At 65.2% G+C, this 53,182-nt stretch carries 62 protein-coding genes (1 of these 62 running past the window's edge); 26 read left to right on the top strand and 36 right to left on the bottom strand.

Annotated elements, in window-relative coordinates:
- The 7 genes from ACOZ4H_RS02615 to ACOZ4H_RS02585 all read left to right on the top strand — a co-directional run.
- Positions 1-579, top strand: partial view of a PAS domain S-box protein gene (locus tag ACOZ4H_RS02615; protein WP_424327844.1) — the final stretch only. Its footprint begins 1,365 nt before the window's first position; 579 of the gene's 1,944 nt are visible here — the last part of the coding sequence; its start codon lies off the left edge, out of view; its stop codon occupies positions 577-579.
- Between the two features lie 142 nt (positions 580-721).
- Positions 722-1,738 (top strand): ABC transporter ATP-binding protein, encoded by a 1,017-nt coding sequence (locus ACOZ4H_RS02610; protein ID WP_424327843.1) that lies wholly within the window; start codon positions 722-724, stop codon positions 1,736-1,738.
- 53 nt (positions 1,739-1,791) lie between these two features.
- Positions 1,792-2,568, top strand: coding sequence for an ABC transporter permease (locus tag ACOZ4H_RS02605; RefSeq protein ID WP_424330327.1), 777 nt, complete (start codon positions 1,792-1,794; stop codon positions 2,566-2,568).
- A 109-nt stretch (positions 2,569-2,677) separates the two neighbouring features.
- Positions 2,678-3,859: a LolA family protein gene (locus tag ACOZ4H_RS02600; protein WP_424327842.1), complete on the top strand. Its 1,182-nt coding sequence runs from the start codon at positions 2,678-2,680 to the stop codon at positions 3,857-3,859.
- A 360-nt stretch (positions 3,860-4,219) separates the two neighbouring features.
- Positions 4,220-4,591, top strand: coding sequence for an ArsR/SmtB family transcription factor (locus ACOZ4H_RS02595; RefSeq protein ID WP_424327841.1), 372 nt, complete (start codon positions 4,220-4,222; stop codon positions 4,589-4,591).
- Position 4,592: 1 nt separating this feature from the next.
- Positions 4,593-4,904: a DUF7521 family protein gene (locus tag ACOZ4H_RS02590; protein WP_424327840.1), complete on the top strand. Its 312-nt coding sequence runs from the start codon at positions 4,593-4,595 to the stop codon at positions 4,902-4,904.
- A 70-nt stretch (positions 4,905-4,974) separates the two neighbouring features.
- A complete protein-coding gene (locus tag ACOZ4H_RS02585; protein WP_424327839.1) occupies positions 4,975-5,424 on the top strand; it encodes a hypothetical protein in 450 nt (149 codons plus the stop codon).
- 14 nt (positions 5,425-5,438) lie between these two features.
- On the opposite strand, the gene ACOZ4H_RS02580 is transcribed toward ACOZ4H_RS02585, so the two are convergent.
- Both ACOZ4H_RS02580 and ACOZ4H_RS02575 read right to left on the bottom strand, forming a co-directional pair.
- The gene (locus ACOZ4H_RS02580; RefSeq protein WP_050037213.1) at positions 5,439-5,639 is read right to left on the bottom strand and encodes a hypothetical protein; all 201 of its coding nucleotides are present in this window, start codon (positions 5,637-5,639) and stop codon (positions 5,439-5,441) included.
- Between the two features lie 64 nt (positions 5,640-5,703).
- Positions 5,704-6,210, bottom strand: coding sequence for a hypothetical protein (locus ACOZ4H_RS02575; protein ID WP_424327838.1), 507 nt, complete (start codon positions 6,208-6,210; stop codon positions 5,704-5,706).
- A gap of 214 nt (positions 6,211-6,424) precedes the next feature.
- Here ACOZ4H_RS02575 and ACOZ4H_RS02570 point away from each other — a divergent pair, with 214 nt between their 5' ends.
- Positions 6,425-7,282, top strand: coding sequence for a hypothetical protein (locus ACOZ4H_RS02570; protein WP_424327837.1), 858 nt, complete (start codon positions 6,425-6,427; stop codon positions 7,280-7,282).
- Between the two features lie 12 nt (positions 7,283-7,294).
- Here ACOZ4H_RS02570 and ACOZ4H_RS02565 read toward each other — a convergent pair whose 3' ends face one another.
- Complete coding sequence (locus ACOZ4H_RS02565; RefSeq protein WP_424327836.1) at positions 7,295-8,563, bottom strand: HAD family hydrolase; 1,269 nt, start codon at positions 8,561-8,563, stop codon at positions 7,295-7,297.
- Between the two features lie 105 nt (positions 8,564-8,668).
- Positions 8,669-8,812, bottom strand: a complete 144-nt coding sequence (locus tag ACOZ4H_RS02560) for a hypothetical protein (RefSeq protein WP_424327835.1) — start codon at positions 8,810-8,812, stop codon at positions 8,669-8,671.
- Between the two features lie 134 nt (positions 8,813-8,946).
- Between ACOZ4H_RS02560 and mutL the strand changes: the two genes are divergently transcribed.
- The 4 genes from mutL to ACOZ4H_RS02540 all read left to right on the top strand — a co-directional run bounded on the left by mutL (position 8,947) and on the right by ACOZ4H_RS02540 (position 14,525).
- The gene (gene mutL, locus ACOZ4H_RS02555; protein ID WP_424327834.1) at positions 8,947-11,094 is read left to right on the top strand and encodes a DNA mismatch repair endonuclease MutL; all 2,148 of its coding nucleotides are present in this window, start codon (positions 8,947-8,949) and stop codon (positions 11,092-11,094) included.
- A gap of 78 nt (positions 11,095-11,172) precedes the next feature.
- Positions 11,173-12,117, top strand: a complete 945-nt coding sequence (locus tag ACOZ4H_RS02550; protein ID WP_424327833.1) for a sugar kinase — start codon at positions 11,173-11,175, stop codon at positions 12,115-12,117.
- 51 nt (positions 12,118-12,168) lie between these two features.
- Positions 12,169-13,401 (top strand): carboxypeptidase regulatory-like domain-containing protein, encoded by a 1,233-nt coding sequence (locus tag ACOZ4H_RS02545; RefSeq protein ID WP_424327832.1) that lies wholly within the window; start codon positions 12,169-12,171, stop codon positions 13,399-13,401.
- A 38-nt stretch (positions 13,402-13,439) separates the two neighbouring features.
- A complete protein-coding gene (locus ACOZ4H_RS02540; RefSeq protein WP_424327831.1) occupies positions 13,440-14,525 on the top strand; it encodes an aminomethyltransferase family protein in 1,086 nt (361 codons plus the stop codon).
- 6 nt (positions 14,526-14,531) lie between these two features.
- On the opposite strand, the gene ACOZ4H_RS02535 is transcribed toward ACOZ4H_RS02540, so the two are convergent.
- The 5 genes from ACOZ4H_RS02535 to ACOZ4H_RS02515 all read right to left on the bottom strand — a co-directional run bounded on the left by ACOZ4H_RS02535 (position 14,532) and on the right by ACOZ4H_RS02515 (position 17,481).
- Entirely contained in the window at positions 14,532-15,134 is a 603-nt protein-coding gene (locus ACOZ4H_RS02535; protein WP_424327830.1) for an IMPACT family protein, read from the bottom strand.
- 50 nt (positions 15,135-15,184) lie between these two features.
- On the bottom strand, positions 15,185-15,520 hold the full coding sequence (locus ACOZ4H_RS02530) for a 2Fe-2S iron-sulfur cluster-binding protein (RefSeq protein WP_424327829.1): 336 nt from the start codon (positions 15,518-15,520) through the stop codon (positions 15,185-15,187).
- Positions 15,520-16,023, bottom strand: coding sequence for an ACT domain-containing protein (locus tag ACOZ4H_RS02525; protein ID WP_137683421.1), 504 nt, complete (start codon positions 16,021-16,023; stop codon positions 15,520-15,522). Before ACOZ4H_RS02525 ends, ACOZ4H_RS02530 begins: the two co-directional genes overlap by 1 nt.
- A 66-nt stretch (positions 16,024-16,089) precedes the next feature.
- Positions 16,090-16,677 (bottom strand): imidazoleglycerol-phosphate dehydratase HisB, encoded by a 588-nt coding sequence (hisB, locus tag ACOZ4H_RS02520; RefSeq protein ID WP_424327828.1) that lies wholly within the window; start codon positions 16,675-16,677, stop codon positions 16,090-16,092.
- A gap of 42 nt (positions 16,678-16,719) precedes the next feature.
- Complete coding sequence (locus ACOZ4H_RS02515) at positions 16,720-17,481, bottom strand: alpha/beta fold hydrolase (RefSeq protein ID WP_424327827.1); 762 nt, start codon at positions 17,479-17,481, stop codon at positions 16,720-16,722.
- Between the two features lie 82 nt (positions 17,482-17,563).
- On the opposite strand from ACOZ4H_RS02515, the gene ACOZ4H_RS02510 reads away from it, so the two are divergent.
- A complete protein-coding gene (locus ACOZ4H_RS02510; protein ID WP_424327826.1) occupies positions 17,564-19,426 on the top strand; it encodes a cation:proton antiporter in 1,863 nt (620 codons plus the stop codon).
- A gap of 18 nt (positions 19,427-19,444) precedes the next feature.
- Here ACOZ4H_RS02510 and ACOZ4H_RS02505 read toward each other — a convergent pair whose 3' ends face one another.
- The 4 genes from ACOZ4H_RS02505 to ACOZ4H_RS02490 all read right to left on the bottom strand — a co-directional run bounded on the left by ACOZ4H_RS02505 (position 19,445) and on the right by ACOZ4H_RS02490 (position 24,614).
- Complete coding sequence (locus tag ACOZ4H_RS02505) at positions 19,445-19,636, bottom strand: DUF7511 domain-containing protein (protein WP_424327825.1); 192 nt, start codon at positions 19,634-19,636, stop codon at positions 19,445-19,447.
- Between the two features lie 426 nt (positions 19,637-20,062).
- Positions 20,063-22,846: an alanine--tRNA ligase gene (gene alaS, locus ACOZ4H_RS02500; protein WP_424327824.1), complete on the bottom strand. Its 2,784-nt coding sequence runs from the start codon at positions 22,844-22,846 to the stop codon at positions 20,063-20,065.
- Between the two features lie 68 nt (positions 22,847-22,914).
- Positions 22,915-23,544 carry an archaellin/type IV pilin N-terminal domain-containing protein gene (locus tag ACOZ4H_RS02495; RefSeq protein WP_424327823.1) on the bottom strand — a complete coding sequence of 210 codons (630 nt, stop codon included), beginning with the start codon at positions 23,542-23,544 and terminating at the stop codon, positions 22,915-22,917.
- A gap of 92 nt (positions 23,545-23,636) precedes the next feature.
- Positions 23,637-24,614 (bottom strand): replication factor C small subunit, encoded by a 978-nt coding sequence (locus tag ACOZ4H_RS02490; RefSeq protein ID WP_420182194.1) that lies wholly within the window; start codon positions 24,612-24,614, stop codon positions 23,637-23,639.
- A gap of 137 nt (positions 24,615-24,751) precedes the next feature.
- Here ACOZ4H_RS02490 and ACOZ4H_RS02485 point away from each other — a divergent pair, with 137 nt between their 5' ends.
- From ACOZ4H_RS02485 to ACOZ4H_RS02470, 4 genes are all read left to right on the top strand, one after another.
- Entirely contained in the window at positions 24,752-25,909 is a 1,158-nt protein-coding gene (locus ACOZ4H_RS02485) for an RNA-guided endonuclease InsQ/TnpB family protein (RefSeq protein WP_424327822.1), read from the top strand.
- Between the two features lie 64 nt (positions 25,910-25,973).
- The gene (samp2, locus tag ACOZ4H_RS02480) at positions 25,974-26,174 is read left to right on the top strand and encodes a ubiquitin-like small modifier protein SAMP2 (protein WP_424327821.1); all 201 of its coding nucleotides are present in this window, start codon (positions 25,974-25,976) and stop codon (positions 26,172-26,174) included.
- A 29-nt stretch (positions 26,175-26,203) separates the two neighbouring features.
- A complete protein-coding gene (locus ACOZ4H_RS02475) occupies positions 26,204-26,584 on the top strand; it encodes a GNAT family N-acetyltransferase (RefSeq protein WP_424327820.1) in 381 nt (126 codons plus the stop codon).
- An 86-nt stretch (positions 26,585-26,670) separates the two neighbouring features.
- Entirely contained in the window at positions 26,671-27,246 is a 576-nt protein-coding gene (locus ACOZ4H_RS02470) for an RDD family protein (protein WP_424327819.1), read from the top strand.
- 2 nt (positions 27,247-27,248) lie between these two features.
- Here ACOZ4H_RS02470 and ACOZ4H_RS02465 read toward each other — a convergent pair whose 3' ends face one another.
- The 4 genes from ACOZ4H_RS02465 to larB all read right to left on the bottom strand — a co-directional run bounded on the left by ACOZ4H_RS02465 (position 27,249) and on the right by larB (position 30,114).
- Positions 27,249-28,646: a phosphoglucomutase/phosphomannomutase family protein gene (locus tag ACOZ4H_RS02465; protein WP_424327818.1), complete on the bottom strand. Its 1,398-nt coding sequence runs from the start codon at positions 28,644-28,646 to the stop codon at positions 27,249-27,251.
- Positions 28,647-28,785: 139 nt separating this feature from the next.
- Complete coding sequence (locus ACOZ4H_RS02460; RefSeq protein WP_424327817.1) at positions 28,786-29,070, bottom strand: GIY-YIG nuclease family protein; 285 nt, start codon at positions 29,068-29,070, stop codon at positions 28,786-28,788.
- 27 nt (positions 29,071-29,097) lie between these two features.
- The gene (locus ACOZ4H_RS02455; RefSeq protein ID WP_420182198.1) at positions 29,098-29,247 is read right to left on the bottom strand and encodes a DUF7563 family protein; all 150 of its coding nucleotides are present in this window, start codon (positions 29,245-29,247) and stop codon (positions 29,098-29,100) included.
- Between the two features lie 102 nt (positions 29,248-29,349).
- The gene (gene larB, locus ACOZ4H_RS02450) at positions 29,350-30,114 is read right to left on the bottom strand and encodes a nickel pincer cofactor biosynthesis protein LarB (RefSeq protein ID WP_424327816.1); all 765 of its coding nucleotides are present in this window, start codon (positions 30,112-30,114) and stop codon (positions 29,350-29,352) included.
- 290 nt (positions 30,115-30,404) lie between these two features.
- Here larB and ACOZ4H_RS02445 point away from each other — a divergent pair, with 290 nt between their 5' ends.
- Positions 30,405-30,572 carry a hypothetical protein gene (locus ACOZ4H_RS02445; protein ID WP_004517708.1) on the top strand — a complete coding sequence of 56 codons (168 nt, stop codon included), beginning with the start codon at positions 30,405-30,407 and terminating at the stop codon, positions 30,570-30,572.
- Positions 30,573-30,620: 48 nt separating this feature from the next.
- Here the strand turns inward: ACOZ4H_RS02445 and rpiA are convergent, their stop codons facing one another.
- Positions 30,621-31,307: a ribose-5-phosphate isomerase RpiA gene (gene rpiA, locus ACOZ4H_RS02440; protein ID WP_424327815.1), complete on the bottom strand. Its 687-nt coding sequence runs from the start codon at positions 31,305-31,307 to the stop codon at positions 30,621-30,623.
- On the opposite strand from rpiA, the gene ACOZ4H_RS02435 reads away from it, so the two are divergent.
- Both ACOZ4H_RS02435 and glmM read left to right on the top strand, forming a co-directional pair.
- Complete coding sequence (locus ACOZ4H_RS02435; protein WP_424327814.1) at positions 31,306-31,542, top strand: hypothetical protein; 237 nt, start codon at positions 31,306-31,308, stop codon at positions 31,540-31,542. The genes rpiA and ACOZ4H_RS02435 overlap by 2 nt on opposite strands.
- 83 nt (positions 31,543-31,625) lie before the next feature.
- Positions 31,626-32,942 carry a phosphoglucosamine mutase gene (gene glmM, locus ACOZ4H_RS02430; RefSeq protein WP_424327813.1) on the top strand — a complete coding sequence of 439 codons (1,317 nt, stop codon included), beginning with the start codon at positions 31,626-31,628 and terminating at the stop codon, positions 32,940-32,942.
- A gap of 105 nt (positions 32,943-33,047) precedes the next feature.
- On the opposite strand, the gene ACOZ4H_RS02425 is transcribed toward glmM, so the two are convergent.
- From ACOZ4H_RS02425 to ACOZ4H_RS02390, 8 genes are all read right to left on the bottom strand, one after another.
- Positions 33,048-33,206 (bottom strand): DUF7563 family protein, encoded by a 159-nt coding sequence (locus tag ACOZ4H_RS02425; protein WP_044952319.1) that lies wholly within the window; start codon positions 33,204-33,206, stop codon positions 33,048-33,050.
- A gap of 204 nt (positions 33,207-33,410) precedes the next feature.
- A complete protein-coding gene (locus ACOZ4H_RS02420; RefSeq protein WP_424327812.1) occupies positions 33,411-33,995 on the bottom strand; it encodes a DUF7090 family protein in 585 nt (194 codons plus the stop codon).
- Positions 33,996-34,041: 46 nt separating this feature from the next.
- Positions 34,042-34,479, bottom strand: a complete 438-nt coding sequence (locus tag ACOZ4H_RS02415; protein ID WP_424327811.1) for a DUF2391 domain-containing protein — start codon at positions 34,477-34,479, stop codon at positions 34,042-34,044.
- A 261-nt stretch (positions 34,480-34,740) separates the two neighbouring features.
- On the bottom strand, positions 34,741-35,418 hold the full coding sequence (upp, locus tag ACOZ4H_RS02410; protein WP_424327810.1) for a uracil phosphoribosyltransferase: 678 nt from the start codon (positions 35,416-35,418) through the stop codon (positions 34,741-34,743).
- 40 nt (positions 35,419-35,458) lie between these two features.
- Positions 35,459-38,152 (bottom strand): TRAP transporter permease, encoded by a 2,694-nt coding sequence (locus tag ACOZ4H_RS02405; RefSeq protein ID WP_424327809.1) that lies wholly within the window; start codon positions 38,150-38,152, stop codon positions 35,459-35,461.
- Entirely contained in the window at positions 38,149-38,637 is a 489-nt protein-coding gene (locus tag ACOZ4H_RS02400; protein ID WP_424327808.1) for a DUF1850 domain-containing protein, read from the bottom strand. The genes ACOZ4H_RS02405 and ACOZ4H_RS02400 overlap by 4 nt, the downstream gene beginning before the upstream one ends.
- Positions 38,638-38,697: 60 nt before the next feature.
- On the bottom strand, positions 38,698-39,747 hold the full coding sequence (locus ACOZ4H_RS02395) for a TAXI family TRAP transporter solute-binding subunit (RefSeq protein ID WP_424327807.1): 1,050 nt from the start codon (positions 39,745-39,747) through the stop codon (positions 38,698-38,700).
- Positions 39,748-39,947: 200 nt separating this feature from the next.
- Positions 39,948-40,640, bottom strand: coding sequence for a type 1 glutamine amidotransferase domain-containing protein (locus ACOZ4H_RS02390; protein ID WP_424327806.1), 693 nt, complete (start codon positions 40,638-40,640; stop codon positions 39,948-39,950).
- Between the two features lie 261 nt (positions 40,641-40,901).
- Here ACOZ4H_RS02390 and ACOZ4H_RS02385 point away from each other — a divergent pair, with 261 nt between their 5' ends.
- Positions 40,902-41,597: a DUF5828 family protein gene (locus tag ACOZ4H_RS02385; protein WP_424327805.1), complete on the top strand. Its 696-nt coding sequence runs from the start codon at positions 40,902-40,904 to the stop codon at positions 41,595-41,597.
- 77 nt (positions 41,598-41,674) lie between these two features.
- Here ACOZ4H_RS02385 and ACOZ4H_RS02380 read toward each other — a convergent pair whose 3' ends face one another.
- Positions 41,675-41,956: a hypothetical protein gene (locus ACOZ4H_RS02380; RefSeq protein WP_424327804.1), complete on the bottom strand. Its 282-nt coding sequence runs from the start codon at positions 41,954-41,956 to the stop codon at positions 41,675-41,677.
- A 125-nt stretch (positions 41,957-42,081) separates the two neighbouring features.
- On the opposite strand from ACOZ4H_RS02380, the gene ACOZ4H_RS02375 reads away from it, so the two are divergent.
- Positions 42,082-43,281, top strand: a complete 1,200-nt coding sequence (locus ACOZ4H_RS02375; protein WP_424327803.1) for an anion permease — start codon at positions 42,082-42,084, stop codon at positions 43,279-43,281.
- 3 nt (positions 43,282-43,284) lie between these two features.
- Here ACOZ4H_RS02375 and ACOZ4H_RS02370 read toward each other — a convergent pair whose 3' ends face one another.
- Entirely contained in the window at positions 43,285-43,500 is a 216-nt protein-coding gene (locus ACOZ4H_RS02370) for a hypothetical protein (protein ID WP_424327802.1), read from the bottom strand.
- A 176-nt stretch (positions 43,501-43,676) separates the two neighbouring features.
- Here ACOZ4H_RS02370 and ACOZ4H_RS02365 point away from each other — a divergent pair, with 176 nt between their 5' ends.
- Both ACOZ4H_RS02365 and ACOZ4H_RS02360 read left to right on the top strand, forming a co-directional pair.
- A complete protein-coding gene (locus ACOZ4H_RS02365; protein ID WP_424327801.1) occupies positions 43,677-44,360 on the top strand; it encodes a hypothetical protein in 684 nt (227 codons plus the stop codon).
- Positions 44,357-44,956 (top strand): DUF6517 family protein, encoded by a 600-nt coding sequence (locus ACOZ4H_RS02360; protein WP_424327800.1) that lies wholly within the window; start codon positions 44,357-44,359, stop codon positions 44,954-44,956. The genes ACOZ4H_RS02365 and ACOZ4H_RS02360 overlap by 4 nt, the downstream gene beginning before the upstream one ends.
- Positions 44,957-44,997: 41 nt before the next feature.
- Here the strand turns inward: ACOZ4H_RS02360 and ACOZ4H_RS02355 are convergent, their stop codons facing one another.
- From ACOZ4H_RS02355 to ACOZ4H_RS02345, 3 genes are all read right to left on the bottom strand, one after another.
- Complete coding sequence (locus tag ACOZ4H_RS02355; protein ID WP_424327799.1) at positions 44,998-46,893, bottom strand: carbon starvation CstA family protein; 1,896 nt, start codon at positions 46,891-46,893, stop codon at positions 44,998-45,000.
- Positions 46,894-47,151: 258 nt separating this feature from the next.
- Positions 47,152-48,126 (bottom strand): ArsA family ATPase, encoded by a 975-nt coding sequence (locus tag ACOZ4H_RS02350; protein ID WP_424327798.1) that lies wholly within the window; start codon positions 48,124-48,126, stop codon positions 47,152-47,154.
- Positions 48,126-48,422: a hypothetical protein gene (locus ACOZ4H_RS02345; protein ID WP_004959670.1), complete on the bottom strand. Its 297-nt coding sequence runs from the start codon at positions 48,420-48,422 to the stop codon at positions 48,126-48,128. The genes ACOZ4H_RS02350 and ACOZ4H_RS02345 overlap by 1 nt, the downstream gene beginning before the upstream one ends.
- Before the next feature lie 145 nt (positions 48,423-48,567).
- Between ACOZ4H_RS02345 and ACOZ4H_RS02340 the strand changes: the two genes are divergently transcribed.
- Positions 48,568-49,854, top strand: coding sequence for a CobW family GTP-binding protein (locus ACOZ4H_RS02340; RefSeq protein ID WP_424327797.1), 1,287 nt, complete (start codon positions 48,568-48,570; stop codon positions 49,852-49,854).
- Here ACOZ4H_RS02340 and ACOZ4H_RS02335 read toward each other — a convergent pair.
- The 3 genes from ACOZ4H_RS02335 to ACOZ4H_RS02325 all read right to left on the bottom strand — a co-directional run bounded on the left by ACOZ4H_RS02335 (position 49,851) and on the right by ACOZ4H_RS02325 (position 50,936).
- A complete protein-coding gene (locus tag ACOZ4H_RS02335; protein WP_424327796.1) occupies positions 49,851-50,057 on the bottom strand; it encodes a hypothetical protein in 207 nt (68 codons plus the stop codon). The genes ACOZ4H_RS02340 and ACOZ4H_RS02335 overlap by 4 nt on opposite strands.
- Positions 50,058-50,177: 120 nt before the next feature.
- Positions 50,178-50,591, bottom strand: coding sequence for a polyketide cyclase (locus ACOZ4H_RS02330; RefSeq protein ID WP_050007750.1), 414 nt, complete (start codon positions 50,589-50,591; stop codon positions 50,178-50,180).
- A 30-nt stretch (positions 50,592-50,621) separates the two neighbouring features.
- A complete protein-coding gene (locus ACOZ4H_RS02325; protein ID WP_424327795.1) occupies positions 50,622-50,936 on the bottom strand; it encodes a hypothetical protein in 315 nt (104 codons plus the stop codon).
- 113 nt (positions 50,937-51,049) lie between these two features.
- Here ACOZ4H_RS02325 and ACOZ4H_RS02320 point away from each other — a divergent pair, with 113 nt between their 5' ends.
- Positions 51,050-51,262 (top strand): hypothetical protein, encoded by a 213-nt coding sequence (locus tag ACOZ4H_RS02320; protein WP_050037233.1) that lies wholly within the window; start codon positions 51,050-51,052, stop codon positions 51,260-51,262.
- Between the two features lie 30 nt (positions 51,263-51,292).
- On the opposite strand, the gene ACOZ4H_RS02315 is transcribed toward ACOZ4H_RS02320, so the two are convergent.
- Both ACOZ4H_RS02315 and ACOZ4H_RS02310 read right to left on the bottom strand, forming a co-directional pair.
- On the bottom strand, positions 51,293-51,664 hold the full coding sequence (locus ACOZ4H_RS02315; RefSeq protein ID WP_424327794.1) for a cupin domain-containing protein: 372 nt from the start codon (positions 51,662-51,664) through the stop codon (positions 51,293-51,295).
- A 50-nt stretch (positions 51,665-51,714) separates the two neighbouring features.
- Positions 51,715-53,100, bottom strand: a complete 1,386-nt coding sequence (locus ACOZ4H_RS02310) for a hemolysin family protein (protein ID WP_424327793.1) — start codon at positions 53,098-53,100, stop codon at positions 51,715-51,717.
- Positions 53,101-53,182 lie beyond the last annotated feature (82 nt).

Genomic DNA, 53,182 nt, shown 5'->3' with positions numbered 1-53,182 from the left:
GAGTGTGACAGCGATTCTCTCGACAAGGTATCGCAGGCTCACGAGCGAATGCGAGTGCTGATCGACGACCTCCTGACGTTCGCACGCGCCGGCGAGACGGCGACCGACCTCGAATCCGTTGCGCTCGCGGACATCGTCGAGGAGTGCTGGCAGACCGTCGAGGGGACCCGGAACACGCTCGTCGTCGAGACCGACCGTCAGATTCGGGCTGATACGGCGAAACTCCGACGGCTGCTGGCGAACCTCCTGCGGAACAGTGCGGAACACGGGTCCGCGGACGCTCAGACGCCGTCCGACGACGCCGCGGAACACAGCGGGGAGAACATAACTGTGAGAGTCGGTACAGTCGAAGACACGGATCGACACGGCTTCTACGTCGCAGACGACGGGACGGGCATTCCAGCGGACGACCGCGAACAGGTGTTCGAAGGGGGCTACTCGACCGGCGAGGACGGGACCGGGTTCGGGCTCAAAATCGTTCAGCGGATCGCCGAGGTCCACGGCTGGACGGTCACAGCCACCGAGAGCGAGGCCGGCGGCGCGCGGTTCGAGGTGACAGGTCTCGAACCGCCTGAGTAGTGGGTTCGGGACGAAGCCATCCACGGCAGCCCGCTGCTGCTGAACAGCCAGGGACGGCACCGGGAGCGGGGCAGCAACGCCGGTAGCAGAACCACCGCAGGACGTGACTGGCCTTTTGGTTCTGAAGCCCTCAATGTCGGTAATGTCATCCCAGCGCCCGCCCCGGCGGGGATCGCGGACTGCCGAGCAGTCGACTGCGCCGAGGGACGGAGCGACGCCCGCACTCGCCGTCGAGGGGTTGTCAAAGCAGTTCGGCAGCGGTGCGGACGCGGTGACGGCCGTCGACGACGTGTCGTTTCGCATCGAGCAAGGGACGGTCGTCGGCCTGCTGGGCCCCAACGGTGCGGGCAAGACGACGACGATAAAGTCGATTCTCGGGCTCGTGTTGCCCGATTCCGGCCGCATCCGCGTTCAGGGCATCGACATGAACGAGCACCCCCGGGCGGCCTACCGTCACGTCGACGGGATGCTCGAAGGCGCGCGGAACGACTACTGGCGGCTGACTGTCCGGGAGAACCTCCGCTATTTCTCGACAATCAAGGGCATCAAGCCCGACGCCGTCGCCGACCGCCACGAGCGGCTGCTGGCGAAACTCGATCTCCTAGAGAAGGCCGACGAACCCGTTCGGGACCTCTCCCGCGGGATGAAACAGAAGGTGTCGCTGGCGAGCGTGCTGGCCAGCGAGTCGGACCTCGTGTTTCTCGACGAGCCGACGCTGGGACTCGACGTGGAGAGTTCGCTGACGCTGCGGCGGGAACTGCGCCGCATCGTCGACGAGCGCGACCTCACGGCCGTCGTCAGCAGCCACGACATGGACGTCATCGAGGACGTCTGCGACCGGGTCATCATCATGAACGAAGGGGAGATCATCGCAGACGACAGCGTCCCGGCCGTGCTCGACCAGTTCACCGCAAGCGCGTTCGCCGTCACCAGCCCCGACATCACCGACGACCTGCTCACGACCATCCGGGACCGCTTCGAGGTGGTCGACGTGACGAGCGGCGAGCGGGGCCGGCGCGTCGAGGTAGCGACCGACAGCGACGGGTTCTACCGCCTGCTGGCCCTGTGTCGCGACCACGACGTGACACTCACCGGCGTCGGCACGGTCGAACCGGATCTGGAGGACGTGTTCGTCGAAATCACGGGCCAGGAACGATGACGAAAGGGGACGGAGCGTTGACCACGAGCGCCGGTACGGTCGCTGACGACGCCATGCGGGCGGGGTATCTCGACCTCGCGCGGGCGGTGCTGTACCGCGAGTACCTCATCTTCGTCCGCTATCCGGCCAACGCCGTCGGCGGCATCGTTATTTCGGTGTTCTTTTTCGGTCTGCTGTTCTACGGCGGGCGGATGCTCGCCGGGCGGGCGATAACCGACTCCATCGAGGGGATCATCGTCGGCTACTTCCTGTGGTCGCTTTCGGTCGGGGCCTACCAGTCGATTTCGAGCGACATCGGCAGCGAAGCCCAGTGGGGCACCCTCGAACGGCACGTCATGACGCCGTTTGGCTTCGCGCCGGTCGCGTTCTGCAAGGGCGTCGCGAAAGTCGTCCGGACGTTCATCACCTCCACAGTGGTGCTGGCGGTGATGCTGGCGATCACCGGGACGTCGCTCCAGTTGAACGTCCTCACTGTCGTGGTGGTCGCGTCGCTGACCATCGCGTCGGTACTGGGCCTGGGATTCGCGGCGGGTGGCGTCGCGGTGCTGTACAAGCGCATCGGGAACTGGCTCAATCTGCTCCAGTTCGGGTTCATCGTCCTCATCTCCGCGCCCGTGTTCGAACTCGGCTGGACGCGAATGCTGCCGCTGGCCCACGGGAGCGCGCTCCTGCAGCGGGCGATGGTCGACGGGACCCGCCTCTGGCAGTTCTCTGCCGTCGACCTGGGCCTCCTCGTCGGTGTCCCGGCCGGCTACGTCCTGTTCGGATACGTCGTGTTCCAGTACACGACCCGGCGGGCCAGACGCCTCGGCGTGCTCGGCGACTACTGACCGCAGCGGACAGGAGGTTTTACTTGTGGTGCCGGTTATGTGATAAATAACACTGTCGCTCAGATAGAGCGCACAGCGTCGGGCAATCTCCCGCCCTGTACCCCCAGATATGGTCACTCGACACCTCACATCGGAACGACTGGTGCTCACCATCGCGGCGGTGGTCGTCGTTGGTGTGCTGGCTGTTGCGACATGGTCGCTCGTATTTGCGAGTACCGGGACCGCCGATCAACCCCGGATCGACGCGGACGTGCAGCAACGCTACGAAGCGATAGACGGCGTCAACGCAACCCAGACGACGACAATCACCAGGGACGGGACAGTGGCGAGCCGGACGACCTACGACGCCGTGCTCCAGCCGGGGACCCAAAAGAAACGGCTGGCAGTCGTCAACAGCACCGCACGGCGGTACGATCTGCGGGTGTCGAACGGGTCGGCACTGTGGCTGTACGACCAGCGCCGCGAGAACGCGACGCGTATCTCGCTCAGCGGGACCGGGGCGGACCGGGGCGAGCGGCTGCAGCGCCTGCTTACGAAGCTCAATATGTCAGCGGCAGCCGAGACGCCCGACTCCCAGTCGGTTGAGCCGTTGCCCGTCGTTCCCCATGGCGAGGGGCAGCCGACCGAATCTACCGGATCGATGGCCGTCAGTTACCGTGGCACTGAATCCGTTGACGGCCGCGAGGCGTACGTCATCCGCGTGGCACCGGAAAACGACACGGCGGCCTACGAGCAGACGATCTGGGTGGATATAGACCGGTTCTTCCCGGTGAAAAAGCGCACTGCCTGGACGACAGACGGTGAGCACACAGTCGTGACGACGACGTACACGAACGTCAGCTACGATACGGGCGTGTCCGAGGACGTGTTCACCCCCGACTTCCCTGACGACACGACCGTCACTGTCCCGGAGACGCCGGATACGCGGACATACGAGTCGGTCGGTGCACTCGAAGCCGAGGCGGAAATGCAGGTCCCGGAGCCCGACATCCCGCCGGGGTACGAACTGACCTACGCAACGCAGACTCGGGGACAGATCCGCGGCGTCGGCCTCCGATACGCGAACCGAACCAGTCTGCTCACCGTCGCCAAGTACAACTACACGTATTCGCCCTCGGATGGCGACGGTCAGGTGACAATCGACGGCCGGCAGGCACAGCTCACCCGCGGGCCGACGTCGTCGTTGTCCTGGAGCTGTGAAAGCTACCGGTACACGATCCGCGGCGAGGGCGTGTCCGCGGACCGACTCATCACGGTCGGCCAGTCAATCGGCTGTCCCGCCGCCGAGTGAACCCCACACTGGCGTATCAGGCCGCCGTTTTCTGGGTCAGAAGTTCGACTGCACCTTATATGATGCAACCACCCCTCGATACGAGTGCAGCGGCCCTGAAAACACCGTGCCGCTAGCGCCCTCCGGCTACGGCCGCTGTCTGTCCACCACACTGCCCCGGGGTTTCCCGGGGCTGCCACCCTGGGGGTGATGTGGGCCACGCCGCCCGCGAAGTGGTCTCCTGCTCCGTCCGCCCTTGCCCGAGGACGCGCCCTGACCGCGCCGGTCTCCGCTGACACTGCGCCCCTCTATGACGCGGCTGACTTCTGACTCGGAAACTGACGGGACCTTTTATTCAGGGACGGGACGTTGGTCCAGTACGTGAGTGAGGACCCGGCCGTGGGCGACATCCTCGACCTGCTCAGTGACGAGTACGCCCGGGACATCCTCGCAGCAACGAGTGTCAAACCCATGTCCGCGAAACAGCTCGCCGACCAGTGTGAGATGTCACAACCGACCGTGTACAGACGGGTCGAGTGGCTCCAGGAGTACGGCCTCATCGAGGAGCAGACCCAGATAGAGACGGGCGGCAACGACTACAGCGTGTTCGCTGCCACGCTCTCGGAGTTCTCGCTGGCGCTTGCCGACGGCGACTTCGAGACCGATATCGAGCGGACCGAACCGCCGGCGTTCCCTGGACAGGGCGAACAGGACACCGCGGACCGATTCACAAAAATGTGGGAGAACCTCTGAAATGGTCGCCATCGAGACGCTCATGAACTGGCTCATCACCGCCCTGGCCTTTGGCTCGACTGTACTGGGCGGGTACGTCGGCTACCAGGCCTACCGTGGGTATCGCCGACACAACAGCCGCGCGATGCAGTATCTCTCGGTCGGGCTGTTCTGCCTCACGGCGGTGGCCTTCGTCGTCGCGTTCACCGGGTCGGTCCTCCTTCGCCAGGGCCTGCTCTCCAGTCAGTTCCAGCAACCGCTGACGCTCGTCACTCGTGCCTTCCAGTTCGTCGGCGTCCTCTTTATCGCGTACTCGCTCCACTCCCGGGAGTGAGAGTCGGAATGTGTGTGGCGAATCACGGCCGTCCCGAACCGCTGAAGGGTCTCAGGCGGAAAGGATACGTATGGCGCAAACTGCGGGGGGACGGCCGACGGTCCGCATCGACGGGGCTGACCCGGTATTGCTCCCCTGGGACGTTGCACCCGAAACGCTCCCCTTCGAAGTCATCCGCGGGCCGGTCGGGTTCGAGTGTGCCTCCGGCGACCGGATCGAACGCGAGTACACCGGCATCGATGTGTTCGAACTGTTAGAGGCGGCGGCGATGCCCGGCGACACGACCCACGTCCAGTTCGAATCGGCGAACGGCGACCTGGCGTGTATCCCGCTCGCCGACCTCAACGGCGCGGTGCTCGCGCTGGGCGACGGCCCCGGAACTGAGCCGGGGCGACCGCGGTTCGTCTCGCCCCGCGTGCTCGGCCCACGAACCGTCAAGAACGTCTGCCGGCTGCGGCCGCGGGCGCTCGCCGCCGGCGCTGACCGTGAGGCCTACGAGCGGCTGCCGCTGGACGAGTGACGCCGGACGACTGACTACTCCAGCAGGCCGATGTCCTTCGCGAGTCGGTCGGCGAGTTCCTCCAGTACGTCGGGGTCGACTTCGGCGACTGGCTCACCGTCGTGGAGCTGCTCGTTGTGGCGCGCGACGGCGTCCTCGACGTCCTCGAACGCGACCGATGTCCGCGTCCCGCACTCCTCGCATACGACCGGAATCTCGGGCTGATCGGTTGTCATTGGCGGCAGTTTACTTCGCTCCCCGATAAACGGACCGGAGCGTCCGCCGGGCGTACGCTGGCAGTCACTCGAGAACGCTTTTCGGCCGCTTGAGGTAGAACGCTTGCTCGGTGACGCGTTCGTACACGGCATACAGCGTCTCGACGGCGGCCGGGTCGGGGTCGAACTGCAGGTGCGGAGCCATGTGGTACGCTTTGCAACTTGTCAGGAAGAAGTACAGCGTCCGGTGGTGGGCCGGCGTCGCGTCGACGACGGCCATCGACTGCCCGCCCAGGTCGTCCGAAAAGTCGTTGAGCAGACCGGCGATATCGTCGTTCAGTTGCTCGTCAGGCCGGGTGAGCGGCGCACCGAGCGTCTGCTGGAGGAACTCGCTCGTCGCCCGCAGGAAGGGGTTCGAGTCCATGCCCGTCGGGTCCACAGCGCTGAACGCGTCGTACAGGTCAAGCAACGCCGCCAGTTCGTCGTCGGTCAGCGCGATGGGTTTGACGGGGTCGCCCTGCGGGAGCGAGTAGTCCGGGAAGGAGTACGACTGCGGGTCCGGCACCTGCCCGAACACGTTATCGAGACTCATGGTGGTCGTTCGGCCGGGAGACGCCTAATTGTTGGGTGGCGCGAGATACCAGCGTGGCCCCACCAGAACACATATCAAATCGTGTGCGGATATTTGAGCCGATGCCCTCCACCAATCGCACAAGCGCTGCACAGCGACGCATCGAACCGGGAGCATTGCGTGTACCACGGCCAGTACCAAACGAGCACCCAGACTCGGTGAGGGACCGCGACTGATGCCGACGTTCACCGTCCGACTGGCCGATGGCTGGAAGAGAGCGGGCGATCACATGTCGCTCATCTTGGTCCCGATACTGCTGGCGGTTATGCAGACGGATAGTATCCGGCAAGTACTCACCTACGACGGAGTCCACTTCGGCATCAAGTTCGGCGTCCCCGCGTCCGTCGTGACTATCTGGCAGTTCGTTGATCCGCCCAGTACCGGCGTGTCGGTGAACGCCGGCCTCCCGGTATCGCTTCCGTTCGCCGTTGTGGTCGTCCCCCTGGTGATCCTCTTGCGGGCCGGCCTGAGTGCAGGCTACTTCGGCGCTATCGCCGCGCGTCTCGTCGGCCGCGACGACGACTTCGCCGCGAACGCCCGGACCCATTTCGTCCCGTTTCTCGCGGTAACGGTGTTGCCGTATCTGTTCATCGCACCCTTCGCGCTGGGCGCAGTCGGTGCCGGCGGGGTCGGTGGCGGTGGCGCGGTTCTCGGGGTATTCGTCGTCCTCGTGCCGCTGCTGCTGGCCGCCGGGTATCTGTTCTGGGCCACGCCGTATCTGATCGTGTTGCGCGAAACCGGCCTGCTGGCGGCGGCTCGGGGCTCGTACAAACTGGCTGTCGACGGTGGAGCGTACCTCGCCTACACAGTCGGCTACGCGGGGCTCGTTTTGCTCGTCTCAGCGGTGGCGACCGCTGTCGTCGTCAACGTTCCTGCGGTCGGCCTTCCCATCGGAATCGTGGGCGGCGGACTTCTGGGGCTCGTACTCAATATCACGACGATGCGGTTCGTCGCGGATGTCGACCCGCAATCCCCCGCTGCTGGCGAGTGGCCCGAGCGTCACCGCAGCAGCGAAGCCGCGGTCAACACGTAGGGCGTCGTCGGCTCACTCGCCCTGCTCGTCCAATTGCTCAATCAGACTGATACCGTAGATAGTCCGCAGAACCGTGCTGGCGTCGCCGGCCTCGTACACCAGGTCGTCCCTCGAACTGACGTGGTCGAGCACGTCGGGCGAGGAATGCGCGGGGGCGGCGGCGATACCGGCGTCGTTCTCGTCGGTCCAGCGCATCACCCGCAGGTCGCTCTTGCTGTCGCCCATCACGAGCGCGAACGGGTCGTCGATGCCCAGCACGTCGAAAGCCTCCTCGACGCCGGCGGACTTGTCCAGTTCGAGGCTCACGAGTTCGGCCGCGTCGCCCTCGTAGTAGCCCAGGTCGACGCGTTCGAGGATGTCGCGGAACGCCTCGGGCGCGTCGTCGATGTCGGCGTCGGTCGAGAGGCCACCCGCCTCTAATACGTCCAGAATCTCCGGGTCCCGGCTGAAGTAGGCCCGGGCGTAGCCTGCGGGGTCGTCGACCGTGGCGTCGACTTGCGTGGCGATGGCGTCGCCGACCAGCCCACAGAGGTACCGCAGCGACTCGTCGATGATTTCGACGGCGTTGTCGCTGCCGACCTCGGCGTTAGGTTTCAGCGTGACGTTGAACTCGTTACCCTGGAGATGGCAGCGCTTGCCGACGGCGTCCGGAGCTTCCGAGAGGACCCGGCGACGGACGGTCTCGAACACGTCCACGACCGCATCGTCGAGGCGTTCGTAGAGCAGTCGCTTGGTGTCCTCGCCGTGTTTGGGCGTGAACACGCCGTTACCGGACTCGTAGACGATGCTCATCTGGCCGGAGGAGACGAGATCGTTGCCAAGCCCCTGTATCATGAACCCCTTGACGTTCTCCAGCGTCTGGCCGGTACAGACAACGATAGGGACGCCCGCTTCGTGGAACTGTGTCAGGAGATACAGCGTGTCGCGGGGGATTTCGTTGTCGGTGTCGCCGGCCGACCGGAGCGTCTCGTCGACGTCCAGCACGAGCACGTTCACCGACCGGCCGTACTTCGAGTAGAGGTCGAGCGCGGTAAAGGCCTCGTCGCGGGTCAGTCGAGCCGCGATTTCCGCATAGGTCTCGCCAGTCCCGGGAAACTCGTCAGTGATGTCGGCTTTGAGGTCGTCGAGGCGGTCACTGGCGGTTTCCCACTGTTCCAGCGCGACGGCAGAGCTAAGCGGGGGAAACAGGTCGACGAACTCCTGATATCCGCGCAGCGTCGTCGTGTCTACGCTCTTATACAGACGGTAGAGTTGGTCGTATTGTTCCATGTCGAGGTCCACAGGATAGTGGCGACTGACGGCGAGCGCACTTTAGCTATCGGGTTTGCGGTACTCGCAGCAAAAAACGGCTGGTTTGCCAACACCGCTGTCGAGGGTGCGCCGCTGCTACGCCTCGTCGCCGCCGTCGGTCAGCACCTCGGTTTCGGCCGCCTCCTCGTTGAGGAAGGATGGCAGCTCCTCCTCGTCCTCGTCAGTTGCCTCGTCGTCCGCCGTCGCTTCTGTCCAGGAGCGTTCTCTGTGGTGGCACATGGATCGTCACCATGCGGGGGTCAGGACTGTTTTGTGTTAACTATTTCCATGATTAGACTGATACGCTCGAGCGAGGGCAGACAGTATCAAGTCGCTTCGCCCGTTAGCCGGTAGTACCACATGCGGAGGCACGTATGACCGACATCCAGCGACTCGACGACCGGACCGTCGAACGCATCGCGGCCGGCGAGGTGGTCGAGCGGCCAGCCTCCGTCGTCAAGGAACTGGTCGAGAACGCCATCGACGCCGACGCGAACCGGGTCGATGTCGTCGTCGAGGCCGGTGGAACCGACGGAATTCGCGTCACGGACGATGGGGTCGGGATGGATCGCGAGGCCGTCGAGACGGCCGTCGAGAAACACACAACGTCGAAGATCCGCGACATCGCGGATCTGGAGGGCGGCGTGGGAACGCTCGGGTTCCGCGGCGAGGCCCTGCACGCAATCGGGGCGGTCTCACGGCTGACGATCCGGACTAGACCTCGCGGCGGCGACGTGGGGACGGAACTCGTTTTCGAAGGCGGCGACGTCACGTCAGTCGGCCCCGCTGGCTGTCCAGAGGGGACCACGATAGCTGTCGATGACCTCTTCTACAACGTCCCGGCCCGCCGGAAGTACCTCAAACAGGAGTCGACGGAGTTCGCCCACGTCAACACCGTCGTCGCCAGTTACGCGCTGGCTAACCCGGACGTTGCAGTCTCGCTGACCCACGGCGACCGCGAGACGTTCTCAACAACCGGACAGGGCGACCTGCGCGAGACAGTGATGTCCGTCTACGGTCGGGAAGTCGCCGAGTCGATGATCTCGGTCGGTGCGGGTTCGGAAGCGAAAGCGGAGGGAGACGAGGCTGGGAGCTTCCCCGACGGGCCGCTCGACGGCGTCCACGGCCTCGTGTCCCACCCAGAGACGAACCGCGCCGGCCGCGAGTATCTCTCGACGTATGTCAACGGCCGCTACGTCCGGGCTGGCACCGTTCGCGACGCCGTCATCGACGCCTACGGTACCCAGATCGCGCCGGACCGCTACCCCTTCGCCGTCCTCTTTCTGGACGTGCCCGCGGGCGACGTGGACGTGAACGTTCACCCCCGGAAAATGGAGGTCCGCTTCGCCGACGACGAGGGCGTTCGCGAGCAGGTCCGGACCGCCGTCGAGGATGCGCTGTTACGAGAAGGACTACTGCGCTCGACAGCGCCACGCGGCCGGTCAGCACCCGAGCAGACGGAGATAACGCCGGAGGCGGACGGAGCGACCGACAGCGGACGCGAGCGGTCGAGCCCGGACGGCCGGGACGCCGTAGACGAAGCAGCAACGCCGGGACAGACGGACACCACCGCAACAGAGACCAGTGCTGATGCGACAGCACAGGAGCCAAGTACTGAGTCCACGGCCCGACCGGACAGCACCCAGACGGAAACAGCGGGTCGCCAGTCGTCCGATACAGGCCCATCCGTTCAGTCGTCCGACACGAAACGACCCTCTGTGACCGGCACGACGGACGACGCGTCGGGCGAATCCGAGACGGGCCAGGGAGAGGGTATCGTTTCGAGTGGAGATAGCGATGGTGAACGCAGCGAGACATCCGGAACGGACCGGACAGAGAGCGGGGAACAGAAGTTCACCGGCGGCCAGGAGCAGATACGCCTCGGCGACGAACCGGACGCGACCCACGAGTCGCTGCCATCGATGCGGATTCTCGGACAGTTAGCCGACACCTACGTCGTCGCAGAGACGGACGACGGCCTCGTACTGGTCGACCAGCACGCGGCGGACGAGCGGGTCAACTACGAGCGGCTCAAAGCCAAGTTCGAGGGGGAAACGACGACGCAGGCGCTCGCCGACCCGGTCGAACTGGAACTGACCGCGCGCGAAGCCGAGGTGTTCGACCGGCGCAGCGACGCGCTGGCGAGTCTGGGGTTCCACACGGCGCGCACGGGTGAGCGAAGCGTCGAGGTCCGAACCCTCCCGGGCGTCATCGCCGATGCGGCCGGCCCGGACATTGTCAGAGACGTACTCGGCGCGTTCGTCGCCGGCGACGACGAGGCGGCGGCGACGGTCGAGGCGGCGGCCGACGAACTGCTCGGCGACCTGGCGTGTTACCCCTCCGTGACCGGGAACACGTCGCTGACTGAGGGCTCCGTCCGGGAACTACTCGCTGCGCTGGACGACTGTGCGAACCCCTACGCGTGTCCCCACGGGCGGCCGACGGTCATCCACATCGACCGGCAGGAACTCGAAGACCGGTTCGAGCGGGATTACCCCGGACACGGCGGTCGGCGGCGATAAGGGTAGGGGCAGTCGTTCTCCGACACAGCAATCGATACAGCCGATTAAACTAAACCTACGTCTCCCGATGCACGCGGTATGTCACTCGTAACGTTCGGCGAGACCGCTCTCAGATTTGCACCCCCTGACGGACAGCGGTTCGAGACGGCCCGTGAGGCGTCGATTCGCGTCGACGGGACCGCGAGCAGTGTTGCGGCGACGGCCGGCCGACTCGGGGCCGACGCACGGTGGCTGTCGAAGGTTCCGGACACGCCGCTCGGCCGGCGCGTCGTCGCGGAGCTCCGCGAGTTCGGTCTGGAGACAGAGGTTGTCTGGTCAGATCCGGATACCGGCCGGCAGGGGCTCACGTTCCACGAGGTCGCCGACCCACCCCGTGCCGAGCGGCTGCTACAGGACCGCGATAACACCGCGATGGCGACGCTGACGCCCGGCGAACTTCCGATGGGCGAGATACAGAACGCGGACGTAGTGTTCACCTCGGGCGCAACCCTCTCCCTCTCAGACACGGCCGCCGACACGACGGGGGCGTTGCTCAGAGCGGCCGCAGGCATGCGGGCGTTCGACCTTGATTTCCACCCTGGGCTGTGGGACGCCGAGGACGCCCGCGACGCACTTGCAGACCTGCTGCCGGCCGTCGATACTCTCTTTGCCGCCGAAGACCAGGTTTCCACGGTGTTTGACACGACAGGGGAGCCACGGGATATCGTCCACACGCTCGCAACGGAGTACGACCTCACCCGCATGATTCTCACACGGAGCGAGTACGGCGCAGTGGCCTACCACGACGGTGTCGTTCACGAGCAGGACGCCATCGAGACGACCGCCGTCGACGAATCTGGGCAACACGGGGCCTTCATCGGCGCGACGCTCCAGCGACTGGCCGCTGGTGCCGACACGGACGAGGCACTGGTCCACGGTGTCGCGGCAGCGGCGCTCTCTCGGACGATGTCAGGGCCATTGACACCGCTCGAACCATCCGAGGTTGAGCGTCTTGTCAGCGATCAGCAATCTAAACGGCCGTAGGAGGTGCCTACCGCCAGTACTGATTTACGTCCACTCTTTTATTGATCAGGTATGTTCGACCATCGTAGCGCGTTGACAATCGGACTGCTGACACTTCTGGTGGGGGCTGGGGTGGTGGCGGGAACGGCTGCTGCACAGTCACAGGTGACACTCACCGTCACCGTGGTCGACCAGGACGGCGACCCGCTCAGCGGTATCGATATATCGGCGACGTGGAACGACGGCGCAGGCGGGCCGTCCAATGAGACGACGCGGGCAAACGGGCAGGCACTCATCGACGTCCCGGAAGGAGCCAACGTCACCCTTCAGATACACGATGACGAGTACGTCCGAAACGTTCCGTACGTCGTTGAGGACGCCGAGACAGAGTCCATCGATGTGGCGGTCTCGGAGTCAGCGACGGCCACAGTCAACGCTGTGAACGGGGACGGTCAACCGGCCGAGAACGCCCGAATCCGGCTGTATCGAGACGGGAACTACGTGGTCGACATGAACGCAGGCAGCGACGGGACCATCACGACACGGCCCGTCGAAGAAGGCGAGTACAGCGTCATCGTCACCAAGCCGGGGTTCTACCGCAACCTGACCACCGTTCCCGTCTCCGGCGAGACAACGACGACGGTCCGGATTCGTGAAGGGTCGGTTCTGCTGCAGGCCACGGTCGTCGACGATCACTTCGACGACCCGAGACCGATCCGCGGTGCGAACCTTCAGGTCGAATCGGACAACGGGTTCGACGGGACCGTGCCGACGCTCTCTGACGGGACAGCATCGGTCAGCGTGCCGGTCAACGACCGCTACGACGTCACAGTTACCAAAGAGGGCTACGAGACGGTCGAGAGACGCGTCAGCGTCGCCGAAGACGAAAAATCGATAGACGTGGAAATCCAGCGTACCCCGGAGATTACGCTCTCCCCCGATAACAGACAGGTCGTCGTTGACGCGAACGTCCGCCTCACGGTCACCGACGAATACGACGAACCGGTGGCGAACGCGACCGTGACCCGGAACGGGACCGAGGTCGGACAGACCGACGCGGACGGCGAGATAACCGCGACGGTCCCGACGGCCGGAAACGTCACGTTTACTGCGACATCCGGCGACCTCACCACGACGACGAATGTCACCGCGTTCAGGCCGGATGGGGAGACGACGAACGGGGCGGCCACTACGCCGGAACAGACGGCGACAGAAACGACTGACGGCAGCGGTCCGGGCTTCACGGTCGCCCTGACGATGGCCGCACTGCTCGCAGTGGCTGTCCTCGCACGCCGACGACGCTAACGGGACGTTTTTCCCCACGAGGGCCGCATACCCGTACAATGACTGTTCTCGAGTCCGTTCACGAGGCCCACGGAGCGACGTTCAGGGAGGTCGGTGGTCGGCGCGTCGTCGACAACTACGGGCGACCGGAGCGGACCCACCGCGCGGTTCGGAACGTCGTCGGGGCGATGGAGTATGGCTACGGCGTGATCGTCGTCACCGGCGAGGACCGTGTCGACTACGTCGACAACGCCGTCTCGAACCACGTCCCGGACGAGGACGGCACGGGCTGTTACGCGCTCTTGCTCGACCCCGACGGCCGCGTCGATACGGACATGTACGTGTACAACGCCGGCGAGCGCCTGCTCGTGTTCACACCGCCCCAGAAGGCAGAGGAACTTGCCGCGGAGTGGGCGGATAAGACCTTCATTCAGGACGTCGAGTTCGAGGTGGCGACCGACGATTTCGCCGTCTTCGGCGTCCACGGGCCGAAAGCGACCGAGAAGATCGCCAGCGTCCTCCACCAGACCGGAACCCCGCCATCGCCGCTGACCTTCGAGCGAGGCGAACTCGGCGACGCCGGGGTCTCCGTCATCCGGACGGACAACCTCGCTGGCGAGGAGAGCTACGACGTGGTCTGTAGCGCCGACGACGCCGAGGCCGTCTTCGACACGCTGGTCAACCGCGGGCTCAACGCCGTCCCCTTCGGCTACCAGACCTGGGAGACGCTGACGCTTGAGGCCGGGACGCCGCTGTTCGACAGCGAAATCGAGGGCGCGCTTCCGAACGACCTCGGCCTGCGCAATGCTCTGGACTTCGAGAAAGGCTGTTACGTCGGCCAGGAAGTCGTCTCCCGCATCGAGAACCGGGGCCATCCGACCCAGCGATTGGTCGGCCTCGCCGTCGAGGAGTGCCCCGAACCCGGTGCCGCGGTGTTCGCCGGCGACGAGCACGTCGGCGACGTGACCCGCGCCGCTCAGAGCCCGATGCGAGAGGCCCCCATCGCACTGGCGAACCTCAGCTGGGAGCGCCCCGAGGCATCGCTGACCGTCCGCGTCGACGGCGACCCGGTCGGCGCACAGCAGGTCGACCTGCCGTTCATCGACGGATCGGCACAGTCGGCACGGCTGCCGACCTACGAGTAACCGGTGTCACTCCATCTCGATAGCCGCCCGCCCGCTGGTCGCGCTCCGAATTCGATCCCGCAGGGCGCTCCCGTCGGCGGTGGGCACGCGGACCTCGAAGACCACTTCGGCCTCGTAGTCGGCCTCAAATTCGACACCTGCTGACTCAAGCAGGCTCCGAACGCTGCCGGAGTCGTCGTAGGCGACGGTTACGGTGAACTGTTCGTGGGGCACCTCCTCGACAACCCCGGCGTCATCCACACCTTCCTTCACTGCTCTGGAGTAGGCGCTGGCTAGACCGCCGACGCCGAGGTTAGTCCCGCCGTAGTAGCGCGTGACGACGGCGACCACGTTCTCGATGTCGCGTTGCTGGAGAACGTTTAGCGCGGGGTCGCCGGCGCTGCCGCTCGGTTCACCGTCGTCGCTGGAATACTCCCGAAAAGGGTCCGCTCGGACGCGGTAGGCGGGGACGTTGTGTGTCGCGTCGGCGTACTCATCGCCGACGGCGTCGACGAACCCCTCGGCGTCTTCGACGGTCGCCGCCGGCGCGACGTGACCGATGAACTCCGAGCCCCGCACCTCGAAGCGCGCCTCGCCGCGGCCCGGAACGGTCAGGTAGCTGTCCGTCACGGCCCGGCGTAGGCCCGGCGGCGGAATAGCGTTTGCCGTTGGGCGGCGGGTCAGTCCGTCCCGTCGCCGGGCTGGCGCGCACCCCAAACTCGCTTGTCAAGCAGTTTGACCGCCATTCCGTCCTGGACCCGGAGCTGACAGGAAAGCCGGGGGTAGCCAAAGCGGTCGGCGAGGTCGTCGTGCCAGTGGTCGGGGTCGGGCGCGTCGGCGAGGCGGACGCCGCAGGTGGCACAGATGCCGCGGCCGCCGCAGTTGACCCGCTCCGCGTAGCGGCCGTGTGGCGAGAGGCCGGCGTCGAGGAGTACGTCCCGGAGGACGGTACCGGGCTCGGCGGTGAGTTCGTGAGTCTCGCCCGCGGGCGTCTCGACGGTGAGCGTTGCTGGCATTACGCCAGTTCGATGGTCCGGACGAACGCCAGGCGACGAATTTCGTTGATGAGGTCGCCGGGCAGTTCCTCGTCGGTGATGACGTACAGCTTCGGCTCGTCGGTGAACTCGGGGTCCTCGCTCAGGACCTGCCGGATGGAGATGTCGCGGTCGGCGATAGCCGACGTGACCGTCGAGACGATGCCGGACTCGTCGGCGGCCCGAACGGTGACGGTCACCGCGTGCAAGTCGAGTACCGGCGCGAGGTCGAGCAAGCTCGGCACGGAGGAGATGTTGCGGAAGATGCGCCGCAGGTCGTCGTCGTCGAGAATCGCGTCCGTCGTGGCGTTGACCACGCGCCGGTCGACGCCGGCCTCGCGGGCGATGCCCGTGTTCGGGATCTCGATGCCGCCCGAGACGACGCGGCCGTCCTCGTTGACGGAGAACCCCCGTTCCAGCAGCAGACGGATGACGTCCTGCTGGCCGGGAGAGTCCTCGAACTTCTGCATGATCTCGTCGAACATACGGAAGGATGGGTATGGGGCCACTAATCGATGCCGACAGCGGCCGAAACAGAGGATCGCAATCGGCTACAGTTCGCCCTTCGTGCTCGCCACGTCGGACCGTCGCTCGTCGATACGGGTCGCGTCGTCAAGCGCCCGGGCCAGCCCTTTGAACAGCGCCTCGATCTCGTGGTGGGCGTTCTCGCCCTCGACGCCACAGTGCAGCGTCAGCCCGGCGTTCATCGAAAGCGAGCGACAGAAGTGTTGGGCCATGTGGCTGGTCATCCCGCCGACCGAGCCCTGCGAGAACTCACCGTCGAACTCGAAGTACGGCCGGCCGGAGATGTCGACGACGACGCTCGCGACGGCCTCGTCCAGCGGGACCTTGCGGTCGGCGAACCGACGGATGCCGCGTTTGTCGTCCAGCGCCTCGGTGAACGCCTCACCGAGCGTGATGGCGACGTCTTCGACGGTGTGGTGGTCGTCGATGTCCAGGTCGCCGTCGCACTGCACGGTCAGGTCGAACAGCCCGTGGGTGGAGAACGAGTCGAGCATGTGGTCGAAGAAGCCGATGCCGGTATCGATGGTGCTGTCGCCGTCGCCGTCGACGTCGAGCGTGACCTCGATGTCCGTCTCGGCCGTGGTCCGCGTGACGGCCGCCGTCCGGTCGGTCATACCTATCACGTATCAGGCCGTATATTTGTGGATTGCGTCCGGTCAGTCGGCCTGCTCGTCAAGCAGCGCCAGCAATCGGTCGGTCACCGCCGGCGCGTGCTCGATGAAACAGCAGTGGCGACCCTCGACGGCCTCCCCGGTCCCGCGGGGGAGGTCGGCTGCCAGCGACTGGGCGGCGTCCGGCGACACGACGGGGTCGTCCAGACCGTAGTACACCTCGGCGGGCTGGGTAATCTCGTACAGCGGCGGCGAGTCGAAAGTCGTCATCGCCGCGACCTGGGCCGCACGCGCTTCGCCAGTGGCGTCCTCGTCAGCTCGCCAGCCTGCGATCTGTTCCATGAGGTCCGGGTCATGCTCGCGGAACGCCGGCGAAAACGCTCCTTCAAGCGGTGATGGGGCGTCCAGCGCGAGCGAATCGAGTTCCTCCCGCTCCACCGCATCGCCGGATCCGGCCGTACAGTACAGCGTCAGCGAGCGGGCACGGCTGTACTGGTGAGCGTATTCGAGCGCGACCATGCCGCCGAGCCCGGCCCCGACGAGGTGGGCGCTCCCGACGCCGTGGTCGGCCAGCACGGCTTCGAGGTCAGCAGCCAGCGTTCCCACGTCGTACGGTCCCCCCGGCGCGTCCGACCGGCCGGTTCCGCGGAGATCCCACACCACCGTCTCGTATGGGCCGGCGACGGCGTCGTAGTGCCAGCCCCAGAGCCACGCGCCGTACCCCACGTCGTTGATGAACACGACGGTGGGGCCGTCGCCGTCGGCTTCGTAGTAGAGAGACACGTCGCGGTTGCGTGCGGTCGGCATCGTCTGTCGATTCCCGCGCCGGCGGTGTGTTTCTTTCGGTGAGTAGGCCTTTGACGCTGGCTGTCGAAGGGCCGCCAATCCCGTGTCCGGAGCAGCATCACTTATCGGCGCCGTCGTGTTGGTCGTGAGTCTGGGGGTCGCCGCGCAGCTGGTTGCCGACTGGCTCCAGATCCCGAGCGTCGCGTTCCTGCTGGTCGCCGGTGTCTTTGTCGGCCCGCAAGCGTTCGGTCTCGTCGACCCCGCGATATTCGGACAGACCGGGCTGCAGGCCATCGTCGGCCTCAGCGTCGGTATCATCGTCTTCGAGGGAGCGTTCCACCTCACCGTCGAGCGAATCCGTGAAGCGTCCAGAGAGGCGCTGGGACTGGTGACGATCGGTGCGTTCGTCTCGCTTGTCGGAACCGCAGTCGCCGTCAAAGTCGTGTTCGGGACGACGTGGCCGGTCGCCGTTCTCGTCGGGAGCCTGCTGATCGCCACCGGGCCGACGGTCATCACGCCGATCATGCAGGTGGTCCCGGTGCGGGAGCGGGTCGCCGCCGCCCTGGAGACAGAGGGCATCATCAACGACGTGACCGCCGCTATCCTCGCGGTGGCGACGTTCGAGTTCGTCATCGCAAGCCAGTCCTCCCCGGTGGTCGTCGTCGAGGCGTTCGTCGCCCGGTTGGTCGTGGGCCACATCGTCGGTGTCGCCGTCGGCGGCGGCATCGCACTCCTGCTCCAGCGCCAGAATCTCTCGGCGGACAACGCCAGGCAAAACGCCCGGGTCGTGGTCCTGACCGCGGCGCTGCTGGCGTACGCGCTGGGAAGCATGTGGCTCTCGGAGGCCGGCATCGCGGCCGCCGCCGTCGCCGGTATCGTGCTGGGGAACGCCGACCTCCCCCACGAAGAGGAGATCGCCGACTTCAAGGGCGGTATCACGCTGTTCGTCCTCTCGTTCGTGTTTATCGTGCTGGCCGCCCAGCTATCGCTCGGTGACCTGCGTGCGCTCGGGATCGGCGGGCTCGTCGTGGTCATTGTCGTCGTCGCGCTCGTCCGCCCGCTGGGCGTGTTCCTCTCGACGCTGGGTGGGCGACTGACCGTTCGAGAGCGGATGTTCGTCGGCGCGATGGGACCCCGTGGCATCGTCCCGGCCAGCGTCGCTACGCTGTTCGCCATCGAACTGCGGCCCGATAACCCCGAAGCCGCGACGGTCCTCGTCGGGACCGTCTTCCTCGTCATCTTCGCGACCGTCATGTTTCAAGGCGGGCTGGCCCGTCATTTCGCGCAAGCGCTTGACATCCTGCCAATGCAAACACTCATCGTCGGTGCGGGTCGCGTCGGCCGGGAGCTGGCGACGCGCTATGAATCACGCGGTGAGGAGGTCGTCCTCATCGACAAGGACGTGGACACGGTCGAGCGGGTCCGGGCTGACGGCCACCGCGTCGTCCACGGTGACGCGACGAACGCGAACGTCCTCGAAGAAGCAGGCGCGGACCGGGCGTCCGTTGTCGTCGCCGCGACCGCAGACGACGACGTGAACCTGCTCGTCGCACAGTTGGCGACGACCCGGTTCGATGTCGACACTGTGGTCGCCAGAGCGAACCAGCCGAACAACGTCGAGGCCTTCGAGGATCTCGACGTCGAAACGATCTCCGCCGGCTTCGCCGTCGCCGATGCCATCGACGACGCGGTCGAGCGACCGGCCCTCGCCCACTGGCTGTCCGACTCCGGACGAACGGGGGACGTACTGGAGGTCGAACTCAGCAACGACTCGCTGGTCGACCGGACGGTAGAGGAGACTGCGGAGAAGCTCCCGGACGGCTGTCTGGTCGCAATGGTAAGCCGCAACGGAACCGACAGAGTCCCCGACAGCGATTTCCGCCTTGCAAGCGGCGATCACCTGACGCTCGTCTGTGAGACCAACGAGGCGATGCGGGACGCCAGAAGGTTGTGTCAGGGCGGATAGGCGAGCGGGACGCGCCGCTCAGCGAAGTTCGTCGAGGGAGACGGCCGCCGACCGGTCCGCGGTGACCCACTCGGTCACGGATTGCTGGAGGTCCGAGGGGAAGATCGTCAACTCGGACGGGTCGTCGGGATCGTCGTACAGGCAGTCCAGTTCGAACTCCGGCGTTTCATCCAGGTCGGTGTCCGACGGGGGCGTCGTGGTCGTACTCATGAGTCAGGGAGCGTGGGTAGCACTGCAGTTTTCACACAGTTCATCGGTAGCACGGCCGCTAGCAGCGGGAATACCGGTCCCGCAACGCCGACACGTCCGTTGTGACCGAACGTATTCGGTGTGGGACTGAATGTGTTCGATGTCACGTTTTCCGCTCATATCTGCTATAGATGGGCAGTTAGTAAAAACACTTTTGGAAACTCATCCAGAGATTCCTAACACAAGTAACGGTAATTGTATCTCTTGAGTGTATTCGGATCGTTCGGGCAGAATATCGGTTAGCAATCGGACAACCGTCCGGAGTAACGGAACGTAGAACGGAACCAACGGCGAGAAGGAACGAGGACGGCTCATCTGTGCTACTGTGCGCCATTTGCGCATCGACCGCAGCAGAGTTGTCGCGAGAAACAGGGACGGCAGTCCGCCTCAGACGTTCGCCACAGTTCGGAGTATCTCCGGCGCGTCGTCCAGCGCGTCGTCCAGCGCGTCCGCGTCGGGGCCGCCGCCCTGTGCGAAGTCCGGCGGGCCGCCGCCGCCACCACCGACACGGCTGGCGAGTTCGCCGACGACCTCACCGGCGTCGACGTCGACGCCGTCGGGCACGGAGACGACGAACTGCGCGCCGTCGAGCCCGGACCCGAGCACCGCGATGTTGCCCTGTTCGACGATGGCGTTCGCCTGGGCGCGGAGCTCGTCCATGTCGGCGTCGATTCGCTGGACGACGGCGGTCGCCTCGCCCACGTCGACCTCCTCGCTGTCGCCGCCGCCGCTGGCGCGGGCCTCGGCGAGTTGCTCTTTGAGCTGTTCGATTTCCTTGCCGCGGGCCTTCCACTCGTCGAAGAACCGCTCGGCGGTCTCCGGCACCGCTTCGGGCGCGACATCGAGCACGTCGGCGGCCTCGGTGAGCGCGTCCTCGGTGCGCTGGGTGGCCTCGATGGCCGCGTTGCCCGCGGCGAAGGTCAGGCGGATGACGCCGTCCTGAATCCGCTCGGTGTTCAGGAGCTTGACAGCCCCGATGTCGCCGGTTCGGGCGACGTGGGTGCCACCGCAGGCCTGCACGTCGTCGCCGACGGTGATGAGCCGGATCTGTTCGCCGGCCGGGATGCCGCCCTGGTAGAGGTCGAAACCGTGGCGCTCCTCGGCCTCGTTGCGGTCGGGCCACTCCTGGGTGACGGCGATGTTGTCCTGGACGATGTCGTTGGCGAGGCGTTCTATCTCCTTGACCTCCTCGCGGCTCACCGACTCGTAGTGGCGGATGTCGATGCGGGCGGAATCGGTCCCCTTCTGGGCCCCGGCCTGTCGGACGTGCTCGCCCAGCACCTGCCGGGCGCTGTGGATGACGATGTGGGTCGCCGTGTGGTGTTGCATCAGGCGCTGCCGGCGGGTGGCGTCGACCTGCCCGCGGACGAACTCGCCCTTCCCGGGGTCGTCGTCACAGGTGTGGACGATGACGTCGCCGTACTGCTGGACGTCGGTCACCTCGGCGGAGACGTCGTCGGTCGACAGCGTCCCCTCGTCCGGCGGCTGGCCGCCGCCTTCGGGGTAGAACATCGTCTGGTCGAGCACCACGTCGTAGGTGTCGTCGTCGCGGTCAAACACCTCAAGAACGACGGCTTCGAACTCGGTCCGCTGCTGGTCCTCGTAGTAGAGCCGGTCGGTCTCGGGCAGTTCTTCGAGCCGGTCCTCGTAGGGCGTCCGTGATTCCTCGGTGGCGGTGTCGCCGCCGCCGTGTCGCTGGGCGACGACCGCGTAGAAGTCGTCGGGCACGTCGACCGCGACGCCTTTCTCGGCGGCGATTTCCTCGACCATATCCGGCTGAATGCCGTGGGAGTCGTACAGTTCGACCAGTTCCTCGGTCGGGATCGGCTCGCCCTTTTCCGCGTACTCCTCGGCCAGCTGGCGGACGCGCCGGCCGCCCCGGTCCAGCGTCTCGCGATACTTCTCGACTTCGGTGCGGACGATGTCACGGATAGTGTCGCGGTTCTCGTAGTCGAGGCGCTCGGCCTGCATGTCGACGAGTTCGTCCAGCGGCGCGTCGACGCCGACGCCGTCGACCAGTCGCTTCGTCCGGCGCAGCACCATCCGGGCCAGATACCCTGTCCCGACGTTCGACGGGACGATACCGTCGCCGAGCATGTACGCGAGCGTCCGGCAGTGGTCGGCGATGGCGTAGATGTCCTCGAGCGGTGCCATCAGGTCCCGCATCTCCGCGACCTCGACGCCGACTTCCGCGGCGATGGTGTCGCGTTCGGCTTCGATGTCTTCGGCCTCGTCGATGTCCATCCGGCCCGCGAGCTTCGCGGCCTCGTGGACGATCCGCTCCTCCTCGTCGGTGAGCTCGATGCCGGCGTTATCTTTGAGGAAGGCGATCATGTCGGGGTAGACGGCCTCGTACACCGTCGGTGTCCCCTGGCTCATCCAGGTCCAGCGTTCGAGCCCGTAGCCGGTGTCGACGATGTAGGTGTCCATCGGCGAGTACCGGTTGCCGTCTTTCATCTCGTACTCGCCCTCGGGGTCCTGCTCCATCGACATGAAGACGAGCGTCGCGAGTTCGGCCCCGCGGTAGATCACCTCGATGGCCGGGCCGGCGTTACCGCCGCCGACCCACGGGTCCTCGATGTAAACGATTTCGTCCAGGTTCGCCCCCATCTCCTCGAACAGTTCGTCGCAGTACCGGACCGTCTCGTCCTTCCAGTACACTTCGCCCTCGTAGGCGTACTGCTCGGGGTCTTCGATGTCCTCGCGCGCGTTGAACGCGTGGTGGGCCATCATCTCGAAGGCCATCGTGTGCCGCCCGGTCTTCCCGACGTTGTCGATGTCCTGCATCCGGATGCAGGGCTGGCTGATACACAGCGGGTTCGCCGGCGGCGGCGTCGTTCCCGATGTCACGAGCGGCTGGAAGTCGTAGATCGATGCCTGGGTCAACAACACGTCGTCGCGCCAGCGGTTAGCGGCGACGGGGTACGGTTCGATGCGCTCGTGGTCGCGCTCCTCGAAAAACGAGAGGAACGCCTCGCGCATCTCCGTCAGCGAGTGGGATTCGTCGAAGCCGGGGTTGTCGATGAAGTCGTACTCCGCACACGGCGGCTCGCCGCAGGTCTCGCGCTCGACACGGGACCAGAACATGTCGCCACAGGAGGAACACTCCTGGCGGTGGAAGCCTTCCTCTTCGAAGTAGTCGAGTTGGTAGGCCTCGTCGAGGTCGCTCATTGGTGTTCAGTTGGCCCACGTTCGCCTAAAACTGTTCCGAAGGGGCCGGCGGTATCCCCGACCAGCCGTCACAGCCTGACTGAGGATTCCCCCGAGAGCGTCTTCGGGACGACGACCTCCTCCGTCGTCATCCCGCCCGCGGGCGAGGAGATTCGCAGCGTCGCAGTCTCGCCTTCGGGCAGTGGCTCGCCGAACGTGTCGACACCGATCCCGTCCGAGTCTCCGAGATCGAGCGTGATCTTGAACCGGTCTTCGACGTCGTTCAGCACTGGCTGGGAGCCGTCGTTGTCCTGCACGGTCGAGACAGCGAACCGGCCGTCCGGGTTACCCTTCGCGCCACCGGACGCAAGCTGGTAGTACGACCCGCTCGGACCGATCCACTGAACGGTCGTCTTGTCGAGGTCCACGTTCCCCGCACCCGGTGCGCGTTTGACGGTGATGTTCACCACGCCGATCTCGCTGTTGCTGGTGAAGTGGTCACCGGTCATTCCGACGACCTGGATGCGGTTGGTCGTCGAATCGCTGGACTCCTGGCCCGTTGCCTGGGCGGAACTCTGGAGGAACCCTGCAGTGTTGATGAGTACGCCTGCCGCGATTGCCGCGACCAGCACCATCGCGATGAACACGATGAGCGTCCCGATTCCGACCTGTCCGCGGTCTTCCCCAGACCCCTCCGTAGATGGTCGTAAACGTTGCATTTCAGTTGTTGATACTCTTATACTCCTTTCATCATAAACCTCACCCGCCAGTTATCAGGTGTGAAAAATCGGTTTGCAGCGGGAATACGCCGTTACTCGTCCTGGGCGAGCGAGGCCAGCATCGCTTCGAGCTGCACGCGCTCGTTCGCACCGCGGGTAATCCGATAATCGGTTTCGCCGATGCGTTCCAGCACCCGGACGGCCGCCTCGTCATCGATATCGAACTCCCAGATGGAGCGGTGCAGTTGATCGATGATGTCGCCGCCGGCGATACCCTCCTCGGTCAGCAGTCTATCGAGTGTCGCCCGCGAGGCGGTGAAGTCGCCGTCCAGCGCCGACTGGACCATCGTCCGGATCTCTTCCGGGCGGGCTGTCGAGGTGATCGCGTACACCGCCGACTCGTCGACCGTGTCGCCGCTGACCGACGCGGCCTGCAGGCCGTTGATGGCTTTCCGCATGTCGCCGTCGGCGGCGTAGACGAGCGCGTCCAGTCCGTCCTCAGTCAGTTCGATGTCCTCTTCGGCGGCGATGTTTCGGATTTCCTCGGCGACGGCGTCGTCTGCCAGCGGCGAGAACCGGAAGACTGCACAGCGCGATTGGATCGGGTCGATGATCTGGCTGGAGTAGTTACACGAGAGAATAAATCGGACGTTGTTCGAGAACTGCTCCATCGTCCGGCGCAGCGCCGACTGGGCGTCGCTGGTCAGGGCGTCGGCCTCGTCGAGGAAGATGATGCGGTACTCGACACCGCCGAAGCTCGTCCGGGCGAAGTTCTTGATGCGGTCCCGGACCACGTCGATACCGCGCTCGTCGGAGGCGTTCAGTTCGAGGAAGTGCTCGCGCCAGTCCTCGCCGTACAGTTCGCGGGCGATAGCCGTCGCACACGTCGTCTTCCCCGTCCCCGCGGGGCCGGAAAACAGCATGTGGCTCAGGTCGTTGCGCGAGACGTAGCTCTTGAGCCGCCCGACGATGTTCTCGTGGCCCATCACGTCGTCGAGCGTCTGCGGGCGGTACTTCTCGATCCAGACCTCCTCGCGTCCCGCCCGCGACTCGGACTCGGCCTCACTCATGGACGATGGGAGGCGTGGGCCGGTCTTAACTCTTACAAACTAAGTCCCAGCTTCAAAGAGTTGTTCGAGAATCGGAGGTCGTCGTGATCCCGAAAATCTTAGATTTTCGGACGGCGACGCAAGGAGCGTAAGGACGGATGGAACAGACTGCCGAGAAGACGGTCGTGGCGAAAATCCTCACTGACGAGCTCACGCAGTCAAAGCTTGACGCTATCAACCACGAGTACGAAGCGTTCCAGCGATACATTCGTGGTGATGAGGACGCAGACCTGTACTCGGCCACGAAACAATGCGCTGACGCCTATGTGGATACTGACAACCTACGCGACGACCACGACTACCCGTGGTTCATCCGCAACGACGTGTTCGACGTTGGTGTTGACGTAGAACAGCACGATACCGACCTGACAGACTGGTGGCTAAAAATCCCCGTCTCGCAGGTCTGGGGTGGCGTGAACGTCCCGATTCAACCGCACGACGAGATTCCAGACGAGGCCGACGTGAAGGACTCGAAAATCATTCATGAGGATGGCAGCTATTACGCCCACCTCACGGTTCGGCAAGAGGTGGAAGTGAGCGAGGAGTACGACGGCGTTATCGGCGTAGACTTCGGAATCAGGTGGGTAGCAACGTCGGTGGCGTTGCCATCCCGGAACACCGAGTTCTACGGCAGAGAGATTCGTCGTATCCGCCGTCATCACCACGACCTACGCACTCGTCTGCAAGAGAAAGGGGCCTACGACACGCTCCAGTCGGTCAGGGTGAAGGAGTCCCGCCGAGTGAACGACCGCCTCCACAAGATTTCTCGCGCTATCGTGGAGGAAGCGAAAGAGCGCCGTGCGCTTATCGTGGTCGGCAATCTCGAAGGTATCCAGAATCAAGACCTTGGAGCGGAGATGAATCGCCGACTCCACTCGATGCCACACCACAGGTTAAAGAACTATATCGAGTATAAGGCGGCCTTCGCTGGTATCGCGGTGAAGTCCGTGAGCGAATATATGACGAGTCAGACCTGTTGGCGGTGTGGTGAGCAGGAAGCGACGACTCGTAGGGGACAGGGCCAACACCTGTGTGACGAGTGTGGATTAGACGACAACGCAGATAAGAACGGTGCGACAAACATCGCAAAGAAAGGGCTAGGTAAGGACATCGCGAGCCCACTATCTAGTCTCGGCGCAGTTTGTGAGCCTGCGCTCGAACCGAGCGGTGCTGACCAAGCCTCTGCCACGGTACGCTTGCGAGCCGACTTGGAAGCCCCTGCCTCAACGAAGCGAGTCGTTAAGCAAACGAAATAGGCAGGAGTCGTTCACACCCCGCGAGAGTCGACAGTCTCAGGTGCGTCGGCGGAGTAGTCGGAGTATGCACGTTACCGTCGAGATCGCCGGCGAGGACTCCCACGAGTTGGAAGTGGACGCGGACGCGACCTACGGCGACCTGCTTTCGCCGGTCGACCTGAGCCCCCACGAGGTCTCGGTCCTCGTCGACGGCGAGCACGTGCCGACAGACCAGCCCGTCGAGCACGACCACGTTCGGGTCGTCAGGCTCATCAAAGGCGGCTGAACCGCCGAGCAGCGCCCTCTAACACAGCCATGCACGTCCGTACAGCGACGGCCGACGAAGTGCCCGCCGTGATGAACGTCCTCGACGGGGCGGTCCTCTCGATAGCCGTGGAAACCGTTCGGGCGGGTGCTGCGGATGGCGACACGCTCGTCGCGGTGTCCGACGGTGACCCGGGGGCTGAGCGCGTTCTCGGCGCACTCGTACTCGATGGCACTCACGTCGAGGCCGTCGCCGTCCGTCGGCGTCGCCGCGGCCAGGGCATCGGGACGGCACTCGTCGAGGCCGCGCTCGACCGGCGTGACCGGATCACCGCCGAGTTTGACGCGGATGTTCGGCCGTTCTACGAGGCGCTGGGGTTCGCAATCGAGGCACTGGACGAACCCGACCGTTTCCGGGGCGAGCGTGCGTAGGCACGGCAATCCCGCAGAGAGAGGTCGCAACTGTTCCCACAGCGTCGTAACATTTTTCATATGGTTTCGAGAACGATTTTAAGACAATGGCAGCAACTGTCTCTGAAAGCGCAGTCGAGGCAAGGAGCGACCGGGTCGTCGCATACCTCATCGATTTCGCCATCCTGAGCGCCGTCGCGTTCGGGTTGTGGCTCGTCACGTTCGTTCTCAACACGGTTCTCTCAGTGGGGGCGATGGCCGCCACCTCGCCCGAGGGTCCGGGCGCGATGGGCGGCGGATCGATGCTGGCTGCGGGGCTTCTGGGCATCGTCATCAACTTCGCCCTGTGGCTCGCCATCGGCGCGGTACTCGTCTACTACTTCGGCTACTACGCCGAGAGCAACGAGACGGTGGGGAAGCGGTCACAGAACGTCGCGGTCGTCGACGAGACCGGGTCGCCGCCGAGCCAGCGGGACCGCCTGATCCGAACGGCGGTGCTGCTCGCTCCGTTCCCGATTATGCTCCTGCTCGGTGGTATTTTCGGCGGATTCGGGTTCGTCTTCGCGCTCGTTCTCATGCTCGGCTGGCTCCTCGTCGAAGCGGCCGTCATGTTCGTGAGCGACGACGCACAGCGCCTCGGCGACCGCGTGGCCGGCACGTACGTCGTCAGCGCAAGCAAGTGAGGTCAGACCAGCGGTTCGACCAGGTCCCGGCCCGCCTCTAACAGGTCCTCGACGCGCTCCGCGCTCGACGCCTCGGCGTAGACGCGGAGTTTCGGCTCCGTTCCGGACGGGCGGACCAGCACCCACGTCCCGTCTTCGAGCCGGATTTTGAACCCGTCGACGGTGTTAATGCCGTCGACAGCGACTCCCGCCAGCGTCTCGGGCAGCGCGACTTCGAGGTCTTCGAGGACTGGTTCCTTGCGGTCGTCCGGGCAGTCGACGCTGATTCGGTTCTGGTGAATTTCGCCGTGTTCGTCCAACAGACGGTCGACGCGGGCGTCCAGCGGTTCCTCGTGCTCGGCGGCGGCGGCGACCAGCGCCACCAGCACGCCGTCCTTGTTCCGCAGATGGTCCGGTAGGCCGAAACCGCCGGACTCCTCGCCGCCGAACAGCGCGTCGTGCTCAGCCATCGCCTCGGCGACCCACTTGAAGCCGACGGCGACCTCGTGGACGTCCTGGCCGTGGGCCTCGGCGACGCGGTCGACGATGCTGGACGTCGAGACCGTCCGAACCACGTCGCCCGTCCCGTCTTCGAGCAGGAAGTCGTACATCGCGGCGAAAAACAGGTTGGGGTCCAGATAACCCCGCTCGGGCGTGACGATGCCGATGCGGTCGGCGTCGCCGTCGTTGATGATTCCCAGCGCGGCGTCGCCGTCGCTGACTTCCGCCACCAGTCCCTCGGCGTTCTCCGCCGACGGTTCGGGCGACCCGCCGCCAAAGTCGGGGTCCTGTACGCAGTTGAGCCGGGTCACGTCGGCCCCAGCCGCTTCGAGCAGGGCGTCGGTGACACCGCGTCCGCTGCCGTACAGCGCGTCGTAGGCGACCGACAGGCCATCGAGGTCGGTGTCGACGTACTCCAGTGCGTGGTCGTGGAACGGACTGATGAGGTCTTCCTCCGCTCGCTCGCCCCACTCGTCCTCAGGGAGCGGGTCGAGGACGGCGAGGTTCTCCTCGAAGGCGGCCGTCCAGTCGGGCAGCGCTGGAGACCCGTCGCCGGGAATGAACTTTACGCCGTTGTACTCCGGCGGGTTGTGGCTGGCCGTGATCTGGAGCGCCCCCGCGAGGTCGCGGTCTTTCACCGTCCAGGCGACGATCGGCGTCGGCGTGTCCCGGTCCGGCAAGAGTACGTCGAAGCCGTTCGCGCGCAGGACGTGCGCGAGTTCGTCGGCGAACCCGGGCGAACTCTCGCGGGCGTCGTATCCGATGGCGACGGTCCCGGTCTCCCCGCGCTCGGCGAGCGTCGTGGCGACGGCCTGTCCCACCATCCGGACCCGCGGCTTCGTGAACACGTCCAGCGTCGCCCGCCAGCCGTCCGTCCCGAAGGCGATTGCACCTGCGTCGACATCCGCGTCGTTGTCCATATCCCGCGGTTCTCAGCCCCCAGACAAAAAATCACGCCCCATCGTCGAACTGTCACTTCCCGGTTACCGACGGGAAGGGGGTGAGCCTCGGCAGCTGAGACAGCACCGCTGCCGATTTGTCGGTCGTACCGATAGCGGCTCAGGTATCGAAGTCCACTTCGGCGTCGCTGGACTCGACGAGCCGTTCCTTCTCCGCTCTGGTGTACTGCTTGATCTCGTACTCACGACTCATCGCTTCGGACTGCGAGTCAAACGATTCGACGTGGATCAGTTCGACCGGGGTTCGGCCGCGCGTGTACTTCGCGCCGTCGCCGGCGTCGTGCTCGCGGACGCGACGCTCCACATCGGTCGTATAGCCGGTGTAAAAGGTGTTGTCGCTACAACGGAGGACGTACACGTGGTAAGGGCTCCGCGCGGTAGTCATCGCACGATGCTGGTGGCCCAGCGGGCCTCACACTTGTTGGGCGCGCTCTCTCGATACCTCGGCAATGCCAGCGTTCGCCGAGCAGTTCGGACACGCCCGGATGTGTCCGCGTTCATCCGCGAACACTCGGGCGAACTGGTCTGAGACGTGCGCGCCGCAATGATCACATTCAGGCATCGTGTTCGTCGGCGACACCACCGCCGACATATACGCGTACGCGCGTTGTTCTCATAGCTCTTTACCCAAATACTTGGGTATGCCTGCGGTTCGCGAGGGCGTCTATGTCCGCGCATCGTCGAGCTGTCTTGCGATTAGGCCGGCCTGCGTCCCGGCGGTGAAGCCGGCGTCGATGTTCACGACGGAGAGGGCGGTACAGGACTGGAGCAGCCCCGAAAGGGCCGCCTCACCCTCACCGCCGTGGCCGTAGCCGGTCGAGACGGGCAGGCCGATGACCGGCACGTCCACGAGACCGGCGATGACTGTCGGGAGCGCGCCCTCGCGGCCGGCGGCGACGATGAGCACGTCCTGGTCCCGGAAGCCGTCGACCGCGTCTATCGTCCGGGCGAGGCTCGCGACGCCGACGTCGTCGATACGGGTCACGGTGGCCCCCATCTCCTCGGCGATGAGGGCAGCCTCACCGGCCGGAACGGCGTCGGAGGTCCCGGCCGTGACGATGCCTACTGACGCGTCCAGCGACGGGCGCTCGAAGGCGGGCGTCGTCGCCACCAGCCAGTTCGAGCGGTCGTCCCAGCGAACTGTCGCGTCCGGGGCGGTTTCGTCCAACCGCTCCCGAACGGTCGTCGCAGTTGCCGTGTCGAGTCGCGTCACAATAGCCCGGTCCGTCGTTTCGATAGCTGTTGCCGCCAGATCTGCCACCTCCGCCGGTGTTTTCCCGTCCGCGAGGACGGCTTCAGGAACGCCGGCGCGGTCCTCCCGAGCGGCGTCGAACCGACCTGCCCCGCTGGTCGCGTAGCCCGCAAGCGCCGCCTCGGCCTCTACCGGGGAGAGGTCACCCGCCGCAACCGAATCGAGTATGTCGCGCATAGGATCCATTCAGTGATACGGCCACTCCTATCCGTCGGTCCAGAGTCGGTGGATCGCTCCCATCAGGGTCGGCACCTGTGCGAGCGCGCGTGAGTGGCGCTCGACCGGATTAACACGATAATAGCTGTCTGAGAGAGCGGGAACAGCGGATTTTGGTGTATCTGTAAGGTCACAATGGCGGATTTATAAGGGGTTATCTGCCCAATAACGCCTCAAACTGCCGGTAATAGCGGCGAGAGCGAACTAATTGGAGAAAGTATATAAGTAACCCCCGTCGATACCTCGTCTGTATGGCAGACCTAATCGTCAAAGCCGCCGTTAAGGAAGAGCTCAACGACATGAACGTAGCGTCCGACTTCTACGACGCACTCGACGAGGAAGTCGAAGAGCTGCTTCAGGACGCAGCCCGCCGCGCCGACGAGAACGACCGCAAGACGGTCCAGCCGCGCGACCTGTAAGGTCGTTTCAAGCAGTGTATTTTTTCGACGCAAGCCGACCAGCGACAGCTATTCCGATAGCGCTCGGACGGTGACGCCGTCAGTAGTGCCGACGTGGATTTCGTCGGCCAGATCGACGAACAGACCGTGTTCGACGACACCGGGGAGCGCGGCGAGGTCGCTGGCGAGCGCGGCAGGGTCGTCGATAGGGCCGAAGTCGCAGTCGAGCACGATGTTCCCGTTGTCGGTGACGACCGGGCCGTCCTTGCGCTCCGCGCGACGGAGCTGGGGGTCGCCGCCGAGGTCCTCGACCGCCGCGGCGACCGTCGAACGGGCCATCGGGAGCACTTCGACGGGTACCGGCACCGAGAGCCGCTCGGCCTCCTTCGTCGGGTCGGCGACGACGAGGAAGCGGTCGGCGCTCGCGTCGACGATCTTCTCCCGGGCGTGAGCGGCGCCGCCGCCCTTGATCAGGTGGCCGTCGGCCACCTCGTCGGCTCCGTCGATAGCGAGGTCGACCGACACGTCGTCGAGGTCGGCCAGCGGGATGCCGCAGTCCCGGGCCAGCTGGCGGGACTGAAACGACGTGGGGACGCCGACGACATCGAGTCCCGCGTCGACCACCCGTCCGATGGCGCGGATAGCGTGGGCCGCCGTCGACCCCGTGCCGAGGCCGACGACCATGCCGTCCTCGACTGCCTCGGCCGCTGATTTCCCCGCTTCCCGTTTCGCCGCGTCGGAGCCGCCCTGTTTCATGTGCGGTGGGTCGACAGACGCGGACAAAACGTTTGTTCTCCCGGCCGCAAGCGTACGTATGACCGAGTGCACGTACTGTGGCTCTCCGGTCGAGGACCACGACCCCGTCTACGTCAGCGAGACGCCCGACGGGAAGCCGACGGCCCAGTTCTGTAACTACGGCTGCCTCTCGGCTCACATCGACGAGGCAGACCTGACGACCGGCGCGGCCTGCGAGTGGTCGCCAGCGCAGTGACGGAGCGAGCGTCAGCACCATCGGCCCACAGCACCTGTCCGATGCCGGGTGGATTTTAGGGCGGCCCGACGCAGGGGCCAGTAATGACACAGTTCGGAACGAGCGGGATTCGGGGTCCCGTCGGCGAGACGGTCACGACCGAGTTGGCGCTCTCGGTGGGACGCGCGCTTGGCATCGACTGCGGGCGGGTGGTCGTGGGCCGGGACCCGCGAGCGAGCGGCGAGTACCTGCAGGCGGCGCTGGTAGCCGGGCTCCGGGAGAGCGGCGTCGACGTGATCGACCTCGGCGGTGCGGCGACGCCGACTATCGGACGGGCGGTGGCGTGGCAGGACGCCGACGCCGGGGTCGCGATAACGGCCAGTCACAACCCGCCGGAAGACAACGGTATCAAGCTCTGGCAGCCCAGCGGGCAGGCCTTCGATGCAGACCTTCGAGCGACAATCGAACAGCGACTGGACGAGGATGCGTTCGAGCCAGCAGCGTGGGACGAGAGCGGCGACATCGAGTCCCGGGATGCCAGCCAGCGCCACGTCGAGGCGCTGGTCGCGGAAATCGGCGAACTGGACCTCGACAGCCACGTCGTCGTCGACCTCGGCAACGGCGCGGGCCGGGTCAGCGTCGACGCCCTCACCGAACTGGGCTGTTCCGTCGAGACGCTTAACGGCCAGCCCGACGGCGCGTTCCCCGGCCGCCCCTCGGAGCCGAAAGCCGAGAACTGCGAGTCGCTGGCGACGCTGGTGGCCGAATCAGACGCCGACCTCGGGGTCGCACACGACGGCGACGCCGACCGGATGCGGGCGGTTGCGGCCGACGGGACCTTCCTCTCCGGCGACGTGCTACTGGCCGTGTTCGCCCGTGCCGCAGCGTCACCGGGCGAGCGGGTCGCCGTCCCGGTCGATACGAGCCTCGCCGTCGAGGACTACCTCAGTGATATCGGCGTGTCCGTCGAGTACACTCCGGTTGGGGACGTGTACGTCGCCGAGGCCGCCAGCGCCGGGGATGTCGCCTTCGGCGGGGAGCCAAGCGGTGCGTGGATCTGGCCCGACCGAACGCTGTGCCCGGACGGTCCGCTGGCGGCCTGTACCGCTGCGGCGCTGGACAGCGAGCGCCCGCTGGACGACCGCGCCGCCGACGTGCCGGAGTATCCCATCCGCCGGGACAGCGTCGAAACTGACCAGAAGGAAACGGTGATGGACCGCGTTCGGGAGACGGTGACCGACGCCTACGACGACGTGACGACGCTCGACGGCGTCCGCGTCGACCTCGGCGATGCGTGGTTCCTCCTGCGGGCCAGCGGGACCCAGCCGCTCGTTCGGATCACCGCCGAAGCCCGTGACGCAGACCGTGCTGACGCGGTGTTCGAGGAGGCACGGACACGCCTGACTGACGCGCAATCATAGAGACGAAGGTGGGTCGCGGTAAAACAGCGGTTCCGAGCGATGTCGACCGGCGAGGAAAACGTCCCCGCAACCGTCAGGTCACAGGGCGGCAGTTCCTGACCGGTTCTATCCGCGGCGTGTGGACCGTGCCTCGCGGACGTCTGCCCCGTCGCGAATCTTGTCCTCGCACTGCGGACAGACTCTGGGCTTTTCGACCCCGTTCGGCGTGAACACACGCGCGTAGTCAGCCGTTACAAAATTACCGCAGTTCTGGCATTCCGGCATACAACCCTGTATGTGGGTTATACCCTCTTAATTGTTGTTGGTCTGGTAAGAGTTCGCATACAGGGTGTTGGCGTCGCTGCCGGGGGAAAACACCGTTTCGTTCGAGAGGGAGAAGCGCCGCCGGAGGGGTGGATGGGTGGAGGAGTGTCGAGGAGGTGTCACAACTCCATCGGAGGAGCGGCGGATTCGGGATGGGGCGTCCGATTACTCCTCGAAGGTACTCGTAATGGTTCCGTCCTCGGACAGCTCGATGACACCGTCGAAGAGTTCACGGAACGCCGCGACCGTCGCCTCGTCGTGGACCTCGTCGGCGAGGTGGAACATCCCGACGGCGTCGTACTCGTCTAGCAGGTCAAGGATATCTTCGACGGCCGACAGCGCGCCGTCCTCGTCGGCATAATAGATGAGTTCCGTCAGCGAGTCGAACGTTACGCGGAGTTTCCCGTCGTGTTCCTGCAGGAACGTCTCGGTCTCCGAGACGATACCGGACAGGTCATCTGGCGCGGAGACGTACCGAACGCCCTCGGAGCGGCGACGGGTGTAGCCACGTTCGACCGACAGCGTGTCGAGGATGGTCGCCTTCGACTCGTCGACCTCGTAGTACTCAAGTTTCTGCTTGACCTCCCGGGCGGTGGTCCGGGTCGAGATGACGAGCATCGAATCCGTGTCGGTCGCGAGGAAATCCGTATCCAGTCGGTCCGTCTCGCCGGTACTCGGATGCAGGAGCAGTACCCCCGTGCCACCCGGAACGGTCTCCGGCGCGTTGTCGATAGCCAGCGTATACTCCATATGCACATCAACGAGAGTGGAACCCAATTAAGTGTGCGGGTCCCGGTCAGAACACGCTGTCCGCCGTCGCAGCACCGACCACGCTGAAAATCGCACCGACGATGATCGCTTTCAGCGTCGTCAGGGCGACGGTCATCGGCGTCGGGTCCGGCAGAATCCCACCGTTGACGAGAAACGTGGCCGGAGCGGTCAGCGCCGTCGCGAGGATGGCTACCGAGCCGAACGCCACAATCATCAGCGAGACGAACCGGACCGGAATGCCGGCCACCTCCGCCTCGGTGTCGATGTCCCGGCCGGCGTCAGCCTTGTACAGCGCCCCGTAGCCGATAGCGAACACGATACCGACGACGAGCACCGCGTGATACCAGGACATGTTCTCGGCCAGTACCCACACCTCCTCGGTCACGACGAACGGTCCCGCGAGCAGGAACCCCCCGACGAGTTGCTGGGCGGTATCCGCGACCCGGTATCGGCGTCGAGCCATACCGGGTTGCCGGCCCGTCAGTACGAAAGCCTCCCGGTCCACGACTGTCCGCCGGGAATCACGCCCGGTCGCCGCGGAGCGGTCCACAGCCGTCGTTAGCGTTTCAACTGCACCGGAATCATGCCACCGTCTGTCGGCTTCCAGGTGAAACTAGGGGGTACAGCGGCTGAGAGCAGACGGAAAATCGCGACATCATCGGCTGATTCGGGCCTCAGATAAAAACGTTTCGTCCCTCAGCCGACAGGTTCAGGGAACCGGAGATCACGTCGTCCGGAAGGCCCGGTCACCGGCGTCTCCGAGTCCCGGAACGATGAACCCGTCCTCGTCGAGTTCGTCGTCGATAGCGACGCTGATGATGTCTGCGTCCGGCTGGGCTTCCGAAACGCGGACGATACCCTCGGGCGCGGAAACCGCGGCCAGGACGAGGAGGTTCTCCGGTTCGGTCTTCTCCGAGGTGATGTAGTCGAGCACCGTCGTCATCGTCGATCCGGTCGCAAGCATCGGGTCCGCGATGATGACCGTGTCGTCCTCGGTGATCTCGGGCAGTTTGACGTAGTCGACGGAGATGGGGAACTCGCCGTCGTCGTTCATCCCGGCTTCCTCGTCGCGGCTGGCAGAGATAACACCCTGCCTGGCGCGCGGGAACGCTTTGAGCAGTCCCTCGACGAACGGTGTCGCTGCACGGAGGACGTTGACGATAACCACATCGTCGAGCCCTTTGACCCGCTCGCCCATCATCGTGGTCAGCGGCGTCTGGACCTCCGTGTACTCTGTTTCCATCCGACCGTCGATGATCTCGTAGCCACAGATACGGCCGAGACGGACCAGTCCCTTGCGGAAGGCGACCTGTTCGGTCTCGACGTTTCGTATCCGTGTCAGTTCGTCTCGCGCCAGCGCGTGCGTGACGACAGAGGCGTCGCCGCGCTGTTCGATTGGCATATCGTGCCCGTTGACCCCGGATGGGTTAAACGGTTCTCACTTACGCCGGCTCAGCCGTGCCTGACCGTCCCGCAGGGTCGCCGCCGCGCTGGCGGTTCTTGGCCATGAGGAAGAGGAACAGGGCGAGGCCGACGCCGCGAAGCACAACGTCGAGCAGGACCGTCATCTCGCCGCCGCCGATGCCGACCAGTCCGAGGAGGTCGTACACCCCGGACACCGCGAGGCCGGGAGCCATCAGGAGCAGCGAACTGAACGCGAACGCCGCCCGCTCGCCCCGGGAGACCGTCGCGTACGCGAACCCAATGACCGTCGCGGCCAGCGCGACGACGCCGAGGAAGACGCCGATAACGGGTATCAGTATCTCGGGGATGGAGTAGCCGAGGTCCAGCAGGTCGGCGGTCCCGACGATTCGGTATCCGGAGTCCGTCGGGGCACGCCGGATCAGGATGATGCCCGGCGTGACGATGAACGCGAACGGGACGATTGCCTTGTTGAGCGACAGCGAGAACGCCTCGATGCCGGTCTGGAACGCGTCGGACTTCGCGACGCCGGAGGCGGCGTAGGCGGCCACCGCGACCGGTGGGGTGATGTCGGCGATGACGCCGAAGTAGAGGATGAACAGGTGCGCCGCGAGCAGCGGGACGCCGAACTCGGTCAGCGCCGGCGCGAGCAGGGAGACGAGGATGATGTAGGTCACCGTCGTCGGCATCCCCATCCCGAGGATGATCGAGGAAAACGCCGTGACGAGCAACAGCAAGACCAGCGACCCGCCGGCGACGGCCGTGATGAGCGAGACGAGGTTCGGCCCGAGGCCGGAGACGCTGATGACGCCCGGGATGATACCGGCGGCGGCGACGGCAATGACGACCGGGACCGCGGTTCTGGCTCCGCTTTCCATTGATTTCCCGAGGAAGACGCCGAGGTTGTACAGCCCGTTCGAGGCCAGGTACGGACGACCGATGGCGTCGGAAGTCGTCTCGGAGGCGTCGTCGACGGCACTGTCGAACGACAGTAGCGGCGAGTCGAGTCTGGGCCGGGTAATCAGTGTGAGGACGCCGGCGAGGATTATCAGCGTGCCGAGGTCGCCAACGGTGGCCGAGAACGCGGCCATAATCGGTTGCGACCCCGTCCCGCCGCCGGCCAGCGCCGCCAGAACACCGGCACCGGCCAGGAACTGTGAGAGGAAGGAGACGCCGAACAGCACCCCGAAAATCGCACCGAGGCGGGCGCGCGTCTCGTCGCTGTAAGCCGCGACGAGCGTGATGAGCGCGCCGATGGCGATGAGCGTGAACCACGCCGAGCGAGCGACCGACAGCCGCTCGATGATGAGATAGTACAGCAGGAGCACAATCGGGACGAGGTAGAACCACCCGCTCCGGAGGTGGCTCCGGATGTTCACCAGTTCGGAGGGGTCGAGGCCACCGATGTCCTCCTTGACCGCCTCGAAGTGGACCATCACCCAGACCCCGAAGAAGAAGACGATGGCGGGAATCGTCGCGACGACGATGACGTCTGCGAACGGTGTCGCCGTGTACTGGACGATGAGGAACGCGGCGGCCCCCATCACTGGGGGGAGAATCTGGCCGCCCGAGGAGGCGGACGCCTCGACGCCCCCGGAGAACTCCGGCGAGTAGCCCGACCGCTTCATCAGCGGAATCGTGAACGCGCCGGTCGTCACCGTGTTCGCAATCGAAGACCCGGAGATGGTCCCCATGAATCCGCTGGCGAGGATGGACGCCTTCGCCGGGCCACCCTTCCGCGTCCCCGTCGCGCCGTACGCGAGGTCGATGAACCACTGCCCCGCGCCGGACATCTCGAGGAACGCGCCGAAGAGAATGAAGATGTAGATGAACTGCACGGAGACGGTGACCGGAATCCCGAACACCCCGTTTTCCGTGTTGTACCAGAGGTTCTGGATGATAGAGGCCCAGGACAGTTCCGGGATGGAGAGCACACCGACGTAGGCTGCGTCCTGTGGGATGAGGACGCCGAAGCGGGCGTAAACGACGAACGCCGCGACGATAACCATCAGCCAGAGGCTGATGGCCCGGCGGGTCGCTTCGAGGACGAGCAGGACGCCCAGCACGCCCAGTACGAATGCGTAGGAGGTATCAGCGAGCGGCCCGAGCAGCCCCGCTATCGGCTCTAAGAAGGTGAATACCTCCTGAATCGGCCGCCCACGTTCGAGCCCCAGCGCGCGCATACGCTGGATCTCGTTGAAGTCGGTGATGAAGTACGCGGCCGACAGCACCGACAGGACGATGAAAACGAAATCCGACGGGGCCACGCGGTTCATGTCGCGGTCCAGAATCGCCCATGCGAGGGCGTCCCCGATAGCGTGAACGACACGAGACACCGGATGGTCCTCGCCGAGCTTCTCGTCGACCAGCGACCCGAGCGCGATACAGCGCCGGGAGAGCGGGCCGTCGCCGGTGCTGCCGGGATACAGCAGGAAGGTCAGAATGAGGCCGAAGGAGACGTGGACAGCGTTGATCTGGAGCAGTTGCAGCGACGCGAACACGACGTCGCCCACGCCCGGGACCGATAGCGAGAGAACGAACCCTTTCGCCGCGAGCCACATCTGAAACACCGAAAACGAAATGCCGATGAGCGCGACGACGACGGCGGCCCACCCGGAGAGCGAGCGCTTACGCTCTATCTCCTGGAGTACTTCGTCGACTTCCTCGTCCGATACGGCCTCCTCGCCATCGTCAGGTCGTGTGTCGTCAGTCATGTGTTGAACTGGTCTGTCGCAGCACCGAACGCCGAGCGTCGGGTCACGTAGAGGTGGACCGAGCGGCCGTTGGTGCGGGCTACCAGGTCGTAGGTTTCGGCTCCGACGTGAAGTTTATGTCCTGCGATATCACCGGGAGAGACTGTCACACGCGTGTAGTTGCCCGGCGGGTCGAAGACGTACACCCCATCTTCCCGGGTGACGTTGGCCCCGCTCGGGAGCCCCCAGCCGAACGATTCGAACTCCATGCGGGTCATCTCGAGGTGGTCACCCCGGACCGTGTACTCGTCGTAGACGCGAGTTTTTTCGACGCTGTGCATGTATTCCAGAGCGACTGTAGTTCCTTCCTCGACCGGGATCGTCATATACTGTTCGCCGGTCTCGGCGTCCGCAACGACCAGTGCACGTCCGCCGGGTACCGCCGCTACGCTCCCAAGAAGGAGGAGGGAAACGAGCACCGCGATGGCGACGTATCGTCGTCTCATTCCAGTTCTGGGTGATAGAAAACGGTTAGTGAGTGATACGGATGGCGTCAGTCGGCGGCGTTACGCGTCGAAGTAGGCCGCTGCGCCGGGATGGAGTTCGATGGACATCCCGTCCTGTGCGGACTCCCTGCTGATGAAGTCCGTCTTGATCGAGAGGTCGTCCACGTTGTCGAAGATAGCCGCGGTGACGGCTTCGACCGTCGATTCGGACTGTTCGGCGTTCGTCGCAATCATCGCCTGGACGGCGACTGTTTCGACGGCCTCATCGATGCCCGTGTACGTGCCGGCCGGGATTGTGTCGTCAGCGAACCAGGAGGCGGCGTCCTTGACTGCCTGGCGGTTGTCACCCTCAATGGGGACGATGACGAGGTCGTTGGTGTTCGCGAGATCCTCGATAGCGCCGACCGGCCAGCCGCCGACGACGAACGCGGCGTCGATATCGCCGTTCCGGAGCTGGTCGGCGGCCTGGGAGAACGAGGCGTTCTGCTCGGTGAAGTCAGAGATACCGACCGCTTCGAGAATCTGGAGGGCGTTGACCTGGGTCCCGCTGCCGAGGTCGCCGGTGTTGATTGTCGCACCGGAGAGGTCCGAGAGCTGGGTGATACCGGTGTCCGCGAGCGTGACGACCGTGATGGTCTCGGGGTACAGCGTCGCGACGCCGCGCAGGTTCTCGATAGCGTTGTCCTGGAACGCGTCGATGCCGGTCCCGTTCTTCGCGAACGAGGCGATGTCGTTCTGGATGAGCGCGAAGTCGGCGTCGCCGCTTGCGAGGTTGCCGACGTTCTCGACGCTCGCACCGGTCGACTGGACGTTCAGCGTGAAGTCCGTGTTGTCCTCTACGACCGTCTTGAACTCGTTCGAGAGCGGGAAGTAGGTCCCACCAGTGCCGCCGGCGTGCCACGAGAGGCGGGTGTCCACCTCGGCTTCCGTCTCGGTTTCGGTCATGCCGCCGTCGCCACCGTCGCCCTCGGTTTCGGTCATGCCACCGTCACCACCGTCACCGCCGTCGCCACCGTCACCGCCGTCACCGCCGCCACAACCGGCGAGCGCCGCGACACCTGCAACGCCTGCTGTCTTGAGGAACCGTCTACGCGTAGAGTTGTTAGTCATACGTATGTCTACGTTGACCGGGGTCTTCAAGAATGTTAGCTAGTATACAGTCGTTATTTGACTATATTGTGCGATAGCGTGTGACAGGGTATTTCACTGGACGGGACACGGATGGGGAAAGAGGCACGAGGGGAACGTACTACTTTTCGGGAAATTCAGGGCAAGTTATATCTCAGCGGACGCCGCCGCGACGATGCCTGTTACGCGGGCGACTCGATACCGAGCTCATCGAGGAGCGTCCGGGCGGCTGCAGCCGACGATGGCGGGCCACGAGCCGTGATGAGGTCGCCGTCGACCGTGACGCTGGTGTCGGCGTCGAGTTCGGCGTCCCAATCTGCGCCGGCGGCCTTCACCTCATCTTCGACCCAATACGGGAGCTTGCGGCCGTCAGGAAGCAGGTCGTTCTCGTCGACGATGCCCTCCTCCCAGGCGTTCGGGAAGCCGGTGACCGAGCGCCCGTCGACGAGGAACTCGCCGTCGGCGTCCCTGGTGAACGCCAGGATCCCGACCGTGTGACAGACGACGAGGGCCTTGCCGTCGCCGCCGGCGACGCTCTCGCGCAGCAGTTCGCGGGCGTGAGTGTCCTGCGTGATGTCCCACTCCGCCCCGTGGCCGCCGGGGAACACAACGGTGTCGTAGTCCTCGGCGTCGGCCTGTGCCAGCGGAATCGGGTCGTTCAGTCGCTCGTCGTTCTCGTGGACCTCTCGAACGTGTTCCGAGAGGTCTTCGCCGACCTCTTCGGGGTCGACAGAGCGCTCGTCAAGCACCGGCGGCTCGCCGGTCGGTGTCGCCACCGTGATATCCAGGCCGGCGTCTGAGAGAGTGGTCAGCGGCTCGATACATTCTTCGCCCCAGTAGCCGTGCTCGCTTACGACGAATAGTGCGGATGACATCGTGAGACTGTTCGCGTGCAATCCTTATAAACGGCCGTTCGGTGTTGAGCGAAGCAGGGACACGAGCGGGCAGGCCGCTATACGGTGGCACCACGGCGTCTAGCGTGTCGATATAGTGGGATCGTGGTGCTTTCGTCGTAGAATATCGAAGGGATCAGTCCAGCGGAAACGTTTAACCCCACTGAGCAGCAATCCGCTGTGTACAGATGGACAGCCCACTGCAGCAGGTCCCGCGGCTGTCGTAGACCGAACTATTATACCATGGCAGACATCGAAGAGAGCGTTTCAGGATTCAAGACGAAAGGCGGCTGGGTCGACATCGTCGAGCACGGCGAGCGCATCACGCAGGCGCTGAAAGACATCGCTTCGGACGAGGATGTCGACAACGACGCCCTCAGTGAGTTCGACGAGTGGCGACCGAAAAGCCACGAGCGACTGGACGAGGACGTCAACGAGAAAACCGCGGACCAGGCGAGTGTCGCCGAGGGCAAGGGGGAGCAGGCCGGTAAAGGGCCTGACGAGGACCTCCAGACCGCCGGCGAGAAACTCAGCGAGTCCTACGAGAACCTCGACGAACCGGACGAGGCGATGGAGCGCTGGAGCGAGTCCGTCGACTACGTGGCCCGCGCGGCCGACTCCGCCAGCCGGAAGGCCCTGCGGAAGGTCGAGGACACCGTCTACCGGAACGTGATGACACAGATCGCCCCCTACTACTTCGACAACGACCTCATCAGCGCGAACCTCCGCCGCGTCGGCGACGACCGCCCCGAGTACGTCTTCGAGGTCAACGTCAACGACGACGACCTGAAGATGCGCGTCTCGAACAAGCTCGCCGACTTCGAGCAGGCCGTCGACCGCTGGCACGTCGACACCGAGAAAGTCACCGAGGCTGTCGAGGCCGCTGAGGGAGTGGATGCGACAGAGCCGGGCGAGGAGACGGACGCGAAGACGAACTAAGGCGGCGTCCCTGCCGCCGGCGTCGGGGCGTCCGAGAGGCAACGACGAATGAAGCGCGAGCGCGGCTCTGCAGACGGTCAGATAGCGTCGTCGGGATCGTGCTGTTCGGCCATCCGCGTCGCTTCGGCCGCGTACTGGGCCTGCAGGTCCGGGTCGTCGACATTGCCGAGGTTGTCCGGGTCGGCGTCAACGGCAGCCGTCGTCTCCCGCACGTCTGAAAACGAGGTCAGCGCTCGCTCCTTGCGGAAGTACTGCTCGCCGTCGGGCGTCGCGTACGTGAGGATGATGAGGTTCTGTTCGTCGTCGGAGTACGTTCGTTCGACCAGCCAGACGCGGACAGTCTCTTCAGAGGCGGACATACGGGACCGAACCACGCGCTGCCACCTGAACGTTTGCCCGTGACGCCCGCGTCAGTGTCGGCAGTCGCTCGTGATGGGCGCGCGAACGGTAGGCTCATTGCAGGGCAGGGCAAACGCCGTGACAGATGGTCGCGACGAGTACGATTGCGACGCTTGTTGTCGCGTCAGCCGCGAGTCTGTTTATGGCCTGGGCAATCGGTGCCGGGTCGTCCGGGTCCACTCCGTTCGCGCCGGCCGTCGGTGCGAACGCGATCTCGGTGATGCGGGCCGGGTTCTTCGTCGGTATCCTCGGGCTGGCCGGCGCGGTCCTGCAGGGCGCCAACGTCACGGAGGCCGTCGGCAGCGAACTCGTCCTGTTCCCGAGCGGTGGTGGCCTCTCTGCTATCGCCGCTATCGTCGCGTTGCTGACGGCAGCGGTCCTGGTCGCCGTCGGTATCTTCACCGGCTACCCAATCGCGACGGCGTTTACCGTCACCGGTGCAGTCGTCGGCGTCGGGCTGGCGATGGGCGGCCAGCCGGCGACGGCCAAGTACATCGAAATCGTCTCGCTGTGGGTCCTGACACCCTTCGTCGGCGGGGGCATCGCCTTCGGGACGGCGTGGTCGCTCCGGCACGAGGCCACGACCGAGGAACGGCTCGTGCCGCTGCTGGGCGGGCTGGTCGGTATAATTCTGGCGAACATCGAGTTCGTGCTCCTGGCACCGGGCAGCGAGCAGGCATCGGTGGCCCGCGCCGTCGCGCGAGCGGCCGGGACGCCGATACTCCCATCGATGATCGTCGTGACGTTACTTGCTGGGGCGCTTGCTGCGGGACTGCTGTATCTGGACATCAGAGCGGATGTAGCCGCCGGGCAACGGCACTTCCTGCTGGTGATGGGCGGGCTCGTGGCCTTCTCCGCCGGCGGGAGCCAGGTTGGCCTTGCGCTGGGGCCGCTAGTGCCCCTGCTCGGTGAGGGGCCGACGGCGGCCATCCCCATCACCGGGGTCCTGCTGTTCGGCGGACTCGGCCTCCTCATCGGGTCGTGGACGGGCGCGCCGCGGATGATAAAAGCGCTGGCACAGGACTACTCCTCGCTCGGCCCGCGACGCTCCATCGGCGCGTTGATTCCGAGTTTCATCATCGCGCAGGCGGCCGTCTTCTTCGGCATTCCGGTGTCGTTCAACGAGATCATCGTCTCCGCTATCGTCGGCTCCGGCGCGGCCGCCGGCGGCGGCGAGGTCAGTCGGGAGAAGATGGGCAAGACGGTGCTGGCCTGGATCGGGTCGCTCGCGCTGGCGTTCGGGCTGAGCTACGGCCTCTTCTGGATTATCGACGCGGCGATATGACTCTCAGCGACCCCAGACGTAGCGACTCACGGCCTCGTTGACGCGGGTCGAGAGCCGGCCCATCCAGGCCTCGGGCGAGACGCGCTCGATGTCACGCTGGTCGACTTCGATGCGGTCGTCGCCGAAGGGGTCGTGGGGTTGTTCGCCCTCGTTCTCGTCGACTGCGTCGACGACGACACTCATCGAGCAGCGGCCACAGGCCTCGGTGTCTTTCGCCATGATTGTCAGTGAACAATTGAAAGGCCAGCATCAAAAACCTGCCGAGGCGGTCGTGTACGGCCCGTGAACGACCAACCCCTGACCGACGGGCTTAAGCGTCCGACACGGCATCGCCATGGTATGAGCTACCGCGGCAGGGGACCGGTCCGAACTGAACGCCCACGTGACTCGATACGATGAGCGAGGAATCCGAGTCCTGGTCGGGCGAGGACCCGACGGACTACGGTGCGGACGGCTGGGAAGACCCCGTCACCGGTGCGGTCCCGAAATCGGAACTGCCCGATGAAATCGTCGAGGAGGTCCCACACTGGACAGAGGACCCGTACTTCGACCGGGTGAGCGACCGACTGATGTACAATTACACGCTGGAGCGGGACCACCGGCTCCGGGGGGAGCGCTGGGACCTCTACGGCGAGATGCGAGTCCTGAACCAGAAGCAGTTCTTCCATCCGGCGCTGTCCTACGGCGACCACGAGTCCGAAGAGTACCTCTACGCCCGCCGCGTCGACCGGCCGACGGTCGGTGAACTGAAACGGCTGGTCGAACTGGGCCACGACCTGGCCGACGAGCGCGTGACAGCCAACGAGGAGCACTACCGCACTGACTTCACGTTCGTCCTCGTCGCCGACGAACTGCCCGAGGAAGTCCGGTCGTTCGTCGAGGACCAGCGCGAGCGCACGCTGTTGAAGTACGGCTACTACGGCCATTACGAGGTCAATCTTGGCGTCGTCGTTCCGGACGAGCAGGAAGCCGTCGCCGGCGAGGCCGCCGACGTAGTCGAGGCGTTCGTCCTCTGGGAGGACGTGACCCAGCCCGAGGAAGGGGTGCTGTCGCGGTTCGCCAAGCGGTTCTGGAAATGACGCCGCCCACCCGGCGCGGTTTCGTCGTCGCCTGTACGGCCACGCTGGCCGGCTGTAGCGTCCTGCCGGAGGAGAGCGAGCCCATCGAGGCAAGCGCGACCGCGCCGGCAGTGCTCCCCGGCTCCAGCGACTACTCGCTCGTTGCCGAGGGCGCGCCCACCATCGAGACGACGGTGACTGTCGACTTCTCCGGAGACGTGGAGCTAACGTCGCGCCAGGACGTTATCGCGACGGTTTTCCAGCGTGTGTACGAGTCGGCGAGCGGGGCGCGGTTCGGGCTCCTGACCGCCCCAGCCGTGCAGGTCGTCGACCAGCCAAAGGTCGTCCGCGACCCGCTGACGGCGGTCGACGACGCCCGCGTCGTCGGGCTCGCGACCGACACCGAAGTCGACTCCGTCTCGGAGTGGCGCGAAAGCGGCTCGGCGACGCTTCTCGGGACCGAAACGACACGGATGACAGCGACGGCGACGCTCGACGATAGCGACCGGGACCTCGCCCGGGTTCGCGTCCGTGCCGGCGAGGACTCGGTGACGGCGATAGCGACTGCCCCGGACGACGCCGCGCCCCCGTTCGGCGCGGTCACGCGGAACGCGTAACTGTCGCTGTCGACGGTGAAAAAACGGAGAAGTCGTCGCGATCAGTCGTCGCCCGGCTCGACCGCACCGGCGCGACCGCGGTCACGGACCGTACTGATGTTGTCGTAGCCTTTCTTGACCAGCGCCAGCGCAAGGCCGATGAGCACGAGCGCCAGCACCATCTGGACGGCCGAGGAGGCGATCGCCGCAGTGCCCTCGGCACCGCCCTGGATGAGGTTCTGGTAGAGGTTGCTGTAGAACGCCAGCCAGGCCAGGCCCAGGATGGTGATCGTCGTCATGATCGCCATCGGCACGCCCGTGGAGTATAGCTGCTTGCTGTCGTCCCAGTTGGCGAGCCAGACGGTCGCGGTCAGCAGCGCCAGCGCCGCGAGCAGCTGGTTCGCGCCGCCGAACAGGGCCCACAGCGTGAGCCACTCGCCGGAAATGACCATCAGGTAGGCCGGGATGGCCTGGACGAGCGGGTTCGTGTAGCGGCCGCGCCCGATCTCGCCGAGCGTCGAGCGGAGGCCGCCGCCGACGTTGAAGCCGGAGGCCGTCTCGCCCGCCCGGAGGCCGACGATTTCCTCCATCATGTAGCGGCCGAGTCGGACGGCCGTGTCCGTCGAGGTCAGCAGGAAGCTCACCAGCACGAGCGCCATGAACGGCGCGCCGAAGTTTTGAGGGATACCGAGACTGGTGAAGATGATGCCGCCACCCGTCGCGAAGTTCGGGAGCGCGGCGCCGATACCACCGGCGGGGTCGGCGAAGCCGGCCACGGCAAGCGTCGACAGCGCAACGGCGGCCAGCAGCCCCTCGCCGAGCATCCCGCCGTACCCGATGAGGCGGGCGTCGGTCTCCTTGTTCAACTGCTTGGCCGTCGTCCCGGAGGACACCAGCGAGTGGAAGCCGCTGATCGTCCCACAGGCGATGGTGATGAACAGCAGCGGGAACAGCGGCGCGAGGCCAGCGCCCTCGACGCCCCAGAAGCCGTTGAAGGCACCCATCGAGTCCGCGATGACCAGCGAGCCGCTCTCGGTGGCAGCCGTGCCGAATATCGTGCCGACAATGACGGCCAGCAGCGCGCCGCCGACGCCGGCGTACAGCAGGAACGACGACAGGTAGTCACGCGGCTGGAGCAGCACCCACACCGGAAGCGCGCTCGCGATACCCGCGTACACCATGATGATCGGGACCCACGCCGCGCGGTTGGGGTTCATCGCCGTCGCGGAGGAACCGGGGATCCACTGCCCGCTGCCCAGGTTCAGGACGTCCGCGAGAACGAGCGTGCCTGCGGGGTAGCTCGCGTCGCCGACGGCCGGGAACAGCGCGAACGGGTACTGGATGCCCGCGTACACGCCAGCGAACACCAGCGTGACGAACACGACGGTCCCCGGAAGGAACGGCCCGTTAAGCTGGTAGAGGTACACCCCCAACAGCAGGGCCAGTGCGATGTAGACGAAACTCGCGGTCGTCACCTGTGGGAACGCGTCGAAGACGATGGCGACCACCAGCGCGAACACCGCGACGACGAGGATAATCGTCAGGAAGGCGAACCACAGCAGCATGTTCTTGCCCCCCTCCCCGATGTACTCACCGATGATGTAACCGATGGACTTCCCCTCGTGTCTGAGCGAGCCAGACAGCGAGACGAAGTCGTGGACGCTTCCCATCAGCGGGTTGCCGATAGCGATCCACAACAGAGCGGGAACCCAGCCCCACACCGCCCCCGCGGTGATCGGTCCGACAATCGGTGCCCCACCCGCGATACTGGAGTAGTGGTGACCCAACAACACCGGTTTCTTCGACGGTACGTACTCCTGCCCGTCTTCGTACTTGTGTGCCGGTGTCTCGTTTTCATCGTCGAGTTCGAGGAACCGCGCGAGGTATTTCGAATACCCCAGATACCCCACGCTGAACGTCACCAGTACAGCCAGTACGATCCAGATTACTTGAGTCATGGATGTGCATGAATATTAACTGAGATTAGCCTATTAATAGTTATTATATATTTCTTATACTTGCGGAGCCCGTGAAAACCGACTCGGACACGCGGTTTCGACTGTCAAATAAAAATCCAATATCTGATTACTTATCGGTCGTGCGCACGGCGTACATGAGCGGCGACCCGGTGGTTCACGCGGGCTGTTGTAGATTATTTCCGGATAGTGCCGACCCCGGAGCCGATACATACCGGTACATCGCTCCCACAATCCGTATCAGACGAACGTCGGTGCCTCGGCGTTCGTCTCGACATCGAGTTCGGCGGCGACATCGTCGAGCAGGTCGCCTTTCACCTCCGCTGTGCGGGTCGTGATTTCCGCGACCAGCGGCGGGTCGAGCGTCTCGCGGACCTCCTGCAGTCGCTCGTTTTCAGTCGCGACGCGGTCACGGAGATACCGAGCCCCGCGCCCCTCCTCGTCGGGCTCCGGTTCGGGCGTGAGTTTGTTCGCGACGAGGCCGCGAACCGAGAGGTCGCGCTCTCGCATCTCGGAAATCGCGCGCCGCGTCTCGTTGACCGAGAGCTGGTCCGGATTGAGTACGAGGAAGAAGGCGGCGTCGGACTGTAACGCGCCGCCGGCGAACTCGAAGAACTCCTTGCGGTCCTGCAGGCGGGCCAGCACCGGGTCGCCGTCCATCACGCGCCGGGGCTCGTTGTTCCCGATGGCGGCCTTCTCGAAGAGGTCGATGCTCTTCTCGCGTTTGTGCATCAGCCGGTCGATCCACCCTTCGAGGAACTCCGGCAGGCCGAGCAGCCGGAGCGTGCTGCCGGTCGGCGAGGTGTCGAAGACGACCCGGTCGTACGGGTCGGCGTTGCGCATCACGTCGACGAAGCGGTCGAACAGCGCCGACTCGTAGGCCCCCGGCGTCTGGTGGGCCATCTCTAGCTGTTGGTTGATCTCGTTGACCATCGCCGCCGACACCTGCTCGGAGAGGTCGTTACGGATGCCGTCGAGGTGGCGCTGGGCCTCGGTCTCGGGGTCGATCTCCATCGCGTCGAGACCGTCGATACCCTCGACGGATTCGGGGTCGTCGCTGAACGACTGGTCGAACACGTCCGTGACGGAGTGGGCCGGGTCCGTCGAGACGACGAGCGTCTCCAGACCCGCCCGCGCGGACTTGACGCCGTAGGCACAGGAGACGGTGGTCTTGCCGACCCCGCCCTTGCCGCCGAAGAAGACGAACGGTTCCATCAGAAGTGGTACTGCTGGCCCTTGCGTTCGATGTACGATCCCCGGTCCCACAGCCGCCGCTCCCAGGCCTCGAAGGTGTCTTCGAGATAGGGCAGCAGTTCGGCGGTGTAGTACGACACCGGCGACGGGATACCGAAGGCGTCGGGGAAACAGGCCAGCATGAACGCGTCCTCGATGTCCTCGGCCTCCTTCTCGATTTTCTCGTAGGCCGGATGCGTTATCATGCCGTGGTACAGTCCGCGGGCCCACTCCCGTAACGTCCGGCGAAAGCGCTCGATTCGGTCGGCCAGTTCCATCGTGGGTCGTGTGTGCGAGAGGCACAGAGTAAAAGCTGTCGCAGTTACCCGTCGACAGCGCCCACGCGCCGTGGCAAGACAACGGTCGTGTTTGACCAACGGAAACGAGGCGCGATTTGAAGGCAGGCGACGCACAACGGGAGGTATGCGCGACACCATTCCCGTCACGATTCTCTCCGGAAGCCTCGGGGCCGGGAAGACGACACTGCTGAACCACCTGCTGACCGAGGCCGGCGACCGCGACATCGCCGTCCTCGTCAACGACATGGGAACCGTCAACGTCGACGCGGAACTCATCGCCGAGGGGTCAGAGCTGGACGTCGACGACGGCGTCGCGGAGCTTTCGAACGGCTGTATCTGCTGTGAACTGCAGGACGATCTCGAAACGGCAGTCGTCCGGCTGGCGAACAATCGGGACTTCGACGCGCTGGTCGTCGAGTCCTCTGGCATCTCCGAGCCGGCCCCCGTCGCGCGGCTGTTCACTACCGAATCGCGCGTGGCCGCGCTGTACCGCGTCGACACGCTCGTGACCGTGCTGGATACCCGACTGTTCCTCGACGCATTCGCCGGCGAGACGCCGGAGCGTCGCGGTACTGTGGAAGCGAACGCCGACGGAGATGGCGACGGCGCAGCGGCCGACGACGCCGACCGCCCCCTCTCTGACCTCATGGTCGAACAGGTCGAACTGTCGAACCTCGTTGTGATGAACAAGACGGACCTCTGTACGGACGCAGAACTGGACGAAGCTGAGGAACTGGTGCGGGCGCTCCAGCCAGACGCCGAGACTATCCGAACGACCTTCTCACAGGTCGACCCCGACCGGCTGTTCGACCGCGGGCTGTTCGACCAGCACGAAATCAACGACCTGCCGGGCTGGAAGCGGGCGCTGGCCGAGGCCGGGCACAGCCACGGCGGAGACGGCCACGACCACGGTGCCGAGGGCGATGCGGACGACGCCGGCCACGGACACGCCGACCACAAGCACCCCGAGGAGGTGTACGGCGTCACCTCCTTCACCTACCGCCGCCGCCGGCCGTTCCACCCCGACCGACTCGCCGACGCGTTGCGGGACCTCCCGTCAGGTGTCGTCCGCTCGAAGGGCACCGTCTGGCTGGCGGGCAACGAGCGCCACGTCGTCATCGGACAGGCCGGCCCTTCGATACGGGCCGAGGCACAGGGACCCTGGATTGCGAGCCTCCCCGAAGTCGAGCGGGACATGTACCGCTCGAACCGGCCGGAACTCGACTGGCACGACGAGCACGGCGACCGACGGACGGAACTGGTGTTCATCGGGACGGACTACGACGAAGACGCCCTTCGGACGGCGCTCGATGACGCGCTCGTCACGGACGAGGAATGGACGGACAGCGAGTCACTCACGGGTCCGTTCCCGGCGGAACAGGGCGAGGAGACGGTGATTCGGAGCCCCTAACAGGCGCAGTCACGACCCGAGGCGCGCTCGAAGCGCATCTCCTCGCCGCAGTCCGGACAGACCGGCTCGCCCTCCAGTTCGACGTCCCTGATGCGAACGCTGCAGTCGTCACACCAGTACGCCCCCTTGGACCCGTCGTCGGGGCGGGACTTCGCGTCCGACTGTGACGTGAGTGCCTCCTTGACGCTGTCGAGGATGCTCATGATCGTATATTGAAATTACGGCTACTAAACGTACCGTGGTTGTGTGCAGTCGTCTCACAACCAGCGGTAGTCACGTCGCTCAGTGCCACGTACCGACACCCAGCACGTTGACCCGCCGGCTTACGCCCCGGGCACGTCCGCCGCCAGGTCTTCGATGGCCCGCTCCAGTTCGTTGCCGCGCTTCCAGGCGGCGATGCGGTCGGCGAAGGGCAGCGGCAGGTTCAGCGAGACGGTCGACCGCATCGTGAGGCGGGACCCGTTTTCCTCCGGTGTAACGATGACTTGGGTCTCCAGATGGTCGAACGGGCCGACCTCGCCCTCGGCAGTGTACCGGAGGCCGTCCTCCCGGGACTCGAAGCGTAGCGGCACCGACATCCCCGGCCCGGCCGCGGTGACGAGCGTGCCCGTGTCTGTCTCTTCGACGGCCGTTACGGTAAACGTCCCCTCCGCCGCGACGACCGCCTCCGGCGAGAGCGTGCGGTGGACAGCCGGCGGCCGCGCCATCACGAACCGAGAGCGTTCGACCTCGCGCATACCAGTCCACAGACACACCGGGGTAGTAAATCACAGGGCCAGCGGGGCGGAGACGGCAACGAGCAGAACGGCAAACCCGACGCCGATGTAGATGAGGCGCTGAAAGCGAAGCTCTGGGGCTATCTGTACCCAGGGCGGCGGGGCAGTCCAGACAAGTCGGTGGTACGCGACGGCGGCGACAGCGACGGTGCCGGCTGTCGCAACGGTCAGGCCGGCCCACACCGGAAGCCCGTACGCGAGGCCGTACAGCGGTCCGACGGAGAACAGCAGCAGCACCGCCATCCCGGTGCAGACGAGGAAGGGGACCGGATCGACCGGGTCACCGTCGCGGTTCCGAACGTCCATACACCAGTGTTGGACTGCAGCGACGTTTAGTTTCGCGATTCCGCCACATTTGCCAGGGACCGGCGGTGTGTACTGCCAAAGAGCTAAGGGGCGTCCCGCCCGTGTTCGTGGGCATGAGCGACGCGAACGGGTTCGAGGAGGGGGCGAGCGGGTCTCAGGGTGATCCGCGGGTACTCATCGCGATGAACGTCGTACTCTCGACGGTGTTTGCGGCCACCATCGTCTGGGGGCTGAGCGTCATCGGCGCGGCGGAACTCACGGCGATCAACGTCGCGACCGGCGCGATACTGCTGTTCGCGCTGACCTACGCCATCACGCTCCAGTAGCGGTCCAACGGAACGACCGCGACGCTCGGCTTACTCTGGGTCGTACGGGTGGACGTCGTCTACCGCGGGCGCGCCGACGACGAGCGTCGTAACCGACTCGGTCGCCGATTCGGGGTTGTGCGCCCGCTGGGGGCTGTCCGGTTCGACGACGAACACCTCGTCTTCGCTGACCTCGTAGGTCTTCTCCGGCGTCTCGACGGCCAGCGTGCCCGAGAGGACGTAAAACAGTTCTTCCTGGTCGTCGTGGTAGTGATACGCGAGCGGGATGTCCTCACCGGGAGCGACCTCGTAGACGTTCACGGCTGCCTTTTCAAGGCCGACCGCATCGCTGATGGAGCGCTGGATGCTCGGTCGGTCCGGTGTCGGTTCGATATCGTCGACTGCGAGGTGGTGATAGCCCATGCCATCGCTGTCGGCGGCAGCCGATGTAAAACGACTGCTATCGAGCGTCCTCAGTCCGTGACCTCTTCGGCGTCGACCGACTCCGTTTCGTCAGTTTCGAGGCGGACGACGCGAGCCTTCATGATACGCGTGTTTTCGACCTGTTCGACGCGGATTTCGACCCCGTCGTAGGTGATGGTCTCGCCCTCCTCGACCAGTCGGCCCGCCCGGTTGAATATGAAGCCGGCGATAGTCTCGAATTCCTCGCCTTCCGGCAGGTCCAGGTCCAGCGCCTCGTTGACCTCCTCGATGTTGACCTCGCCTTTGACCGTGACCGTGTCGTCGTCGACGTACTCGATGGGCTCTTCCTCCTCGCCTTCGAGTATCTCGCCGACGATTTCCTCGGTCAGGTCCTCCATCGTCACCAGCCCCTCGGTGGTCCCGAACTCGTCGATGACGATGACCATGTGGAGGCGCTCGGCCCGCATCTCGGTCAACAGGTCGTCGACGTTCTTCGACTCGGGGACGTGCAGGGTCGGCTCGATGAGGTCTTCGAGGTCCATGTCGCGGGCCAGCGCCTCGCCGTAGTTGAGGTCCCGAACGAGGTCGCGGATGTGGATGACGCCGATGACGTTGTCCAGGCTCCCCTCGTAGACGGGGATGCGGGCGTGGCCGCTCTGGATACACGTCTCCAGCGCTTCCTCGACAGAAGCGTTCTTGGCGACAGCAGTCATGTCCAGCCGCGGGGTCATCACTTCCTTGGCGATGGTGTCGTTAAATCGGAGGGTACGCTGGAGCATCTCGCGTTCGTCCTCGTCGAGGACGCCCTCGCGCTCGCCCGTCTCGATGATGTCCTGTATCTCCTCGCGGGTGACATACGAGGTTTCGATGGCGGAGCGGCCGCCGGTGATCTTGTTGACGACGCGGGTGAGGTAGTCGAACAGCAGAATGAGCGGGAGCAGGACCTTCTCGGCGGCCTTGAGCGGCTTGGAGATGCGCAGCGCCCACGACTCGGTGTTTTCGACGGCGTAGCTCTTGGGCGCGCTCTCGCCGAACAGCAACACGATAGCGGTGATACCGAACGTCGCGACGGCGACGGCTTGTCCCTGGGAGAGATAGAGGGCCAGCAGCCCGGTCGCGATGGAGGACATCGCGATATTGACGAGGTTGTTCCCGACGAGAATCGTCACGAGCAGGCGATGGGGATCCGCTTTGAGCTGCTTGAGCGTCCTCGCGCCCGGAACGCCGTCCTCGACGAGGGCCTCTGTCCGGTGTGCGGGCAGCGAGAACATCGCGATCTCCGAGGACGAGAAGAACGCCGAGAGCACGATGAGGAAGGCGATAGTAGCGGTACCACCGACCAGCACCACGCTTTTGGGTATCGTGACGCCGGCGTATTCGATAGCCTGCAGCGTCGCTGTAGACAGCTCAAACGGCACAGGTGGGTCCAGGGCCATCAACGGTCGAAGTTGTAATGGGCGGGGATTAAGACTTGTCATGAAGGGGTCGCCGGCGAAGCCCTTACCCGGCTTTCGCGCG

The sequence above is a fragment of the Haloarcula amylolytica genome, assembly GCF_049705545.1.
GTDB classification, from domain to species: Archaea; Halobacteriota; Halobacteria; order Halobacteriales; family Haloarculaceae; genus Haloarcula; species Haloarcula amylolytica_B.
This window is presented reverse-complemented; position numbering and strand designations above follow the sequence as displayed.

What these genes read in the sequence shown, in the direction of transcription:
- ACOZ4H_RS02610 (WP_424327843.1), top strand. Translation starts at nt 722, where the DNA reads ATGTCATCCCAGCGCCCGCCCCGGCGGGGATCGCGGACTGCCGAGCAG.
- ACOZ4H_RS02605 (WP_424330327.1), top strand. Translation starts at nt 1,792, where the DNA reads ATGCGGGCGGGGTATCTCGACCTCGCGCGGGCGGTGCTGTACCGCGAG.
- ACOZ4H_RS02600 (WP_424327842.1), top strand. Translation starts at nt 2,678, where the DNA reads ATGGTCACTCGACACCTCACATCGGAACGACTGGTGCTCACCATCGCG.
- ACOZ4H_RS02590 (WP_424327840.1), top strand. Translation starts at nt 4,593, where the DNA reads ATGGTCGCCATCGAGACGCTCATGAACTGGCTCATCACCGCCCTGGCC.
- ACOZ4H_RS02585 (WP_424327839.1), top strand. Translation starts at nt 4,975, where the DNA reads ATGGCGCAAACTGCGGGGGGACGGCCGACGGTCCGCATCGACGGGGCT.
- ACOZ4H_RS02580 (WP_050037213.1), bottom strand. Translation starts at nt 5,639, where the DNA reads ATGACAACCGATCAGCCCGAGATTCCGGTCGTATGCGAGGAGTGCGGG.
- ACOZ4H_RS02575 (WP_424327838.1), bottom strand. Translation starts at nt 6,210, where the DNA reads ATGAGTCTCGATAACGTGTTCGGGCAGGTGCCGGACCCGCAGTCGTAC.
- ACOZ4H_RS02570 (WP_424327837.1), top strand. Translation starts at nt 6,425, where the DNA reads ATGCCGACGTTCACCGTCCGACTGGCCGATGGCTGGAAGAGAGCGGGC.
- ACOZ4H_RS02560 (WP_424327835.1), bottom strand. Translation starts at nt 8,812, where the DNA reads ATGTGCCACCACAGAGAACGCTCCTGGACAGAAGCGACGGCGGACGAC.
- mutL (WP_424327834.1), top strand. Translation starts at nt 8,947, where the DNA reads ATGACCGACATCCAGCGACTCGACGACCGGACCGTCGAACGCATCGCG.
- ACOZ4H_RS02550 (WP_424327833.1), top strand. Translation starts at nt 11,173, where the DNA reads ATGTCACTCGTAACGTTCGGCGAGACCGCTCTCAGATTTGCACCCCCT.
- ACOZ4H_RS02545 (WP_424327832.1), top strand. Translation starts at nt 12,169, where the DNA reads ATGTTCGACCATCGTAGCGCGTTGACAATCGGACTGCTGACACTTCTG.
- ACOZ4H_RS02540 (WP_424327831.1), top strand. Translation starts at nt 13,440, where the DNA reads ATGACTGTTCTCGAGTCCGTTCACGAGGCCCACGGAGCGACGTTCAGG.
- ACOZ4H_RS02530 (WP_424327829.1), bottom strand. Translation starts at nt 15,520, where the DNA reads ATGCCAGCAACGCTCACCGTCGAGACGCCCGCGGGCGAGACTCACGAA.
- ACOZ4H_RS02525 (WP_137683421.1), bottom strand. Translation starts at nt 16,023, where the DNA reads ATGTTCGACGAGATCATGCAGAAGTTCGAGGACTCTCCCGGCCAGCAG.
- hisB (WP_424327828.1), bottom strand. Translation starts at nt 16,677, where the DNA reads ATGACCGACCGGACGGCGGCCGTCACGCGGACCACGGCCGAGACGGAC.
- ACOZ4H_RS02515 (WP_424327827.1), bottom strand. Translation starts at nt 17,481, where the DNA reads ATGCCGACCGCACGCAACCGCGACGTGTCTCTCTACTACGAAGCCGAC.
- ACOZ4H_RS02505 (WP_424327825.1), bottom strand. Translation starts at nt 19,636, where the DNA reads ATGAGTACGACCACGACGCCCCCGTCGGACACCGACCTGGATGAAACG.
- alaS (WP_424327824.1), bottom strand. Translation starts at nt 22,846, where the DNA reads ATGAGCGACCTCGACGAGGCCTACCAACTCGACTACTTCGAAGAGGAA.
- ACOZ4H_RS02495 (WP_424327823.1), bottom strand. Translation starts at nt 23,544, where the DNA reads ATGCAACGTTTACGACCATCTACGGAGGGGTCTGGGGAAGACCGCGGA.
- ACOZ4H_RS02490 (WP_420182194.1), bottom strand. Translation starts at nt 24,614, where the DNA reads ATGAGTGAGGCCGAGTCCGAGTCGCGGGCGGGACGCGAGGAGGTCTGG.
- ACOZ4H_RS02485 (WP_424327822.1), top strand. Translation starts at nt 24,752, where the DNA reads ATGGAACAGACTGCCGAGAAGACGGTCGTGGCGAAAATCCTCACTGAC.
- samp2 (WP_424327821.1), top strand. Translation starts at nt 25,974, where the DNA reads ATGCACGTTACCGTCGAGATCGCCGGCGAGGACTCCCACGAGTTGGAA.
- ACOZ4H_RS02475 (WP_424327820.1), top strand. Translation starts at nt 26,204, where the DNA reads ATGCACGTCCGTACAGCGACGGCCGACGAAGTGCCCGCCGTGATGAAC.
- ACOZ4H_RS02470 (WP_424327819.1), top strand. Translation starts at nt 26,671, where the DNA reads ATGGCAGCAACTGTCTCTGAAAGCGCAGTCGAGGCAAGGAGCGACCGG.
- ACOZ4H_RS02465 (WP_424327818.1), bottom strand. Translation starts at nt 28,646, where the DNA reads ATGGACAACGACGCGGATGTCGACGCAGGTGCAATCGCCTTCGGGACG.
- ACOZ4H_RS02460 (WP_424327817.1), bottom strand. Translation starts at nt 29,070, where the DNA reads ATGACTACCGCGCGGAGCCCTTACCACGTGTACGTCCTCCGTTGTAGC.
- ACOZ4H_RS02455 (WP_420182198.1), bottom strand. Translation starts at nt 29,247, where the DNA reads ATGCCTGAATGTGATCATTGCGGCGCGCACGTCTCAGACCAGTTCGCC.
- larB (WP_424327816.1), bottom strand. Translation starts at nt 30,114, where the DNA reads ATGCGCGACATACTCGATTCGGTTGCGGCGGGTGACCTCTCCCCGGTA.
- ACOZ4H_RS02445 (WP_004517708.1), top strand. Translation starts at nt 30,405, where the DNA reads ATGGCAGACCTAATCGTCAAAGCCGCCGTTAAGGAAGAGCTCAACGAC.
- ACOZ4H_RS02435 (WP_424327814.1), top strand. Translation starts at nt 31,306, where the DNA reads ATGTGCGGTGGGTCGACAGACGCGGACAAAACGTTTGTTCTCCCGGCC.
- rpiA (WP_424327815.1), bottom strand. Translation starts at nt 31,307, where the DNA reads ATGAAACAGGGCGGCTCCGACGCGGCGAAACGGGAAGCGGGGAAATCA.
- glmM (WP_424327813.1), top strand. Translation starts at nt 31,626, where the DNA reads ATGACACAGTTCGGAACGAGCGGGATTCGGGGTCCCGTCGGCGAGACG.
- ACOZ4H_RS02425 (WP_044952319.1), bottom strand. Translation starts at nt 33,206, where the DNA reads ATGCCGGAATGCCAGAACTGCGGTAATTTTGTAACGGCTGACTACGCG.
- ACOZ4H_RS02420 (WP_424327812.1), bottom strand. Translation starts at nt 33,995, where the DNA reads ATGGAGTATACGCTGGCTATCGACAACGCGCCGGAGACCGTTCCGGGT.
- ACOZ4H_RS02415 (WP_424327811.1), bottom strand. Translation starts at nt 34,479, where the DNA reads ATGGCTCGACGCCGATACCGGGTCGCGGATACCGCCCAGCAACTCGTC.
- upp (WP_424327810.1), bottom strand. Translation starts at nt 35,418, where the DNA reads ATGCCAATCGAACAGCGCGGCGACGCCTCTGTCGTCACGCACGCGCTG.
- ACOZ4H_RS02405 (WP_424327809.1), bottom strand. Translation starts at nt 38,152, where the DNA reads ATGACTGACGACACACGACCTGACGATGGCGAGGAGGCCGTATCGGAC.
- ACOZ4H_RS02400 (WP_424327808.1), bottom strand. Translation starts at nt 38,637, where the DNA reads ATGAGACGACGATACGTCGCCATCGCGGTGCTCGTTTCCCTCCTCCTT.
- ACOZ4H_RS02395 (WP_424327807.1), bottom strand. Translation starts at nt 39,747, where the DNA reads ATGACTAACAACTCTACGCGTAGACGGTTCCTCAAGACAGCAGGCGTT.
- ACOZ4H_RS02390 (WP_424327806.1), bottom strand. Translation starts at nt 40,640, where the DNA reads ATGTCATCCGCACTATTCGTCGTAAGCGAGCACGGCTACTGGGGCGAA.
- ACOZ4H_RS02385 (WP_424327805.1), top strand. Translation starts at nt 40,902, where the DNA reads ATGGCAGACATCGAAGAGAGCGTTTCAGGATTCAAGACGAAAGGCGGC.
- ACOZ4H_RS02380 (WP_424327804.1), bottom strand. Translation starts at nt 41,956, where the DNA reads ATGTCCGCCTCTGAAGAGACTGTCCGCGTCTGGCTGGTCGAACGAACG.
- ACOZ4H_RS02375 (WP_424327803.1), top strand. Translation starts at nt 42,082, where the DNA reads ATGGTCGCGACGAGTACGATTGCGACGCTTGTTGTCGCGTCAGCCGCG.
- ACOZ4H_RS02370 (WP_424327802.1), bottom strand. Translation starts at nt 43,500, where the DNA reads ATGGCGAAAGACACCGAGGCCTGTGGCCGCTGCTCGATGAGTGTCGTC.
- ACOZ4H_RS02365 (WP_424327801.1), top strand. Translation starts at nt 43,677, where the DNA reads ATGAGCGAGGAATCCGAGTCCTGGTCGGGCGAGGACCCGACGGACTAC.
- ACOZ4H_RS02360 (WP_424327800.1), top strand. Translation starts at nt 44,357, where the DNA reads ATGACGCCGCCCACCCGGCGCGGTTTCGTCGTCGCCTGTACGGCCACG.
- ACOZ4H_RS02355 (WP_424327799.1), bottom strand. Translation starts at nt 46,893, where the DNA reads ATGACTCAAGTAATCTGGATCGTACTGGCTGTACTGGTGACGTTCAGC.
- ACOZ4H_RS02350 (WP_424327798.1), bottom strand. Translation starts at nt 48,126, where the DNA reads ATGGAACCGTTCGTCTTCTTCGGCGGCAAGGGCGGGGTCGGCAAGACC.
- ACOZ4H_RS02345 (WP_004959670.1), bottom strand. Translation starts at nt 48,422, where the DNA reads ATGGAACTGGCCGACCGAATCGAGCGCTTTCGCCGGACGTTACGGGAG.
- ACOZ4H_RS02340 (WP_424327797.1), top strand. Translation starts at nt 48,568, where the DNA reads ATGCGCGACACCATTCCCGTCACGATTCTCTCCGGAAGCCTCGGGGCC.
- ACOZ4H_RS02335 (WP_424327796.1), bottom strand. Translation starts at nt 50,057, where the DNA reads ATGAGCATCCTCGACAGCGTCAAGGAGGCACTCACGTCACAGTCGGAC.
- ACOZ4H_RS02330 (WP_050007750.1), bottom strand. Translation starts at nt 50,591, where the DNA reads ATGCGCGAGGTCGAACGCTCTCGGTTCGTGATGGCGCGGCCGCCGGCT.
- ACOZ4H_RS02325 (WP_424327795.1), bottom strand. Translation starts at nt 50,936, where the DNA reads ATGGACGTTCGGAACCGCGACGGTGACCCGGTCGATCCGGTCCCCTTC.
- ACOZ4H_RS02320 (WP_050037233.1), top strand. Translation starts at nt 51,050, where the DNA reads ATGAGCGACGCGAACGGGTTCGAGGAGGGGGCGAGCGGGTCTCAGGGT.
- ACOZ4H_RS02315 (WP_424327794.1), bottom strand. Translation starts at nt 51,664, where the DNA reads ATGGGCTATCACCACCTCGCAGTCGACGATATCGAACCGACACCGGAC.
- ACOZ4H_RS02310 (WP_424327793.1), bottom strand. Translation starts at nt 53,100, where the DNA reads ATGGCCCTGGACCCACCTGTGCCGTTTGAGCTGTCTACAGCGACGCTG.